We start from the raw sequence: 57,671 nt of genomic DNA, 5'->3' as shown, positions 1-57,671 counted from the left end.
TTTTCTCAAACAGGAAAAACTCCAGCTCGGTCGCCATCTTAGCCTCGAACCCCAAAGCTTCCAGCCGTTTGATCTGCTTCTTCAAGATAGCGCGCGGCGAGTGGGGAACGGGTTCGTGGGTGTGGTGATCCAGCACGTCGCACAACACCATTACCGTGCCCTCCAACCATGGAACGGGGCGCAGGGTCGTCAGGTCCGGTTTCATTACATAGTCACCATAGCCGGTTTCCCAGCTGGTGGAGGCGTAGCCCTCCGGCGTCGCCATTTCCAAGTCAGTGGCCAATAGATAGTTGCAGCAATGGGTTTCCTCGAACGAGGTTTCCACGAAATTCGCGCCGTGGAACCGCTTGCCCATCAAGCGCCCCTGCATGTCGACAAAGCAAACCAGAACAGTATCAACCGTTCCGTCCGCGACTTGGGTTTTCATGTCATCAAATGTCAATGTAGCAGGCATTTTGTTCACTTTCATGGAGGATCACGGGGGCAACGCGCAGGCCGCCCCCGCAAATTGATTTTTAGCCGTAGCGGTACGGGCGGCCAGCTTTGACCATGTCAGCGTTGTACTTCTTGATGATGTCAACGACGCGGCGCTTGGTGTCGGATTCTGCGGCGATTTCTTCCCAGAATTCGAACGCTTTTGCTTCCACGGTTGCCCATTCCTCATCAGGGATCGACGTTAGCTCCAGCTTGGGTCCGTTCACGCGCAAGTCGGCCTCGCCGCCCCAGTACCACCACTGGCGGTAGTAGTGTGACTGGTCACAGCAGACGCGGAACAAGGTTTGCAGGTCTTCCGGCAACTCGTTCCAACGATCCATGTTCGCGAAAAACGATCCGGCCCACGCGCCAGAGATGTTGTTCGTCAGGAAGTAGTTTGTCACATCCGCCCAGCCGACAGTGTAGTCCTCGGTAATGCCAGACCATGCGATGCCGTCCAACTCGCCGGTTTGCATTGCGACTTCGATGTCCTCCCACGGCAGGTTCACCGGAACCACACCGAATTGCGACAAGAAGCGGCCCGCCGTTGGGAAGGTAAAGATGCGCTTGCCCTTCAGGTCTTCCAAGCTGCGGATCGGGTCTTTGGTGGCAAAATGGCACGGATCCCACGCACCGGCGGAGATGTGCTTCACGCCAACCTTGGCGTATTCTTCTTCCCAGATCTCGTTCAACCCGTATTTGTTGAACAGCACCGGCACGTCGAGCGAATAGCGCGAGGCGAACGGGAAGTAGCCGCCGAACACAGTGACCTCCGTCGGGGACGCCATAGAGTCGTCGTCCGATTGCACCGCGTCGATTGTGCCGCGTTGCATCGCTTGAAACAGCTCACCTGTCGGCACGAGCTGGTCCGCAAAGAACAGCTCGATCTGCATCCGGTCGCCGGCAATTTTGTTGAACATCTCGATCGCGGGCACGATGACCTCTGCGGCCAAGGATGCGCCGGCATAGGTCTGCATGCGCCATTTGATCGTGTTCTGGGCAAGGGCTGGTGTCGACAGCGCCGCAGCCGCGGGGGCGATTGCCGCCCCTTGGATAAACTTGCGTCTTGAAGTCATGTCTTTTTCTCCTTGTTGGTTGAAATACGACCACCTTGGGGCGGTTCTTTTATGGTTTGTTGTAAACGTAATCGGGCAGCCACGTGGCGATGCCAGGGAAGACCATCACCAGAGCCAAGGCCAGTATCATGATCAGCACAAACGGCGTGATGGACGAGTATATGTCGCGCAGCGTGATCTGGGGCGGGGCCATAGCGCGCATCAAGAACAGGTTGTAGCCGAATGGCGGCGTCATATAGGCAATCTGCGTCGTGATCGTGTACAAGATGCCGTACCAAATCAGATCGAACCCCAGCTCACCCACAAGCGGCACGTAAAGCGGCGCGACGATCACCAGCATCGCCGTGTCGTCTAAGAACGTCCCCATCAAGATAAAGCTAAGCTGCATCAAGATCAGGATGGTCCAAGGGCTCAGGTTCAACCGCTCCGTGAACAGGCTCTCGATCGCTTTAACCGCGCCCAGCCCGTCAAACACCGCGCCAAAGGCAAGGGCGGCGAGAATGATCCACATGAACATGCAGGTGATACCCAGCGTGTTGCGCACTGAATTCTCGAACACTGTGCGGGTCATGCGCCCCTTCAGAACAGCCGCCAAGAATGCAGTCATCGCACCAATGGCAGAGCTTTCCACCAGCGACGTCCAGCCTTTCACAAATGGGATCATCATCGTCGCGAAGATAATGATCGGCAGCAACCCCGCCCGCAGCAAACGCAGTTTCTCGGCACGCGGAATATCACGCTCGCTCTCATCTAGGACCGGCCCCAGCACGGGGTTCATCCGGCAGCGCACAATAATGTAGAGCACGAACAAGCTGGCCATCATCAGACCCGGTATAACCCCTGCCAGCCACAGCTGGCCCACAGGTTGGCGCGCAATCATTGCGTAAAGCACCAACACGACAGAGGGCGGGACAAGGATGCCCAGACTGGACCCGGCTTGAATAACCCCCGTCACCATCCGCTTGTCATAGCCGCGCTTCAAAAGCTCGGGCAGGGCGATAGTCGATCCGATTGCCATACCCGCGACGCTCAGCCCGTTCATTGCCGAGATCAGCACCATCAGCCCGATCGTCCCGATCGCCAAACCGCCGCGCAGCCCGCCCATCCAGACATGGAACATCTTGTATAGGTCGTCCGCAATTTTGCTCTCCGACAGTACGTAGCCCATGAAAATAAACATCGGCAGCGTCAGAAGCGGGTACCATTTCATCAGCTTCATCGCGGCTGAGAACCCGATGTCAAAGCCCCCCTTGTCCCCCCACAGCAACAAGGCGGCGACCACCGCTATAAACCCAATCGCACCAAAGACCCGCTGCCCCGTGAGCAGCATCAGCATCATTGACGAAAACATAAGGGTCGCAATCAATTCATAGGACATCAGATCGCTTCACCCTTGAGACGCAGAACATCTTTCAGCAGTTCCGAGATGCATTGCAGCAGCATCAAGAACATACCCAAAATCATCGTGGCTTTGATCGGCCAGAGGTACGGGCGCCACGCGGTGGAGGATCGCTCCATACGGCCGACCTCCTCACTGCCCGTGACCAACCCGCCAAAGAACGAGAACGGCTCCGTCCCCCAGTAGCCCAACGAATACGCCGTGGAGCTAACCGCACCATAGAGCAGCACGCAGAGATAGAAGATCAAGAAACAGACCGTCATCAGGTCAAACCACGCCTTCTTGCGAGTCGACCATTCGCCATACAGCAGGTCCATCCGCACATTCGAGCCAAGCTGGATCGAATACGGCCCGCCAAGGATATAATAGGCGACCATCACAAATTGCGCCATTTCCAGCGTCCAGAGCGACGGCAGGAAGAAGGTCTTGCTGATGGAGGACCAGAGCAGAATCCCCATCAATACGAAAATCCCGTACATCATCACGCGGCCGACGCGAAAGTTCACCGCATCCACGGCGCGGATATAGCCACGGATCACGCCCGACATTGCACATCCCTCTCACGGCCTAACTCGGCGCACGCATCGGCAATCCAGCCCGCCAAAAGGGTGGCCATGGCATCCTGCTGCGCTGCTGTCTCTATCAGGTCGTTGCGAACCTCTAACATCACATTCAGTCGCCCCTTCGGGATAGCATGTTCTTGCAACGTGTGTGTGACGCCGTGCTCCGGGCCGTAAGGCGCATTGCGCCGCACATTTGCGTTGGTATGTTTTGCGGCCACCTTCAACATCGCATCCGCCAACCGCGCGTCACTGTCGTGCAAAACGCCAATCTCTACGGGTCGAAAAACCCCGTGATACACGGGCGTGAAGCTGTGGATTGTAATAACAATCGGGTCGACCACGTCGTCCAGAACCTGCCGAAGCTTCGCCTCGAAGGGGCGGTAGAACATATCGACACGCGCGCGCCGGTCTTCGTCACTCAATCCAGTATTGCCTGGCACCTCCACAACCTCGCTCAACGCGGGCATCGCGTCGGGGGAGCTTGGCGGGCGGTTGCAATCATAGACAAGCCGCGACACGCCGCTGGCAACCAGTCGCGCATCAAGACGGGTGGCCAGTATCTCCGAAACGCCCATCGCACCGGGATCCCAAGCTGCGTGGCTTTTGCGCGCCGCATCGGACAGGCCCAAGCCATCGAACGACGCCGGAATGTGGTGGGATGCATGCTCACAGACCAACACAACGCTAGACGTGCCAGCGGCGTTAACGGCCACTACGGTGTCATCTGAAGTCGCGTGCGTGAGTTGTGACATGAGCCCTCCAATTTGATAAACGTCTTGCCAAAAGGCCCATCTGTCAACAAAATATTGAAAAATATGTAACACCTTTGTTTCGGTTGTTAATTTATCTATCAAAAATGAGGCACTGCCTAATGAGCGACGACACGCTAACAATTTCAGACCGCATACAAGCCCAGCTGGACGACCTCACACGGGCGGAACGTCAGCTCGCCCACTCTATTTTGGAAAACTACCCCGCTTCCGGCCTAGGCCCCCTCAGCGCGTTGGCAAAGGACGCTCAGGTCTCTGTGCCGACGGTCGCACGGATGGTGCAAAAACTAGGGTTCAGCGGATACCCCGAGTTCCAGCTGGAGCTGCGCGAGGAGTTGAAGGCCAAGGTCAAAAACCCGATTGCCAAGCACGATACATGGGCCGAACGCGCGCCCTCCGAACATTTGCTAAACCGTTTGACCGACGCGGTAATCGACAACATTCGCCACACACTCGGTCAGATCGACCCGAAGGACTTCGACGCCGCCTGTGATTTGGCGGCCGACACCAGCCGCCACCTTTATATTGTCGGCGGGCGCGTCACCCACACACTGGCCGAGTATCTGTTTTTGCACATGCAGGTGATCCGCCCGAAAATCACCCACATCCAATCCACGTCAAACGCGTGGCCTCACTACTTATTGGACGTGAAAGAGGGCGACATCTTCATTGTGTTCGACATGCGCCGCTACGAGAATAACACCTTGAAGCTGGCGGAAATGGCGCACGCGAAGGGTGCCAAGCTGATCTTGTTTACCGATCAATGGCGCTCCCCCGTCCACCATCTCGCGGACATCAGTTTCAGCAGCCGTATTGTTATTCCCTCCGCTTGGGATTCTGCAGTGACGCCGCTGCTGCTTCTGGAGACGATGGTTTCCACGGTTCAGAATCTCACTTGGGGCGACACCAAAGACCGGATGGAGGCCCTAGAAGACATGTTCGACCAAACAAAACTTTTCAGAAAATTTACTTAACACTAAGATTATTACCTCGCCTGAATCGGTTCAAACGACTGAAAATAGGGCAGTTATTCCGTCAAGTCCTGTAAACCATAACTATTTTTCACAAGCTGGTGACATACAGGGACACAGCCCCTAACCTGATCTCGCACTAAGCGGGGAAGTTAAACGTGATAGACAAAACGGGATCAGAAGGCTTTGTATCTTTTGACCATGTCCAGAAAAGTTACGACGGCGAAAACTTGGTCGTTAAGGATTTAAATCTAGAAATTGCGAAGGGCGAGTTTCTGACGATGCTAGGGCCATCAGGGTCCGGCAAAACGACTTGCCTGATGATGTTGGCAGGGTTTGAGACAGCGACGCACGGCGATATTCGTCTGGGCGGCGTCTCGATCAACAACATCCCGCCGCACAAACGCGGCATCGGCATGGTGTTCCAGAACTACGCGCTCTTCCCCCATATGACCGTCGCGGAGAACCTGTCGTTCCCGCTGGAGGTTCGCAAGATCGGCAAGTCCGAACGCGAAGCCAAAGTCCAACGCGCCTTGGATATGGTGCAAATGGGTGAATTCGGCGGGCGTCGCCCTGCACAGCTTTCGGGCGGTCAGCAACAACGTGTCGCCTTGGCACGTGCGCTCGTGTTCGAAGCCGAGCTGGTCTTGATGGACGAACCCCTAGGTGCCCTCGACAAGCAACTGCGCGAACACATGCAGTTCGAAATCAAGCGCATCGCCGATAATCTGGGCATCACCGTGGTCTATGTGACCCACGACCAGACAGAAGCGCTCACCATGTCGGACCGCGTTGCGGTTTTCGACGACGGGCGCATCCAGCAATTGGCCCCGCCAGATCAGCTATATGAAGAACCGATGAGCAGCTTCGTGGCGCAGTTCATTGGCGAAAACAACGCGCTCGACGGTGTTGTGCAATCTATCGACAATGGGGTGGCACTGGTCAAACTTGCCACCGGTGACCTGATCGACGCCAACCCGATCAATGTCTCGAAGGTCGGTGAAAAAACCCGCGTCTCCATTCGCCCAGAGCGCGTGGAATTCGACATGAACCGACTGGCCGAAGGCTCACACACCCTCAAGGCCGAGGTGCTGGAGTTCGTCTACATGGGTGACACTTTCCGCACCCGCTTGCGGGTCGCCGACAACGATGAATTCATCGTCAAAACACGCAACGCACCAGATCAGGTTCGCCTGCAACCCGGTGCCGTTGTGGACATCGGATGGATGCCATCCGATTGCAGGGCGCTTGACGCCTAATTTCCCACAGCAGCGCACCTCTTCGCCGGAAGGTGCGCCGCTCAAACAAAATCCGTGCGAAACTGGGAGACTACAATGAAAATCACTAATCTGATCGCCACCACCGCGAGCTGTGCCTTGGTGGCAGGGTCCGCGCTGGCCGACGACATGACAATCGTATCTTGGGGTGGGGCTTATTCGGCATCGCAACAAAACGCCTACCACACGCCGTATACTGAAAAGACCGGCGTAAACATCATCAACGACGAAAGCTCTGCCGAAGCCGTCGCCAAGCTGCGCGCGATGAACGAAGCGGGCAACGTCACTTGGGATGTTGTGGACGTTGTGGCATCTGACGCGATCCGTCTTTGCGACGAAGGTCTGGCCATGGAAATCGACGCTGACACCATGTTGGCCGACGCCCCTGACGGCACCAAAGCCTCCGAAGACTTCGGCGACCTGCTGGTGTCCGATTGCTTCATCCCGCAGATCGTATACTCCACAACGTTCGGCTACCGCACCGATCTGGTTGGCGATACGCCACCTACATCCATCTGTGCGGTCTTCGACACCGAAGCCTATCCGGGCAAACGCTCGCTGGAAAAACGCCCGATCAACAACATGGAATGGGCTTTGATCTGTGACGGCGTTGCGAAAGACGAAGTGTACGACGTTCTGGGCACCCCCGAGGGTCAGCAGCAAGCACTCGACAAACTGGCAACCATCAAAGACGACGTGATCTGGTGGTCCGCAGGCGCCGACACGCCACAGCTTCTGGCTGACGGCGAAGTCGTGATGGGCTCCACATATAACGGTCGCCTGTTCTCGGTGATCGAAGAGCAAAAGCAGCCGGTGGCGATGCTTTGGGACGCGCAAGTGTTCGATCTTGACGGTTGGATCATCCCAGCTGGCCTGTCCGAAGAGCGCAAAGCCCGCGCCCTCGACTACATCATGTTCGCGACAGACACCCAGCGTCTGGCGGATCAAGCCAAATACATCTCCTACGGTCCGGCACGTAAATCGTCCGCACCACTGGTCGGCAAGCACGCCGAGCTGGGGATCGACATGGCGCCGCACATGCCAACTGACCCAGAGAACGCCAAGAACACATTCTTGTACAACTACGAGTTCTGGGCCGATTACCGCGACGACATCGACGCGAAATTCCAAGCTTGGTTGGCTAAGTAAGCCATCCTCTTAAAATAGGGTCGGGGGCGATAACGCCCTCGGCCAACCCTACTTAATCGAGACCTAGCATGCGTAACGACCCCGCCAATCAAGAGCCAACCGGCCCCGTACTCGCCGCAGACGGGACCCCGCTCAAGAAGAGCCTGTCGCGCGCGCTGCGACGCCAGAAGATGCGGGCGCTCTTGCTTATCGCGCCGCTGCTGGCCTTTGTATTTATCACCTTCGTTATCCCGATTGCGTCCATGCTGTTCCGGTCGGTCGAGAACGACATCGTCGCCAACACGCTACCTGAAACCGTGGTCGCTATCGCCAGTTGGGACGGTACCACAGGGGAGCTTCCCGACGAAGAAGTCTATGCCGCCTTTGCACGCGACATGATCGCAGCCGTCGCCGAGAAGAAGCACACGCGCCTCGGCTCCCGCTTGAACTACGAGTTAAGCGGCATCTCCTCCATGTTCCGCCAGTCCGGCCGCAAGATGAAAAGGTGGGATCCGGTCGAGGACGCGCCTTTCAAGGAAAAGCTGATCGACCTGCATGACGGCTGGGGCGATGTCTCCACATGGGCCATCATCCAAACCTATTCCGCGCCTTACACATCGGGCTACTTCCTGACCGCAATTGACATGCAGCTGACCCCCGAAGGCGTCACCATGCAGCCGGAGGACAAGCGCATCCTGATCCGCCTGTTCTGGCGCACGTTGGTGATGTCCTTGGTAATCACCGGCTCCTGCATTCTGCTGGGCTATCCAGTCGCATGGCTGCTGGCCAACTTACCGGCCAGCAAGGCAAACTTGTTGATGATCCTTGTGCTGCTGCCGTTCTGGACATCCTTGCTTGTGCGCACGTCCGCGTGGAAGGTCATGTTGCAACAACAAGGCGTCATAAACGACGTGCTGGTCTGGGCGGGCCTCGTGGCAGACGACGCGCGGCTGATCATGATCAACAACCAGTTCGGCACGATTTTGGCCATGACCCACATCTTGCTGCCCTTCATGATCTTGCCGATGTATTCGGTTATGCAGACCATCCAGCCTAGCTACCTTCGGGCGGCAAAGTCCCTGGGTGCCACCAATTGGACCGCGTTCTGGCGGGTCTACTTCCCGCAATCGGTGCCGGGCATCGGGGCAGGCTCAATCCTCGTCTTCATCCTGTCGATCGGCTATTATATCACTCCGGAAATCGTGGGCGGGACAAAGGGTGTCTTCATCTCTAACCGGATCGCCTATCACATCTCTTCGTCGCTGAACTGGGGCTTGGCCGCCGCGTTGGGCACTATATTGCTCGCCGTCGTGTTGCTGCTCTACTGGGCCTACGACCGGATCGTCGGCATCGACAACGTCAAGCTGGGAGGCTGATACAATGGGCATACCACCATATGCGACCTTCGGGCAGCGGGTCTGGTACTACGGCTTCCGTGTTATCTGTGGCCTGATCTTCGCCTTCCTCATCACACCAATCCTTGTGGTTATCCCGCTCAGCTTCAACGCGGAGGATTTCTTTACCTTCACGCCTGAAATGCTGAGTTTTGACCCCGAGGGATACTCCCTCAAGCACTATCAGGATTTCTTCTCAAACAATGAATGGCAGCGCAGCCTTAAAAATTCGCTGATCATCGCGCCAATTGCCACCTTCATGTCCGTATGCTTGGGCACGCTGGCCGCCATCGGGCTGAGCCAAAGCCACGTTCCGTTTAAAGGCGCTATCATGGCGATCCTTATCTCGCCGATGATCGTGCCGTTGATCATTTCCGCGACGGGCATGTTCTTCTTCTATTCAACCCTTGGGAACTGGATGGAAAGCACGCTTGGCTTGGACAAAACCTTGGTCGGCTACATCAAGGTCATTCTGGCGCATGCCGTGTTGGGGATTCCCTTCGTAATCATCACCGTAACCGCCACTTTGGTAGGTTTTGATCACTCGCTGACCCGCGCCGCCGCCAACATGGGGGCCAACCCCGTCACCACGTTCTTCCGCGTGCAAATGCCACTCATCTTGCCGGGCGTGATCTCTGGTGCGCTGTTCGCGTTTATCACGTCCTTTGATGAGGTCGTTGTGGTGTTGTTCGTCGGCTCCGCTGGTCAAAAGACATTGCCATGGCAGATGTTCATCGGTCTTCGCGAGCAAATCAGCCCGACAATCTTGGCGGTCGCCACGATCTTGGTCGTCGTCTCCGTGGCGTTGCTGACGGTCGTGGAACTCCTGCGCCGTCGCTCCGAACGCTTGCGTGGTATGTCACCGGGTTAACATCTGGTTAACAACATAATCAGAGTTATTGGCGAAGCCATCGCTCACACCTGAGAGTGCGAGGAACGGATACAAGAAGACCGGACGCCGACCGAGGGGCCGCCCATCAAAGATGGAAGCGTATTACGAGCGCAGACGCGCTGAGCGGGCCGCTGCTGAGGGATGACTTTAGAGATCAATGCAATTATCAGGACGGCATGAGACACGCCGATCATTGGATGGACAAGCTTCAACTTGACGAGGAATTGCCCTCGCAGTTCCGGCTGTCACGCTCAAAGATCATGTACATCGAAAGCAAGGCAGACGGGCTTGAAGGCCCTGCTGTGATTGGGCGTGTATATTTCTCGAAGTCGGGGAAGACGCTGTACTACAAGGGCCTCAAATTCCAAAGCCTGAAGGGTGCAGGTTTCAAAGCGAACTATTTCGACACTGAGACCGGTGATCACTACTGGATTTCGGGGCCTCGGAAAGACCAGAATGATCGACTGTACGGCGGCAATAGCGGAGTACAGATTGATGATGACGTTCGCGAAGAATACGCCACCCTGATCTCCTGACCTGATCCCCTGCAAGGCTTTTCAGCCCTGCGATATTTGAAGTCTCCGGGCTGCTAAGCCTTGCTCCCGTCAGCGTGTTTGGTGACATTCCTGCTTTGCAAACACGGTGACATTTCTACTTGGTTGCAACACCATCGCTCACAAATCGTCTTTAGCCGAGGACTTTGATCTGGAACAAAGTCCCCGGTAGCTGGCCATTGCTACACCACGCCTATGAAGTGTGTGGTTTCCCTTTTCACCAGATTGATTCTGGTTGTCTGCTTAACGGCTTACGGTCAATTCGGCCCTGCGCACGCGCAGTCTTCCGGCGCGCTCTTCGCTGTGGAAATCTGTGCCAGCGGCACGGCTAAAACCGTGCTTATTGATGCCGAGGGCCAACCCGCCACGCCAGCGCATAGCTGCTACAAATGCCTCACCTGTTGTCAGGCAATCGACGGTCACGTCCCCGCATCCCACCGCATCGCACTCGTGCTAACGCTAAACGGCGTACTGGCACGATCCGGCGCCGCGCAAACCCAGACACCAAAAGCAAGAAATATCCGCCCGATGCTGCGCGGCCCTCCGGCCATGTCCTCCATCACGCAACTGCCCGACTTGGGTACGGCAGTCTTGCAGCCAATACACCACAGCGACGGGCACCCTGTTTTCAAGGATGCCACCGCATGACGACCCTCCGCTTCCTTCTGCAATCCTTCGCATTCGTCTTGGCGCTGGCGCTCTACCCGCTCGCCGCATCCGCAGAGACTGTGCTGTCAAAACTGCTCCCCAAAATTGACGCCGCCGCGTTGGTCGAGGGGGCCGACGCCTTCGGTGCCACCCATCCCGACATCGCCGCTATCGAAGTCCTGAAAGGCGGCAGCGCCATCGGCTGGGCCTTCATTACCTCCGACTTCGTCTCCACCACCGGTTATTCCGGCAAGCCAATCCACACGATGGTCGCCGTCGACGAAGACGCGCAAGTTATCGGCGTCTCGCTGGTCAAACACTATGAGCCCATCGTTCTAATCGGCATCCCCGATACCAAAGTGAAGGCCCTTGTCGCCAACTACCGCGGCCTTGATCTGGTGGCGGAGGCAAAGTCCGGCGGCTCTGCCCATACGCTCGACATCATATCGGGCGCGACCGTCACGATCATGGTCATTGACGACTCCATTATCCGCTCCGGCTTGAAGGTCGCACGCCAGCTTGGCTTGGGCGGCTTGGCCGTCGAGGAAACCGGCACAGGGCCACAGTTTGAAATCGACCCCGACGCCACCGCGGCCACCGACTGGATGACACTGGAAGGAGACGGCACGCTCCGCCGTCTCGCGCTTGACGTCGGACAGGTCAACGACGCCTTCGCCTCAATGGATGATCCCCGCGCCGCGAAGCGCGCCTTGACCGAAGCCCCCGAAACGACGTTCATCGAGATGCAAACCGCCCTCGTCTCGCACCCTGCAATCGGGCGCGCGGTGCTGGGCGAGGCCGTGTCGAACAACTTGGCGGATTGGCTGGACGACGGCGACCACGCGGTCGCGATTGTGGGGCGCGGGCTTTATTCGTTCAAGGGCTCCGGCTACGTGCGCGGTGGCATCTTCGACCGCATCGTCCTGATCCAGAACGATGTCTCCGTCCGGTTCCGCGACCGCATGCACAAGCGCATCAACTCAATCGCCGCCGACGCAGCACCTGTGTTCAACGAGGCCGATCTGTTCAAAATCCCCGCCGACAGCGGCTTTGACCCGACGCAGCCTTTCCGCATCCAGCTTTTGGTTCAACGCGAAGTTGGCGCGATTGAGAAAGTCTTCACCACATTCGATCTCGGCTATCAACTTCCCGAAAAATACATCCGCCAGATCACGGCCCCTGCCCCCGCCGACGTGCCCGTCGCTGTGGAAACGGTCACCTCCCAAACCGAGGCCGACGCGCACCGCGCGCTGTGGCAACGCATCTGGGCGGGCAAGAAGGTAGAGATCGCCGTTCTGGCCATCATGCTCACCATCCTGACAGGCGTGTTCTTTTTCCAGACGCTGGCCACACGCAACGCGCGCGGGTTCTACTGGTTCCGCATCGGTTTCCTGACCGTCACCTTGGTTTACCTCGGCTGGATAGCGAACGCACAGCTATCAGTGGTGAACCTCATGGCCCTGTTCGGGTCGCTTGTCTCCGGCTTCAGCTGGCAGGCGTTCTTGCTTGATCCGTTGACCTTCATCCTATGGTTCGCCGTTGCCGCAGCGCTGCTGTTTTGGGGGCGCGGCGCGTATTGTGGTTGGCTTTGCCCGTTCGGTGCCTTGCAAGAACTTCTCAACCAAGTGGCGCGTAAACTCCGCATCCCGCAATGGACTTTGCCGTGGGGCCTGCACGAACGGTTGTGGCCGCTGAAATACATGATCTTCCTCGGCCTTTTCGGGGTCTCCCTGACTAGTATCGAGCAGGCCGAACGCTTGGCCGAGGTGGAACCTTTCAAGACCGCTATTATCTTGAACTTCGTGCGCGCATGGCCGTTCGTCGCTTATGTCGCGGCCCTGCTCATCGCGGGCCTTTTTGTGGAGCGCTTCTTCTGCCGCTACCTGTGCCCCCTGGGCGCGGCCCTGGCGATCCCCGCACGGTTGCGGATGTTCGACTGGCTCAAACGATACCACGAGTGCGGCAACCCATGCCAAACCTGTGCCCACCAATGCCCCGTGCAGGCCATCCACCCAACTGGTGAGATTAACCCGAACGAATGCGTGAACTGTTTGCATTGTCAGGTGCTCTACCAATCCAAAACGACCTGCCCCGTTGTGATCAAGAAGATCAAACGCCGCGAAAAAGTCGGCGCTGCGCCAGACCTCGCGCGCGTCAATCTGGGGCACCCGAACCAAACCAAACAACAAGTTACCAACTGAAAGGACGAGTAATGTCTGACACTAAAAACCTGCCAATCACACGGCGCGGCCTGCTGGGGGCCACCGCCGGAAGTGCAGCACTTGCCGGCGCATTTGGCGGTCGCGCCATGCTTGCAGGCGGCGCAGTCACCGCCGCAGCAGTGGCCACCGCAACCAGCGCCCGCGCGGCCGCTGGCGCAGAAGTTGGCCCCGGCCAGCTTGATGAATACTACGGCTTCTGGTCCTCGGGCCAAGCCGGAGAGATGCGCATTCTGGGCGTGCCTTCCATGCGCGAACTGATGCGCGTGCCGGTGTTCAACATCTGCTCCGCCACGGGCTGGGGCATCACCAACGAGTCGAAAAAGATTTTGACCGAAGGCCTGCTGCCGAAAACCAAGGAATATCTGGCAGCCAACGGCCATGACTTCCCGCCAAACGGCGATTTGCACCACCCGCACATGTCCTTCACCGAAGGCACTTACGATGGTCGCTTCTTGTTCATGAACGACAAGGCCAACACCCGCGTGGCGCGTGTGCGGTGCGACGTGATGAAATGCGACAAAATTATCGAAATCCCGAACGCCAAGGCCATCCACGGTCTGCGTCCGCAAAAATGGCCCCGCACCAACTACGTCTTCTGTAACGGCGAGGACGAAGTGCCAATGGTCAACGACGGCTCCGTGCTGGACGAGCCAGAAAAGTATGTAAACTTCTACACCGCCCTGAATGCCGACGAGATGACTGTCGCATGGCAGGTGATGGTCACCGGTAACCTCGATAACACGGACTGCGACTACGAGGGCAAATATGCGTTCTCGACATCGTATAACTCGGAAATGGGCATGACCCTCCCCGAGATGACCGAGGCGGATTCCGACCACGTCGTGGTGTTCAACATCGCAGAAATCGAAAAAGGCATCGAAGCCGGTGATTTCATCGAACTGAACGGCGTTAAAGTTTTGGACGGGCGTAAAGGGCAAAACAAAAAGTACACCCGCTACATCCCGATCCCGAACAACCCGCACGGCTGCAACATGGCGCCTGACAAAATCCACCTGTGCATCGCCGGCAAGCTGTCCCCGACGGTCTCCGTGATCGACGTGCGCAAGCTGGACGCTGTGTTCAACGAAGACGCCGACCCACGCAGCGTTGTGGTGGCCGAACCCGAACTGGGCCTTGGACCGCTTCACACCGCTTTCGACGGGAAGGGCAACTGCTACACTACCCTGTTCCTTGATAGCCAAGTGGTGAAATGGAACATCGCCGACGCGATCAAGCTTTATAACGGCGAGGACGCAGACCCGATCCGCTTGAAGAAGGATGTCCACTACCAGCCGGGCCACAACTCCACCGTTATGGGCGAGACTTTGGAAGCGACAGATAAATACTACCTGACGATGAACAAATTCTCGAAAGACCGGTTCTTGAACGTCGGCCCCCTCAAGCCGGAAAACGAGCAGCTCTTCGCCATTGATGGCGACGATATGACGTTGATCCACGACGGCCCGACCTTCGCAGAACCACACGACTCGATCATCGTTGATCCGTCGAAGGTGAACCCGAAATCGGTCTGGGATCGCAACGACCCGATGTGGGCCGACGCGCGCAAGCAAGCCGAAGCCGACGGCGTGGACCTCGACGACTATCAGGACACCGTGATCCGCGACGGCAACAAAGTACGCGTCTACATGTCCAGCCAAGCGCCAAACTTCTCGCTGGAGTCGTTCACAGTACAGCAAGGCGACGAGGTGACAGTCTACGTCACCAACCTTGATGACATCGACGACCTGACCCACGGCTTCACCATGGGCAACCATGGCGTGGCGATGGAAGTGGGCGCGCAGGCAACCGCATCCGTCACCTTCGTCGCGGCCCAGCCCGGTGTCTTCTGGTACTACTGCCAGTGGTTCTGCCACGCCCTCCACATGGAGATGCGCGGCCGCATGTTCGTAGAGCCGAAGAAGGCCTAAGCGATGATACGTGTCCTGATCCTTAGCTTGTTTACGCTGGTCTCGTGGCCCCTTTGGGCCGCGCAGCTCAACGTGCAACCGGGGTCGGGCACCCTTGCAAACGCCATCGCAGGGGCTGCCCTCGGCGATGTGCTCTCCTTGGATGCTGGCCGATATGAAGGCGCAATCGTGATCGACCGCCCGCTCACGATCACTGGCACGCATGACGCCGTCATCGACGGCATGGGCTTTGGCACCGTCATCACCATTGATGCGCCAGACGTCGCCGTCACCGGAATTACCGTCACCGGCTCTGGCCTCGCCAGCCCCGACCTCGACGCGGGCATCAAGATATTGAAAAAAGCCGACCGCGCGTTGGTCGAACACAACCGCCTCTTGGGCAATCTGCACGGCGTCGACGTTCACGGCGGCCATGACGCGATCGTTCGTGGCAATATCATCGAGGGCACAAAAAACCCGCGCATGAACGACCGCGGCAACGGTATCTACGTCTGGAATTCCCCTGGCACATTGGTTGAGGGCAATACAGTCCGCTGGGGCCGCGACGGCATCTTTTCCAACACCTCGCGCAAGGGCACCTACCGCAACAACCTGTTTCGCGACCTGCGCTTCGCCGTTCACTACATGTATACCAACGACTCCGAGGTCTCTGGCAACGTATCCATCGGCAACCACCTCGGCTACGCCATCATGTTCTCCAACAAGGTGATCCTGAAGGATAACCTCAGCCTGTCGGACCTAAGCCACGGGGTTATGTTGAACTACGCCAACAACGCCGATGTGTCCGGCAATCTGGTACGCGGCGGCGCGGATCGCTGCACCTTTATCTACAACGCGCATAAAAATCTGATCTACGGGAACCGGTTCGAAGGCTGCAACATTGGTATCCATTTCACCGCAGGCTCGGAGCGTAACGTGCTCACCGGAAACGCGTTCATCGGCAACCGCACGCAGGTCAAATACGTCGGCACCCGCGATATAGAATGGAGCTTTGAGGGCCGTGGCAATTACTGGTCCGATCATCCAGCCTTTGACCTTGGCGGCGACGGCATCGCAGATGGCCCGTTCCGCCCCAACGATCTGATGGACCACATCCTGTGGTCCCAACCCGCCGCCGCTTTGCTCACTGGCGCGCCCGCCGTGCAGCTCATCCGTTGGGCGCAGTCCAGCTTCCCCGCCACACTTCCCGGCGGCGTGGTGGATAGCGCCCCCTTAATGGCCGCCCCAACCGTAACAGTTCTACCCGAATACACTGCCATGGAGGCCGATGCGGTCCAGCGGCGGAATGAAAGTGACCTAGATGACTTCGACGTTAACGATCTCGCGTCTCACTAAGACGTTCGGCGGGGTGAGGGCCCTGTCCGATGTCTCCCTTCGCGTAAATCCGGGGGAGCGCGTGGCGCTGCTCGGCCATAACGGCGCGGGCAAGTCCACGTTGATGAAGGTCATACTTGGCCTCATCGCACCCGATAGCGGCGACATATCCGTGTGCGGCGGCGCGCCCGGCAAGGCGCAGGCCCGTGACCGCGTGGCCTATCTGCCGGAAAACGCCGCCTTCCATTCCGCCCTCACGGGGCTGGAGCAAGTGACCTATTACATGCGCCTGCGCCGCGAAAACCCGGCGGGCGCGATGGACCTCTTGGCCCGTGTCGGTCTGGCGGACGCCGCAAAGCGCCGCATCGGTACTTACTCCAAGGGGATGCGCCAGCGGGTCGGTTTGGCCCAAGCCCTGATCGGCCACCCCAGCCTGCTTGTGCTGGACGAACCGACAAGCGGCCTTGACCCCGTGTCGCGCCGCGACTTTTACGAATTACTGGACACATTGGCCGCAGAGGGCGCGGCGATCCTTCTCTCCAGCCACGCCCTGACAGAGGTGGAGGCCCGCACCGACCGGCTACTCATCCTGTCGGGCGGCAAACTTGTCGCCGAAGGCTCAATGCCGGACCTGCGCCGCGACGCCGATCTGCCCGTCGCCATCAACATCAACGCCGTCAACGGTTACGCCAGCGACATCATGGCGGCGCTGCCAAACGCCATTCGCCACAACGGGGCGCTGCACCTGACCTGCGCCCAAGACGAGAAACTCGACACGCTCGCCCGCATTTCAAAACTTCAAGGCAAGGTGGCCGACATCGACGTCGTTCCGCCAAGCCTTGAGGATATTTACAGTCACTTCAGCCGGAGGGACGGCCAATGATCACGCGTATCCTTGCCACAGTTATCACCGAAACCAACATCGCGCGGCGCAACCAATGGGTCCTGATCGCCGTCCTCCTCATGGTGCTGTTCTCGCTCGTCCTCTCCGCCGCTGGCTCCGCCCCCACGGGCGCACTTGGGGCGGATCGCCTGTCGGTTATCGTGGCGTCGCTCACGTCGCTCTCGGTCTATCTTGTCCCGCTGGTGGCGTTGCTCATGTCTTTTGACGCCGTCGCCGGAGAGGTCGAGCGCGGCACCCTGCCTCTGCTGCTCACCTACCCCGTCGCGCGTTGGGAAGTCCTCGCCGGAAAGCTGCTGGCCCACACCGCCATTTTGGTGATCGCCATTGTCGCAGGCTACGGCGCGGCGGCAGTTATTGCGATTGCCGCCGATCCCGCATCGGTATCCGGCCTTGGCGCATTGTGGCGCCTCACGTGGAGCTCTGTTTTGCTCGGTGCCACGTTTCTTGGCATCGGCTACGCGCTGTCCTCACTGGCCCGCAGATCTTCCGGCGCGGCTGGCTTGGCAATCGGGCTGTGGCTGGCGCTCGTCGTCCTTTACGATCTGGGCCTGCTCGCCGCCGTGGTGGCCGATAATGGCGGCACTTTCACCACCCGCGTGTTCCCGTCCGCGCTGCTGGCCAATCCGGCTGACGCCTTCCGCCTGTTCAACCTGACCGCATCCCAAAGCGCCTCCGTCGCCGCTGGCATCGGCAGTGCCGCCGCAAGCATCCCGCTGTGGCAATCGCTCTGCTCGATCCTGCTTTGGCCCATCGCATCCTTGGGCGTCGCTGCCCTAGCCTTTCGATCGGTGGAGCCATGAAGTATCTGCTGATCGCCCTCACTGCCCTAAGCTTCAGCGCCTGCAAAGAAGACGTGGTGCAAGACACCGCCGCCCTGCCCCTGACGGCGGAAGCCGTTGGGCATTATTGCCAGATGGAGCTTCTGGAACACGGCGGCCCGAAGGCGCAGGCCCATCTGGCCGGACTTCCCGGCGCGCCTTTGTTCTTTAGCCAAGTGCGCGACGTCGTCGCCTACACCCGTATGCCAGAGCAAAGCCACGACGTCTTAGCCATTTGGGTCAACGACATGGGCGCGGCAGGGGCCACTTGGGACGCGCCCGGCGCACGCAACTGGATCACGGCGGAAGACGCCATTTATGTTGTCGGCGGGCGGGCCATCGGCGGCATGGGTGCGCCAGAAATTGTACCCTTCGCACGGCAAGTCGATGCGACGGAATTCGCCAAGGCAAACGGTGGCGCGGTCATGCGCCTCGCCGAGATACCCGACAGCGCCGTCCTTGCGCCCGTTACCCTAGACGGCGACGCTACGGATGATGATTTCAACAACCGCCTGCGCGCCCTGTCGCGCACCTCGGGAGGATAGCCAATGACCAGCCGACGCCGTTTTCTGACGATCAGCGCCGCCGCAATTTCCTGCGCTGGCACCAGCACCGCGCAGCCCGTCTACACGTGGCAGGGCGTGGCCCTTGGCGCACGCGCCACGCTGCGCCTTGCGCACCCCGACGCCAAAGCCATCAGCGGGCGCGTTGCTGCCGAAGTCCTGCGGCTGGAGAACATTTTCAGCCTTTACCGCGCCGACAGCGCGTTATCGCGGCTCAACCAGACCGCAACGCTGGAAAACCCGCCGTTCGAACTGCTCGAATGCCTCAGCCTCGCGAGCATGGTTCATGACAAGAGCGCGGGGCGGTTCGACCCGACGGTCCAACCGCTTTGGGATGTCTACGCCCAAGCCTCCGCCTTGGGGACCGCGCCAGACCAGCACGACATCGACCGCGCCATGACCCTGACCGGATGGCGCGACGTGGCGCTATCCCCGTCGCAAATCACGATGCGGCACGGCATGGCGCTCACCCTGAACGGCATCGCGCAAGGTTACATCGCGGACCGCGTGGCCGATCTTTTGCAAGGCGAGGGGCTCACCGATATCCTGATCGACACCGGCGAGTTTCGCGCAGTTGGCGGCCACCCCGACGGCGGCGCATGGCCGGTCAAACTCAACGCGGGCGGCAGCGTGCCATTGAAAACCCGCGCGCTCGCGACCTCCGCCCCGCTTGGCACCACGTTTGATCAGGGCGGGCAGTTGGGGCACATTCTTGACCCGCGCACCGGCAGGCCAACACTGTCAAACTGGCGCGAAATCACCGTGACCGCCCCTTTTTCCGCACTGGCGGACGCCGTCTCGACGGCGGCGTGCATCTGTGAGACCCGCGCAGACATCGACGCGCTGATCAGCTACTTCAACGCCGTCGAAGTCGCCGCCGTGACCTAACGCGCGGCGGCCCTAGTCAACCAGATCGCGCAAGGCGCCTGCGGCAATCTCGAACGAACGCAGCCGCGCCGCGTGATTGTGGATCATGCCCGTCACCATCAGCTCATCCGGCTGGTAGCGCGTCACGATATCCGCCAACCCGCGCTTCACGGTCTCGGGGCTTCCTGACGCAGAAACCGCCAAGGCCTGCCCGACCTGCGCCAAAACGTTCGGCGCAATCTCCGCCTCTATATCGCGCACGGGGCGCGGCAACTTACCCGGATTGCCCGTGCGCAACCGTGCAAAAGCCAGCATCTGCGACGACCGCAGATACGCCGCCTCCTCGTCGGTGTCCGCGCCAACAACGCTGGCCGCGACGATAGCGTAGGGTTCCTTCAACCATTGCGACGGCTGGAAGGTGGTGCGGTAAATGTGCAAAGCCTCCTCCAGCATTTGCGGCGCAAAGTGGGAGGCAAACGCGTAAGGCAGCCCCATATAGGCCGCGAACTGCGCGCCAAACAGGCTGGAGCCCAAAATCCAGACCGGCACATGCGTGCCCTCCCCCGGAACCGCGCGAACGGCCGCGCCCTCGGGCGCATCGCCCAAATAGCCCAGCAACTCCGCCACATCCTGCGGGAACTGGTCGTTGCTTTGCATGTGTCGCCGCAAGGCCTGCGCGGTGATCCCGTCAGTCCCCGGTGCGCGGCCCAAGCCAAGGTCGATGCGGTCGGGAAACAACGTGGCCAATGTGCCGAATTGCTCCGCCACCATCAGCGGCGCATGGTTGGGCAGCATAACGCCGCCCGCACCCACACGGATGGTTTTCGTGCCAGCGGCCACATGCCCGATCACCACCGACGTCGCGGCGCTGGCGATGCCGATCATGTTGTGATGCTCCGCCAACCAGTAGCGATGATACCCTTGGGCTTCCGCGTGCTGCGCAAGCTCTAAGGTGTTCGCCAAGGCATCGCGGGCGGTTTCGCCCTCAGGAATTGGCGATAGATCGAGGAGTGAGTAACGTTGCACGGGCAGCGGCCTTCCATAACATGAGAGGCGGTATATGGGCCGCCCCTAGGCAGGTATCAAGGCGGCCTTCACCGTGTCGTCCCATCCAAGGTGCAGCGCGTCGCCGTTGCGGATCACTGGCCGCGCCATAACCTTGGGCTTCGCGGCAATCTGGTCCTCCGCCTCGGAATTCTTCAGCCAGTCGCTCAACGCGCGGTAGTCATTGGTGGTCCTGTCAACCAGCCGGTCGCCAAATTCGACAATCAGCTCCGACAGTTCGGCCTCGCTCAGCGGCTCCGCGCGCACGTCGCGAAACGCAACGGTGTGTCCAGCGGCTTCCAGCTCTTTGCGGGCGCGTTGGCAGACTGCGCAGGTGCTTAATCCATATATCAACATGTCGCTCTCTCCTTTGGCGTCAGGGGCGCAACTTCACGCATCCCCGCCGTCGGCGCAAGCGCCGCCAAGTATTTACACTCCGGCCAAGCAATGCCTAAAGTTTGCCATCGATTCAGAGGGTGGGACCTTCTGCATCATTCTGTCAGCGGTCCGCCCACTCTGCGTGTCCGCCAACGACATAACCGGGAGAAAAATATGACGTTTACAATTCAAGGCCTGAAGGCCGCCGCGATCGGCGCGGTTCTGGCCACGGGCCTCGCCACTGCGGCTGTCGCCCAAGACCTGAAGTTCTTCACCATCGGCACCGGCGGCACCGCCTATACCTATTATCCGGTTGGTGGGGTCATCGCGAACGCGATTTCCAAGCCTCCTGGGTCGCGCGAATGCGACGCGGGCGGGTCTTGCGGTGTTGAAGGGCTGATCGCCTCCGCCGTGTCGTCGCGCGGGTCCGTTGATAACGTGAACGCGATCCTGTCCGGCTTGCGCAACTCCGGCTTCGCCCAGTCTGACGTCGCCTATTGGGCCTACACAGGCACAGGCACGATGGACGGCAAAGAGCCAGCCAAAGACCTGCGCACCATCGCCGCCCTTTTTGAGGAGCACATCCACCTCGTGACCCTGAAAGACAGCGGCATCGACACCGTAGCCGACCTCAAAGGCAAGCGCGTGTCCTTGGACGAACCAGGCTCCGGCACCTATGTTGACGCGCTGCTGATCATGGAAACCAACGGCCTGTCCGTCGAAGACGTGACCGCCGAGGCGCTGAAAGGCGGCGCGGCGTCCGAAGCCCTGCGCAACGGCAAAATTGATGCGTTCTTCGTGGTCGCTGGCTACCCGACCGGTTCCTTGGTTGAGCTGGCCTCCGCCGCTGAAATCAAGCTGGTCCCGATTGACGGCGAAGGCGCGGATGCGCTGACCAACAAATACGGCTTCTTCGCCCGCTCCGACATTCCAGCCGGTGCGTATGAAGGTGTCGATGCGACGCCAACCGTGGCCGTTGGGGCGCAGTGGTTCACCTCCGCGAAAGAGGATGAAGAGCTGATCTACAACATCACCAAAGCCCTGTGGAACGAACAATCCCGCAAGCTGCTGGATGTGGGCCACGCCAAAGGCAAAACCATCACTGCAGAAACCGCGACAACCGGCATCGGTGTGCCCCTGCACGCAGGTGCGGAGCGGTTCTACAAAGAAGCTGGCCTGATCGAATAAGCCACTTCACTCTGCAACACGGCCCGTGCGCAAATAGCGCGCGGGCTTTGTCATATCCAACCTTCACCGATTTTTCACCGACGGACTTGCCCCATGGCCGATAGTAAAACGACCGAACTCACGCCGGAGCAACTGGCCGAGATAGAGCGCAAGTTCGATCCGGAAACCGCGTTTCGCCCCACGGGCCGCATGCTGGGTCACGTCATCGCGCTGGCGCTGGTCGCCATGTCCGTCTACCACTTCTACGCCTCCGGCTTCGGCCTGATCCGTGAGCTGCTGCACCGCGGCATCCACCTGTCCTTTGTGCTAGGCCTCGTGTTCTTGCTGTTCGGGCTGCGCAAATCCGATCCCACCAACACCGTTCCCAAGGCATGGTACCGTTTCGACGGCGTGCCCCTTATCGACATCATGCTGGCCGTTCTGGCCGTCGGCGCGGCGATGTATCTGCCCCTGCTGCCCTCCACCATCGTGGCGGAGCGCGTCGGCAACCCGTCGCAGTTCGACGTCTTCATGGGCTCCGCGCTGCTCTTGTTAACGCTGGAGGCCACCCGCCGCTCTGTCGGGCCAACGCTGCCGATCATCGCGATCCTGTTCCTTGTCTTCGCCTATTTCGGCCCCCTGATGCCCGGCGCGCTAAAGCACGGCGGCGCCAGCTGGCTCGGCATTATCAACCACCTTTATATGACCAACCAAGGCATCTACGGCATCGCCATTGGCGTGATGGCGCAATATGTCTTCTTGTTCATCCTGTTTGGCGTTCTGGCCACGCGCATCGGCTTGGGCCAGTTGTTCATTGACCTCGCGATGGTCATCGCGGGGCGCTATTCGGGCGGGCCTGCCAAGGTCGCCATCTTCTCCTCAGCGTTCATGGGCACTATCTCCGGCTCCTCCATAGCCAATACCGTCACGACGGGCGCGCTCACCATTCCCGCGATGAAGCGCGTGGGCTACCCTCCGCACTTCGCAGGCGCGGTAGAGGCCACCGCCTCCACCGGTGGTCAGATCACCCCGCCCATTCTGGGGGCCGCCGCCTTCATCATGGTCGAATACCTCGAAATCCCGCTCCGCGACGTCTTGGCTGCCGCCCTCTTCCCCGCGTTACTGCATTACTTCGGCATTTTCATCATGGTCCACCTAGAGGCCAAAAAGCTGGGCTTGCGTGGCCTACGCGCGGAAGAGCTGCCAAAAGTCGGTGCCGTCCTCAAAGACCACTGGCTGTCGATCATCCCGCTCGCCATTCTGGTCTACCTGATCCTCACCGGCAAAACTCCCGACTTCGCGGCGGTTTACGGCATCATCGCCTGCGTGGTCGTGGGTTTCTTGAATCCGACCCACCGTCTCACGATCCGCGATCTGTGGGACTCCCTCGCCGCTGGTGCAAAAAACACCCTCGCCGTCGGCGCAGCCGCCGCCACCGTCGGTGTGGTTGTCGGTGTTGTGACACTTACGGGCGTGGGGTTCCGCTTGGGCTACGTCGTGGTGCAGACGGCAACCGACATCGGCACATTCCTCAGCACGGTTCCGGTTCTGTCCTATTTCACCGTCACCCAATGGGCGCTTTTCGTGTCGCTGATCCTGATCGCCATCGCCTGCATCATTATGGGCGCGGGCATCCCCACGACGGCGACTTACATCATCCTCGTGGCCGTGGCCGCCCCCGCTTTGGCCCAGCTGCAGGTGGAGCCGTTGGTCTCTCACTTCTTCGTCTTCTACTACGGGGTCTTGGCCGACATCACGCCGCCCGTGGCCCTCGCCGCTTATGCGGCCGCTGGCATAGCGGGCTCAAACCCCTTCAAGACGGGGAACACTGCCTTCCGCCTCGGTATCGCCAAGGCGCTGGTGCCCTTCGTCTTCGTCTACTCCCCCGCATTGCTGCTGGTGGCGGACGGGTTCACGTGGTGGCTGTTCTCGGTCACGCTGCTGGGGGCAATGCTCGGCATCGCGTCGCTCGGCGTCGCCTTCAGTGGCTACCTCTTCGCGCCCCTCGCCAAGTGGGAACGCTGGTGGGTCGCCCTCGTGTCATTCCTGTTCATAGCCCCGGGCCTGCTCACCATGCTCATAGGCGCCGTTGCAATGTCGCCGATCATTTTGCGCCAAATAATCGCAAAACGCGCGGCGACTGCCCCTAGCCCCAACTAGCGCGGCAAGTGCTTACGGATGAACTCGCCAATCGGAAGCCCCGGCCCGAACAGGCCGGGCGGGCGGCGCGGATCATCAAGGTACGGCTCCAAAAGCGCGCGGTTTTGCGGAAGCTTGGCCTTCAGCAGATGTTGGATGTGAGCTTGAAAGGGATACGTTTTCGTCGCCACCACAGCTAGGCCCTCGGCCAGATGCTCCTGAGCCCCCGGCGCGCCCATACGCAAACGGTAAATGGCGCGTCGGAACGCGATGTGCGTACCCTCTCCCGTGCTAACCACCCATTGCGATGCTGGGATGGGCAAGTGCTCGGCGGTCAAGTCAATGTCATTATCCGAAAGCATTTCATAATACATGGCACACGTGTACTTGTCTGGTTCAATACGCTGGGCCATGTCTTTCAAGGCCGAACGCACCTCTGGCCCGTTGGCCTCAGCGATAAACGCCGCCTCGCTCATAAGCACGTTCACAAGATTATAATTACTCGTCTTGGTTACACGCTGCGCCGTCGCTCCGACAACGGCCGAAAGACACTCAGGCCCAGCACCCGACTCGGAGATATCGTTCCAAACAAATACAGAATCGATATCCGAGATATCCATCGCCCGCGCTTTTTCGACGATCGCGGGGGGGCAAAGGCTTTCAGCGGTTACATGGAAATCCATAATTCTTTCCTCTATTCACGAAGCTTCATCCACTGATCGCGCCTCAACGGAGTCTGATCAGCAATTACGGGCCAGTACCCCATCAAGTTCAATGGATCGAGCGCCATGACAATTGGGTCTGCGGGCGACGCTGGGCTGGCCATTTCCGTATTCGTTCCAGCATAAGCAGGGACGGGCTGGTTGCATGAATCGGTTAGATGTTGGGGCAGTTGGTCCGTCCCACTCACTTCTGGATGTACCAATCCCTTGATATGGCCATACTCGTGACATAGCACGTTATGCCCCGTATCCGCATCCGGGTACTCTTTAAACACGACACCTGGACCCTCTCCTATCCGAGGAACGACACCGTTACGCGCCGACACATACGGGGCAGCAGGAACGTAACGCAGCAAGCGTTGTCTGTTCTTCTTCAATGGCCCCATCATCGCGTCGATGATCGGCAAGACCACCTCCCCGAAGTGACCGGCTGCGCCGCCTGCAGCCCGCCCTTCGGGATTAAAAATCGACATGCCACCAGACGGGTCTAACGGGTCGTAATAAAAGCTCTCGGCCACATCGAGCGTTGCGATCCCTGGGTGACCTCTCAGATCGATATCCCCTAGATCAACAATGTCAATTTTTATGATTGCCTGCCGATACACCTTGTCAAAATACGCCTTCATAGCTGCAACGTCGTAGCTGACGGATTTTGTCCGCCGCGTTATCACCGACCCTGTTTCGATGGTCACAAGCTGCTGCGTCAAACACGCCACGTGGAACCAGCCCGTGTCGACGCCGTTGCAGCGGACCACCAATGTCGCGTCGCCCTCGGTTTGGCCTTTGATGCGGAATATCGCCCGCTTCGATGACACGGTTGCGGTCTCGATGGATGCGATATGTGCGGGTTCCATGTGGAAGGTCGAGTTGGCGATGCAGCCTGCGGCGCTGGCATCATCAAATGAGATTTCCAGCTCGGTTTCCATGCCAACACCCACCGAGGCCCATCGTGCCCCGTCGCGGGTCATACGGTCCGACGGGACAGAGCCCGACACGCTGCCGGACGCCCAATAGGTGTCCGCATCCGACGGCGCGAGGCAGGTTTTCGGGTCCAGCCCGTAAACTTTACTGGCAGCGGGGGAGCCTTCAAAGGTCGCCACTTCGGCACAGCATTTAACTTCGGCGGAAACGGCCCCGCTTGGCGCGTCGCCTACGGGCCGCGCTTGCGGTCGTTGGATTGGGTCGGCCACTTAAATTCTCTCGCTACTCAAAAGTCGTATTTCAATATCGCAAAACCATAGCACACGTCCCAGATCAAACAAGCATCTCGCCAAACCCGCCCCGCCATTTTCGATCCGTGTTGCAACTGCAGCAAATCCACGTAACTAATAGGCGCGACAGCCGGACCTGCGGCGCGTTTCAGAGGAACTTTCGATGAAAAAGATATACCCTTCCGCAGCCGAGGCCCTCGACGGCCTTTTGCATGACGGCATGTTTATCGCCGCTGGCGGTTTTGGCCTGTGCGGCATTCCGGAGCTGTTGCTGCAAGCCATCAAAGAGGCTGGCACCAAAGACCTGACATTCGCCTCCAACAACGCGGGCGTGGATGATTTCGGCATCGGCATCCTGCTGCAGACCAAGCAGGTGAAGAAAATGATCTCCTCCTACGTGGGTGAAAACGCGGAGTTCATGCGCCAGTATCTCTCTGGTGAGCTGGAGCTGGAATTCAACCCCCAAGGCACCTTGGCGGAGCGTATGCGCTCCGGCGGCTGCGGCATCCCCGGCTTCTACACCAAAACCGGTGTCGGCACGGTGATCGCGGAGGGCAAGGAGCACAAAGACTTCCCAACCGGCCCGAACGGCGCGGCGGAAACCTACATCATGGAGGAAGGCATCTTCGCCGATCTGGCCATCGTGAAGGCGTGGAAGGCCGACGAGACCGGCAACCTCGTGTTCCGCAAAACCGCCCGCAACTTCAACCCGCCCGCCGCCATGTGCGGCAAGACCTGCGTTGTTGAAGTCGAAGAAATCGTGCCGACAGGCTCGCTTGACCCAGACAGCATCCACCTGCCCGGCATCTACGTGCACCGCATCATCAAAGGTGACCACGAGAAGCGAATTGAGCAACGCACTGTGAGGAGCGCATAACATGTGGGACCGCAATCAAATGGCCGAACGGGCCGCGCAAGAGCTGCAAGACGGCACCTATGTGAACCTCGGCATCGGCATCCCGACGCTGGTGTCCAACTACATCCCCGACGGGGTTGAGGTCACGCTGCAATCGGAAAACGGCATGCTGGGCATGGGCCCATTCCCCATCGACGGTGAGGAAGACGCCGACCTGATCAACGCGGGCAAGCAGACCATCACCGAACTGCCGCAAACCGCGTATTTCGATAGCTCCCAAAGCTTCGGCATGATCCGTGGCGGCAAAATCGCCATGGCAATCCTTGGGGCGATGGAAGTCGCTGAAAACGGTGACCTTGCGAACTGGATGATCCCCGGCAAGCTGGTCAAAGGCATGGGCGGCGCTATGGATCTGGTTGCAGGCGTTGGCCGCGTGGTCGTGGTCATGGATCACACCTCCAAACACGGCGACAGCAAGCTGTTGAAGGCCTGCACCCTGCCGCTGACCGGCCAAAAGGTCGTGGACCGGATCATCACCAATCTGGGTGTGCTGGATGTTGTCGACGGCGGTTTGAAGATCGTCGAATGCGCCGATGGCGTGACCGAGGACGAGCTGCGCGCCGCCACAGAGGCAACGATCGTCTGATGACAAAACAACTGCTCCCCGAAGGCGTCCTAACCCTGCAAACCGTGGCTTTCCCGAAGGACACGAACTCAGGCGGCGATATCTTCGGGGGGTGGGTGATTTCGCAGATGGACATCGCCGCGGGCACCACCGCGCAGCAACGCGCCAAGGGCCGCGTCGCCACCGTCGCGATTGAGGCGATGCGCTTTCACGCGCCGATTCTCGTCGGTGATCTGGTGTCGGTTTATACGCAGATCGTGAAAACCGGCCGCACCTCGCTGACCATGCATGTGGAAACATGGGTCCGCCGCCAGCGCACGGCAGAGCTTGAGATGGTCACGGAAGGCGATTTCACCTTTGTCGCCATCAAGGATTCCGGCATCAAACGGCCCCTGCCGCCGGAAGACTAACCCGCGCCCGCACGGGCGATTGTTTCCAAGACTAACCCTAAAAGCGTCATGATCTGGCCACACTGGCTTGGTCATTCTTGCGGGTATTGAAGCAAAAGCGAGGGTTAGGCCCATGCGTATTTTTCGCGTAATCCGCATTTTTGGCGCGCTCATGATGTTTGGCGCGCTGTTTATGATCGGCCACTCCTATCACAAAACGATGGTCGCGCCCGCCGGCAGTGGCCCCAACGCACGCTTCGTGTCCTCAAACAACGGGCTTGAAATCAACCGCACGGGCGTCGGCCAACCCACAATGACAGACAGTATCAAGCTGATGTGGGCCGGACTGGTCGGCAAGGAGCCGGAGCGCAAAAACGACTTGCGCGAACTTCACGCCCGAACAGCCTTGTCCCGCGCCCCTGCCCCCGGCAGCGTTGAGGCCGCCACAAGAGAGATTGATTTCTGGACAGACTTTACAGCCCGACTGGGCTTCACCGGCCCATGATCCGCACCCTCGCCATGGTTCGCTTTTTGCCGATGCTGATGTTTTGCGTCTTCCTCGGCATCGCCTTCGCCCGCGTCTATGAGGCGGAGCGCGAAAAGGCGGCGCAACCGTCCCTTCCCACGCCGGTCGGCCACCGCTACGCCGAGGCGTCATTTCCCATGAAGGTCCGCGAGGAACTCAGCGTCGTCTGGATGGAATTCTACAACGCCGTCATCCCTGGCCTGATGCCGATCCCGCCGGAAAAAGTCGAAATCAACCCCAACAGCCTAGAGGCGCTGAAGCAACGCTCCACGCCGGTCTATGTGGAAACCATGTCGGCGGCCCAATCCTACTAGCCCAGCTTTTCGTCCACCTCGCCGCGCGTCGGCATGGAGGCCGCCGCCCCCGGTCGCGTCACGGAAATGCCCGCGACAACGCTGCCGAACTTTGCGGCCTCCAGCGGTGAAAGCCCCCGCGCCAAAGCACTTGCAAAGCCGCCGTTGAAGGCGTCGCCCGCACCCGTGGTTTCGACCACTTCGCCTGCGTTGATCGCGGGCACCATGCCGTGACCGTCCAGATAGACCCCCTGCTCGCCCATCGTGATGATCGGCACGCCAACGCCCAGATCGCGCAGCGCCGCGCAAGCGCGCTTCGCACTGGCCGCGTCCGTCACCGCGATGCCGGTGATCGCTTCGGTTTCGGTCTCATTTGGGGTGATATAGTCGCATAGCTCCAGCATCTCGCGCGCCAGTTCGGCGGCGGGGGCGGGGTTCAGCACCGTCGTGACCCCTGCGGCCCGCGCCACGCGCAACCCTTCCAACGCGGCCTCCATCGGCTGCTCCAATTGCGTCATGAACACATCCGCGCTCTCGATCTCTCCGCGCGCCCGCGCGATGTCATCCACCCCGATCAGCCCCGCAGCCCCCGGCGATACGATGATCGCGTTGTTGCCCGTGGCCTCATCCACATAGATGAACGCCGCGCCGGTGTAGCTATCGGCGATTTCCCGTATCACTGGCGTGACCCCTGCGTCCGCCCACATATCCCGCGCCATCTGCGCGAAAGCGTCCGCGCCAAGGGCCGATATAAACGCCACCTCCGCACCCATTTTTCCCGCCGCTACCGCCTGATTAGAGCCTTTTCCCCCCGGTCCCAACGCAAAGGAGTTGCCCAGAATGGTCTCCCCCATCACAGGCATACGGTCCGCGCGAAAGGCCGCGTCCGCTACGAAAATCCCCAAGACGGCTACCTTGCCCATATCGCTCTTCTCCCAGTTCCGGCTTTACTCTGAGCGCAGGCCGTATACCTTGCGCGCAAGCTAAAACATGAACTGGGAGACTGCCAAATGTCCATCAAAACCACCCTCTCCGCGCTGGCAATTACCGCCATTGCTGGCCCCGCCTTCGCAAACTGCGATGAAATCACCTTCTCCGATGTGGGCTGGACCGACATCACCGCCACCACCGCAGCCACAACCGTGCTGCTGGACGCAATCGGCTACAAGACAGATATCAAGCTGCTGTCCGTGCCCGTGACCTACACCTCCATGGCCGAAGGCGACATTGACGTGTTCTTGGGCAACTGGATGCCAACAATGGAAGGCGATATCGCCCCCTACCGCGAAGCGGGCACCGTCGTGACCCTGCGCGAAAACCTTGAAGGCGCGAAATACACGCTGGCCGTGAACTCGGTCGCCAAGGAAATGGGCATCGCCAGCTTCGACGACATCGCGGCGAACGCAGAAGCGCTGGAAAACAAAATCTACGGCATCGAGCCTGGCAACGACGGCAACCGCCTGATCCAGTCGATGATCGACGGGGGCAACTTCGGCCTCAGCGATTTTGAAGTTGTTGAATCCTCCGAGCAGGGCATGCTCGCCCAAGTAGAGCGCGCCACCAAAAAGGGTGAGCCGGTGATCTTCCTTGGTTGGGAGCCGCACCCGATGAACGCAAACTTCGACATGGGCTACCTGACCGGCGGCGATGAGTTCTTCGGCCCCGATCTGGGCGGCGCGACCATCTACACCAACACCCGCAAAGGTCTGGTAGAAGAGTGCCCGAACGTCGGCGCGCTGCTTGGCAACCTCAAGTTCACGCTGGCCATGGAAAACGAAATCATGGGCGCGATCCTGAATGACGGCGAAGACGCAGACGATGCCGCCACAGCATGGATGAAGGCTAACCCTGACGCGGTCATGGGCTGGCTCGAAGGCGTGACAACCAAAGACGGTGGCGACGCCGCCGAAGCTGCAAAGGCGGCTCTGGGTTTGTAAGCCATCCCGAATGTCCCTAACATCAGGGTCCGAGCGCTGCGCGTTCGGGCCCTTTTTCGTTCGTAAGCAGGACAAATCAATGGACCCGCGTTTTTGGCACGACCGCTGGGAAACCGGCAGAACCAACTTCCACGAAGGCCAGCCAAATGCCTTCCTTGTGGACTACATTCAGACCCTGAACTTGCCCAAAGGCGCGCGCATCTTCCTGCCCCTCTGCGGCAAAACCCGCGACATCGCGTGGCTGTTGTCCCAAGGGTTCCATGTGGTCGGTGCAGAACTCAGCGCTACCGCCATCGACCAGTTGTTTGCGGATCTGGACGTAACGCCCGACATCACACAGCAAGGCACCCTCCAGCACCGCAGCGCCCCCGGATTGGACATTTACGTGGGCGACATCTTCGATCTGACGCCCACGGCCCTAGGCCAAGTCGATGCCACCTTCGACCGCGCCGCCCTCGTGGCGCTGCCCGCCGACATGCGCGACCGCTATGCCCAGCACATCGTCACACTCACCCAAAGCGCACCGCAGCTTTTGGTGACCTTCCAATACGACGAAGCCCTGATCCAAGGTCCGCCCTTCGCCATCCCTGCGGATCAGGTGAAGGCCCTTTACGGCGACGCCTACACCCTGACGCGCCTCGCCCGCCAAGACACCGACGGCGGCCTGAAAGGCCACCCCGCAACCGAGGAGCTTTGGCACCTAATTGCCGCACCAGCACCGTGAAGGCTTCCGCACGCCCGCGAAGTCTCTAAGGTGGGTCAATGATCCGTAACCTTACCTTGTACCCGTGGTTAAAGCTGACCCAAAACCTCGCCTTCTGGCAGGCCACTTGGTTTCTTTATTTTCAACAAGAACTCTCCGCCGCGCAGGCGATCCTGCTCTATGTGGTCTACGACATCGCCACCACCGTGTTGGAGGTTCCGTCGGGCTACATGTCCGACCGTTTGGGCCGCCGCCTCACCCTGATTTTTGCCGCCGTTGCCACTTTGGCGGGCACGCTCTTGCTCACCGTAGGGTCCACCTTCGCAGTGTTCGCAGGCGGTCAAATCCTGCTCGGCGCGGCGTCCGCCTTTGCCTCCGGCACCGACACATCGCTGCTGTTTGAAAGCCTCAGCGCGCAGTCACGTGCGGATGAGGTCGAGGCACACGAGTTACGCGCGTGGCGATTCGGCTTCTCCGCGCTGGCGCTATCCGCCGTGATTGGCGGCGCTTTGGCACTGTCCTCCGGCGCGTTGCCTTTTGCGGCGGGGGCCGTCGCTGCCATAGCCCTGCTGCTCATCACCTTGCGCTTGGAGGAGCCGCCGCACAAACGCCCCTCCGGCGACCGCTTGGATGATCTGCGGGCGTTGCGCGGTAACTTCACCCACCCGACGCTGCTGTGGATTTTCGCGCTCAGCCTGTTGATGTATGTATTCAGCCACATCCCGTTTGTTTTCGGTCAGCCATTCATCGCGGAGGCCATGGCCCAATTGGGTCTTCGCGCAGAGGCGCCGCTTATCTCCGGTTTTGTCAGCGCGATCATGATGGTGCTGTCCGTGCTGGTCTCCCTCATCGCGCCGCGCATCCGCAAACGCATCGGATTGGCCGCGATCCTGCTGCTGGCCTTCGCCATGCAAATCGGGTTGGTCAGCGCGCTCGCCCTGTCGGGCAGTGCCTTGGTGATCGGCTTGCTGTTCTTGCGCATGGTCCCCAACTCCCTGTCGCAGCCCTTCATTCAGGCCCGCATCCAACCCTTGCTGGAGGACGGCACTCGCGCCACGTATCTGTCGCTGCAAAGCCTGACGGGGCGTCTCGTGTTCGCGGCCACGTTGCTCTTTGCCTCCGGCTCCGCCAGCTCCGACGCCAACCTGTCCTTCGCGCAAATCCACACAATCGCCGGATTTTACGCGCTCGCAGGGGGTTTTGCCCTGATCGCGCTGGCGATGACCGCGCGGAACGCCAGATTGGAGTAGCCAGTCGCGCCAAAGGCCCTTACCCTGTAACATCCGCACATATGTCGCGGGACGCAACACATCTGGAAAGACTTCATGGACTGGCTTACAGACAACAAGATACCAATCGGCAAAACGGCCAAGGCCATTTTCGAGTGGCTCAAAGATGTGGGAGAGCCATTCTTTGACACGCTCTCCATCGTGATGGAAACCCTGATCGACGCCATTTTGTGGGTCTTGCAAAGCCCCCATCCGCTGATCACCATCGCGGCCTTCGTGGTGCTGACATGGGTGCTGCAACGCAGTTGGAAAACCTGCCTGTTCGTGGCGCTCGGCTTCTTGTTCATCCTCAATCAGGACTACTGGGAAGAAACCACCGAAAGCCTGACGCTGGTGCTGTCGGCCTGTGTCGTCTGTATGGCTGTTGGCACCCCCATCGGCATCGCCGCCGCGCATCGTCCGCGCCTGTTCGCCGCGATGCGTCCGGTGCTGGACTTGATGCAAACCCTGCCCACATTCGTCTACCTGATCCCCGCCATCGTCTTCTTCGGCATCGGCATGGTGCCGGGCTTGATTGCCACGGTGATCTTCGTGCTGCCCGCGCCCATCCGGCTAACGCATCTGGGGGTGTCCTCCACGCCGCAGCCCTTGCTGGAAGCCGCGCAAGCCTTCGGCGCCACGCCCCGCCAAACCCTGTGGAAGGTGGAGTTGCCCTACGCCCTGCCCCAAATCATGGCCGGCCTGAACCAAACCATCATGCTGTCGCTGTCGATGGTCGTCATCGCCGCCCTTGTGGGGGCCGACGGCCTTGGCGTGCCAGTCGTGCGCGCGCTGAACCAAGTGAACCCCGCGCTCGGATTTGAGGCCGGTTTCGTTATCGTCGTCGTGGCCATCATGCTCGACCGTATGCTGAGAGTAGACAACAAATGAGCGCCGTAGATTTCAAAAACGTCTCCATCGTGTTCGGCGACAAACCCGACAGCGCCCTTCCGCTTATGGACGAAGGCAAGTCGCGCATCGAAGTCCAAGAAGAAACCGGTCAAGTGCTGGGCGTCCACAACTGCTCCCTGACCGTGGCGGAGGGCGAAATCCTTGTGCTCATGGGGCTCTCCGGCTCTGGAAAATCAACGCTTCTGCGGGCCGTGAACGGGCTGAACCCCGTCGTGCGCGGCAGTGTGGAGGTCAACGACAACGGCACCATGGTCGATATCACCAACGCAGACGCCAAAACCCTGCGCCGCATGCGGCTGGGCACCATCGCGATGGTGTTCCAACAGTTCGGGCTTTTGCCATGGCGCACCGTGCGCGAAAACGTGGGCCTCGGGCTGGAACTCGGCGGCATGCCACTCGCGGAGCGCAACGAGAAGGTCGAAGAGCAGCTTGATCTCGTGGGCCTCACCGCCCACGCCGACCGGAAGGTCGGCGATTTGTCCGGCGGTATGCAGCAACGCGTGGGCCTTGCGCGCGCATTCGTCACCGACGCGCCGATTTTGCTGATGGATGAGCCCTTCTCCGCCCTTGACCCGCTGATCCGTACCCGCTTGCAAGACGAGTTGCTGGAGCTGCAACAAAAGCTCAAACGTACCATCGTCTTCGTGTCCCATGATCTGGACGAGGCGTTTAAAATCGGCAACCGCATCGCCATCATGGAGGGCGGGCGCATCGTGCAATGCGGCACCCCGCAGGACATCTTCACCAATCCGCAAAACGATTATGTCGCCGACTTCGTGGCGCATATGAACCCGCTCGGCGTGCTCTGCGCGCGCGATATGGTGGAGCCGGTGCAAGGCACCCCCCTTGCCACGATTGACGCCAACACCGATGTCACCGAAATCATGGACCAAATGGCCCAAACGCCGGTCCTTGGCGTCACCCGTGACGGCGAATTGATCGGGCAGGTCACACGCGATACGGTCCTCGCGAAATTGGTAAACCCCCGCGGTTAGTTTTTAATGAATACATATGTTGCCCAATGCATGGCGGTGCCCCACGGCAGCGATGCACCCCATGTTGCCACCCTCGTCGCGGCCACCGCCCAACAGGGGGACTTGGCAAATATGGCGCGCGCGTCTTTGGACGCGGCGGGCCATAGGTTCATCGCGCTGGATCACGTCACCCCCGCGCAAGACCACCTGCGCCGCCACGGTGAGACAGAGCTGATTATGGCCCTGCTCTCCGCCGTGACCGAAACCGCGCCGGTGCAATTTTCGGGCTTCTACCCCGCCAACATCCAAGCCGCCCCGCGCAGCGCGGAACCGGTTCTGACGGTGGAGCATCTCCCCCTCACCCCGCTTGATCCCGACAGCAAACTGCCCTTCTGGGATCGCCCGTGGTGCCCGCCGGAACTGGCCGATATCCTCTTTGACGGCCCGCGCCGCTGCTTTGTGGTGATCGACGCTGCCACCCGCAAAAACCTGCGCGGCGGCTTCGACATTGATGCGCTGGAAATGATCTGCGACGTAAGCTGCCTCTATAACGGGGCCGCCGCCGAGGACATGCGCGAAATCGCGCCCTATCTGGTCGACATTACTCCTTTCGGCCAAGACGGTGCGCTGATCCCCGCGCCGTTGCGCGATCTGTTCACCAAACAATGGGACGGCGGCGCCTGCCTGTTTATCCGCGCCGACACCAGCATGGAGGCCCTGCGTCGGCATCTGCGCCACTTCCTGCGCATCCGCTCCTCGGATGACGCCGACAAATGGACCTTCTTTCGCTTTTGGGATCCCGCCGTCGCGCGGGTCTATTTTCCTGGCATAGCCACGCGGCCAGAGCGGGTGGACCGCATTTTCCGCCTGACGCCGCAACTGCCGCTCGAGATCATCACAGGCAGTGTTGCGCAGGCGACGCGCCTCTTCCCGCGCGAGGCCAGTGGCCGTTTACCCAAAACCGCGCCGATCACTTTTGATGCCCAAGACCACGCCTTGATGCAGGAAGTCGCCGATCACGCCTTTCGCCAAGAAACCGCCGCGTGGCTCCGCGAGGCCTACCCCGACCGCTTTCAGGCGTTCGATCCGGTCCAGATGGACGCCGCCGTGGCGCATATCATGGCAGAGGGCCGCCGCGTCAAATGCGCCTTGAAGGATGATTACGCCTTCCTCGCCCATGTCATGCTGACACTGGGCGGCTGGTTTCACATCTCCGGCCACCCTGCCGACGTGCACAAAGTGTTGCGCACCCATCAAGGCGGATTGCGTGCCCCGTTGGAACGCGCCTTCATGCCCGCGTGGGAGGCCAGCCCGCAGGCCGCTTTGATGGATCAATGGGACGCCGTCAGCGCACATATCACGGCGCTTCCCGCCGCTGAACAGATCACCCCGCAGGCCTTCACCACCTTCGCGCAGCAGTTTTTGCCCCGCCACGGCAACGCCGTTGACGCAGCACTGGCTGCCACCAAATCCGACCTCGGCAGGCTGGACCTGTCGCAGCCGGATCAGGGGCGTTTACTTGTGCTTACGCTGGTCTATGGCCACCGCTTCTACGCGGACCCGTTCAGGGCGTGGTCAACCTTGCCGATCGCGGATGCAATCAACGCTGCATGGGCAGACTGTTTCGGTTAAGCAAAGACCCGCCGGACGGATACGGTTTTAGCTTCCCATACGGCAAGTTCTTCGCTTACACTCAAGCCATTATATTTTAACACTTCTGTCGAAACGCATACATGTCCCGTCCACTGGTAATTGACACCATCGTCGATTTGCATCCGCTCGCTCACGCGTTGGGGGCAACTGACACCGTGCCCGCCCCCTTGGCCCCAGCCCTGCTGGCCGATCACGGAACCGATGCCGGACAAACCCGCCTCTATGCTGTTCTTGATGCGGCGCAGGCCACGGGGCTGATTGATATGCTGGAGAATCAAGAGCTCCCCCACACCTGCCTCTATTCCGGTAAGGCGATGGAAAACATGGGCGACCTGTCCCCGTGGCTGGTGGAACTCAACCCAGATGACCGCATGTTGCGCGACCTGATGACCGCCACCGACAGCCCCGACACCGATGCGCCTTGGCATTTCTGGCGGCGCCAAATCGGCATCTTCCTGCGCTCCGACGCCTCCCTAGAGACCCTGCGCGCGCATTTTCGCAAATATACCAAGCTGCGCGACGAGGCGGGCGATACCTTCTTCTTGCGCTTTTTCGAGCCCGATTTTCTGGCCGCCATGATGGGGCAGGCCAGTGCGGGTGAAATCGCCGGTTTCTTCGGGCCGCTCCATTCCGTCATCGCAATCGAGCAGCCCCGCCCAGAGGTTTGGGCCGCCAACATCCTCAGCGCCGCTCCCGATCTGGACGCCGCGCCGGAACCCATGGTGCTGACCCGCCGCAAATGGCGGGCGATGCAGCTGGTGGAATACAACCGGAACGCGCGTCGCCTCTGCGTTGAGCGCGCCATCCCCGAGGCGGAGCATCAAGCCTTCGTCGCCACCGCCGTGCGCTTGCAAACCCACGGGTTCAGCCACGAGACGAACCTGATGGACGCCCATCATGTGCTGTCGCGCATCGCGCCCGAAGAACACCCTGCAATTTGGCGAACCATCGCGAGTGGCGAACACTCGATGGGGTTCATTTTATTTAAATTACGCGAACATTACGGACTTGGAAGGAAATCGGCATGAGCATTTGCATGGACTGCGGCGACTTCGAGTTGATCTACGTCCCCTCCTGCGGCGATCCGGCGGTCGGCGACAGCGTCGTGCTGATGTACGCCAAGGAAGACTGGGAGGAGATGAAAACCGAAATCTCCTTCATGGACGCCGCCTTCAAGACTGTCGAAGACGCCCGCCGCGCCGATGATCCCGACCGCGTCGCCTCTGCCCAAGATGAACTGGCCCGCCTGATGAAGGATTACATCAAGCCCGACGTCACCATGCCCTCCAAACACATGGTGCAGGGCTACCAGGTCTACGGCAAGAAATGGACCTACGTGCGGTCCGACAAGATGAAAAACCACACCCGCAGCTACAAAATCCCCACCAATCTGCGCACCGCCAACAGCACGGGGGCGAATTCGCCCAAACAGCTGGATCGCGGGGCCTTGGGGCGGGCATGGGACAAGATCGCACAAGATATCGACAAGGATCTGAAACGCGGCATCACCGGCCAGCGCATCAAGGGCACGGTCTATTCCACCACCTTCTTTGATGGCAATTTGAACGAATTGCTGAAGTCCCGCTGGCTCGATTGGGTCGACGCGGTGAACGACAGCCTGACCTATGCCACGGACTTCAACAGCTCCAACTTCGACCTGTCCGCCGCCGCGCAATTGTTCCGTGGCTACGCAGGTTTCCGCACGCAGTTGGGCTATGACCCCAAAGACGGCAGTTTCGGCATCTCCGCAGGTGCCGAAGCCCGCGCCGTTCTGGCCGAGGCCAAGGCGGACCTCTCCGGCTACCTACCCGACCGCGACGGCTGGCATGCGCTCATTGACTGGGCCGACGGCGATCCGTCGCAAGGCGGCTCCACCAGCAGCTCCGCATCGCAGCTTGATTTCGGCTACTTCCGCTTCCGCGCCCGCATCGGGGTCGACGCCATGGTCGGCGCGTCCGTGATGGGTACAATCGGCATCGAATATGTGCCCAAAGTCGACGGCAAAGTGACTGGCAAAGGCAGCAGCGCAGGCGGCAAGGGAGAGGTCGCCGTGGGCGCCTTCGCAGGGGTTGAAGCCAGCGCCAACGTCAAGGGCGGTCTGGAATGGGATAATCCGGAGAAACGCGCCGCCAACGCAGGCCGCCACGGCTGGGCCACGGTTTTCGAGGTGGGTGTGCAGATTTCCGCCAACGCAGGCATCGGCGCGGAGGCCTATTTCAAGATTGAGCTGGATAGCACCAGCGGCAAGCTTTACGCCCGCTGCGGCGCACAACTGGTCATCGGCGTGGGCGCGAAGGGCGGTGTCACCGCCGCCGTGGGGCTGAACACCGCGTTTGATTTCGTCGTCTATGTCTATCACCAGTTGGTGGCCAACGACTTCTCCATCCTGCGCTTTATCTCCAACGCCGCGTTCGAGGCCATCAAGGCGCTTGCCTACTACCTCATCGTCAAGCCCGCGCAATATGTGGTCGGGGAGTTGGGCGATCTGGTGAAAAGCGCGCTCAGCGCCGTCAGCGAAATGTTCTCCAGCGCGCAAGAGGCCGAAGACTTCGCCCGCCGCATTCAGGCACGTCCGGACGCGCTGACCTTCGCGCCGCCCGAAACCAAGGGCATGATCCTCTACCGCTTGGGCGAAACCTTCACCTTCTCGCGCGAGGAATACCAAGAGGGCGCGATTTTGGTCGTCATGGACACCATCCAGTCCGCCCGAGAGTGGGAACAGGTGATCGAACGGGTCAGCAAAAACGGCTCTAAAACAGGCAAAGTCGCGGGTATGGCCCGCCTCAACGGCGTGTTGGACTTCGGCTCGCAGACCAAATTCAACGCGAAGGTGCTGGAGATCGAAAGCCAGCGCGAAATTGCGCCAGACACCCCAACGCGGTACTACGCATAATGCCAACACGTGAGGGATCAGCATGAAGCTTTGGGCATGGGGGGCCACCGTTGCAGTGGCCGCAGGGGCGGGCCTTTTGACGTGGGCACTAGATTCAGACGGGATTATCGACGTGGAAAAATTCTTTGGCGGTGACGGATTGAAAAACTACTCCGCGCCACGCGCTTCCAAGAAAAACATCGAAGAGCTGCGCCAGCGGGTGCTGGACGATATGGTTCACATCCCCGGCGGCAGCTTCAAATTCGGCAATGTGCCCGTGCCGGTGATCCTTGACGGCGAAGAACGCCGCGAATTGATCTATGGCCCCGTTGTGGACGCCGACCGTGCGCCCGTCTCGGTGGACAGCTACTACATCTCCCGCTTTGAGGTCACGAACTACGATTTCGACCTCTACGCCGCCGCCAATGACCTGCCGCTGCGCGCCGACGCATGGGAAAGCCACGAACGCCAAGGCCCCTACCCCGCCATCATCGCCTACCACCAAGCCGAAGATTTTTGCGCGTGGTTGTCCGACGTCACGGGCCAGCCCTTTGACTTGCCCACGTCGGAGCAATGGGAATACGCCGCGCGCTCCGGCGGGCGCGATGTCGCCTATGCCACGCAAGACGGCACATATGATTATCTGGAGCAGCTTTACCGCGAAACGCTGGACCAGCAGCCCCATTCCACACATCTGCCGGACGCTTACCCGCCAACGCCCTACGGGCTATATGCGATGAGCTCCAACGTGCATGAATGGGTCAAGGATGCGTGGCTTGATGCCAACGGATTCCCGCTCCCCGATGGTCCCAGCGATGATCCCGATGCGCGCGACCGCCGCGTTTGGCGGGGCGCCGCCCACAGTGCGCAAGCCTCGCTGAACTCCATCTTCATGCACGGTGCGGCGGGGCCGTTCGATAAGGCCATGGCCCCCGCCTCCCCGTCGCATATGGATGCGTTTTTTCACCCTGATCTGGACCGCATTTACTGGGATCCGGAAACCGGCGCCCGCTGCGTCGTGAATGTTACCGCCCCGCCGGAACAATCCGGCTTCGGGCGCGTCGCAGGGCAGGTGCCAGACGATTATCCCAAGGCCTTCGCCCCGCTGGAGCGTCGCTGATGCCTGCAGGTCGTCATCATTTCTTGGCAAAAGGCCGTGACAGGAGTACCATCATGTCAGTTATTTCAATTTTTAATCGGGTTCTATTTTCATGAACAAACCATTTTCCCAAGATAACAAAGTCGGCAAACTTCACACCGCGCTTGGCAAGGATCACTTGGTTCTGCTGCGATTCGATGGTCATAGCAGCATTGATGACCTGTTCGAATTCAACGTCGACGCCCTGTCGCACGAACCAAACATCGACTTCAACGCCCTGATCGGCACCCACGCCACCGTGGAGCTTGATTCCATGTCCGGCGATAAATCCTTCTTTGACGGCGTCGTCACCGAAGCGCAATGGACCGGCGTGGAGGAGAACGGCAACACCTACAAACTGGTGCTGCGCCCATGGTTCTGGCTGGCAACCCGCCGCCGCAACCAGCGGATTTTCCACAACATGGACGTCGTCAACATCGTGAAAGAGGTGCTGGGCGAATATTCCGGCCACGGCGACACAACCTACGACATCAACCTGACCCGCTCCTATCCGGAGCTGGAATACACCGTGCAATACCGCGAGAGCGATTTCACCTTCGTGACCCGCCAGTTGGAGCGCTTCGGCATCCACTACTACTTTGTGCACGAAGACGGCGCACATAAGCTGGTCCTCAACGATAACATGGATGATTTTCCGGTTATTGATCAGGGAACGGTGCCATTCTACCCCATCGACGGCCAGCACCGCCCACCGGAAGAGCATTTTTGGGTCTGGCACCCGCGCCGCCTGCTGACCACCGGCGCCATCACTATGACGGACTACAACTTCAAGACGCCAGTGTCGCAAATGCTGGCCGAGCAGGTTGGCGACGCGCAATATGAGAACGGCCAGATCGAAAGCTTCGACTACCCCGGTGACTATCTGGACCGTAGCCGCGGCACAGAGGTGGTGAAACTGCGCACGTTGCAAGAACGCTCCGGCGACCATTTTCATGCGGTTGAGGGCGACGTTGTCTCCCTGAACGCAGGGTGCCGCGTCACCGTCGGCGGCCAACAGGTTCCGGGCATTCTGGACGAAGAATTCCTGTGTCTGCGCGTCGAATACAGCTTCAAGTCACAGGCCTATGGCTCCGGCGATTCCGGCGGCGACCAATACGCCTATACCGCCAAATACATCATGTCCCCCGTGGCCGAACCCTTCGAGCCGCAGCGCACCACCGCGCGCCCAATCGTGCACGGCCCGCAAACGGCGACCGTCGTGGGCGAAGGCGAGATTGATTGCGACGAATACGGCCGCATCTGGGTGCATTTCCACTGGGACCGCGACAAAGCCTACTCCATGCGCTGCCGCGTGTCGCAAAACTGGGCCGGTAAAGGCTGGGGCGGTATGATCATCCCGCGCATCGGGATGGAGGTCGTGGTTGAATTCATTGAGGGCGATCCGGACCAACCACTGGTCACCGGCTGCGTCTACAACGGCAAGAACAACGCCCCCTACGCCCTGCCCGCCAACAAAACCAAGTCCGTGTTCAAGACCGACACCCACCAAGGCGGCGGCTTTAACGAGCTGACCTTCGAGGATGAGAAGGACGAAGAAAAGATCTACATGCACGGGCAGAAAGATCAGGAAATCCACATCGAGAATGACCGCGAGAAGCGCGTGGATAACGATCAGTTCGAAACCGTGGGCCGCGATAAATCCATCTCTGTTGGTCAAGACCACACCGAAACCGTGGGCCGCGACGCCCGCCACACCATCGGGCGCGATGTGAACTACAAGGTCGCCCAGAACCAGATCGAGGACTACGGCAAGGACCACATCCACAACGTCGGCAACATTCATAAACAGGCGATCTACGCCGATCACCTGATCTCCGTGGGCCGCAATGTGGAGCAGGAAGTCTCCGGCAAAATGACGGTCAATGTGGTCGAAAGCATCACCACCAACACCGGCAAGCACACGTTGATGGCCTACGAGAAGTTCACCATCAAAGGCCCGGGCGGCTCCATCACCATCGGGCCTTCGGGCATCGAGCTGAAGGCGCCCAAGATCGACCTCAAAGGCATGGTCTCCATGGGCGGCTCCGGCTCCGCGCAGGTGCCAACGCTGTCAGGCGCCGCCAACAAGGCACTGCCACTGGTCGAGGAGTGTCCGAAAGAGGGTGAATAACGCCTTCGACGTATCTGAAGAATACTCAAGGGCTCGCTTCGGCGAGCTCTTTTGCTTTTTGACGACGGGATGCGCGTTTGAGATTGCCCATCCGTGATATGTCTTTCAAGCCTGCAGTCGCCGCGAGGGAGGCCTCAGCCCAGGGTTGAGCAAAAACAGGCTGATCGTATTCGGCACACCAATCAAGCAGCGCTTCTAGAACATCACGATCGCGGAAACCCGCATGAAGCGCGCCGGATAGATGCTGAGTAAACTCGCTCCGCGTCATGTTCCCGACCTCGCAATGACGTTTTTCCAACCGAGCATAAAACACTTGCAAAGCGACTTCACCGAACACTTTTTTGAGGGCAGCACTCAGTATAAAGATACCGCGCGACTTTGGCTGCGGCGCGACCTCTATCGTTTCCAAGCCATCTGCCCTCGGCAATAGAGTTTGCGAGACCTGCGGCACAAGCTGCCCAGCTTCAGTTGCGCTGCCTTGCATCAAGGCCGCGCGAAAATACGGCGCCTCCCAGAACCGAAAATAGAAGGTCTTGCCCTGCGCGTCTTCTATTCGAGTGAGCCTTCGAAAATGCTTCCAGATCGCATGGAAATCCTGTGATGAGCGCACGATGATGCAGCGTTGCGCACCCCACAAATGCCAAACGGCGTCAGAAGCCGTAAACAGGTCACGTGTGAATCGCGCACCAGACACAAGCTGGACAAGCCAAGGGGAATTCTCAGCCAATGTTTCACCCGTCTGACCAGAAAACAAACATCGGTATTTCAGCCCAGATTGCTCCAACAGTTCGGGAAGATTGGGAATTTGCCCACTATCCAATATCACGAAACACGCCGTCGCAGTATCGGCAGATCCAAACAGCGCGCGCTCAAGGGTCTCAGGCATCAGCCAATCCCCTTCCTCCGGCGCAGGGAAAAGCGGCTCCAGAGGCAAGATACCCTCTAGCAATGTATGGGAGACGATGTGGGTCACAGGAATGGTGTCAGCCGTCATCCACGATGTCCAAAGAACCCATGCGCCCGTCTACCCGCGCCGAGTGTAGAACCAGCCGCCGGACGATTGGTCCAGCCGTCTCGTGGGTGACTTCAATCGCAGCATCTGCCTCCCAGACACACACCGCGTAGCGTTCTGGGTAGAACAAACGCACCGACGGCACCAAATTAAATTGATCCATATCGGCTGGAATTGCGACGCGCGTTGAAATTTGTGGGGTAAACGGTCCACGGTATTCAACGCCGTCCGGGTCAGCAAGCGATCCGAGCGCTACAAACAGCGTCCCCATACCTGCGCGCGGCAGGTCAGTATCGAGGGTCAAAACCACATCAATTCCAGTCTTGCTCACTTGCATCGCAAATTGCGCCATATCGCTTTGAAGCTCAGCGAATTGAGAGGGCTCCATCACCCGGCAAAACCGATTTTGTTCAAGGTCAGTCATAAATAGATATCCAAAGTAGGTTATAAAGCTCACGACCCCGGCAAGAGCCAACAACGCGAAAGATCGACTGCGCGTCATGGTGTGAACACCGCAAAAACACCCGGAAGTCCTTTCGGCGTATTGTCAGCAACCGGCATCGCCCGCCCGCCCTGCTTTCGCCACAGGCTATATTCAGAAGTTCCTTCGTCGACTTGCCCGTTCTCGAAGAACACATATCTGTTTGCCGTACCCTGCCCTGCGTGAGGCAACGCCTCATGTTCGTCAGATAGGGTCAGTATGCTGCCTTCGTTGCCAACACGTAATCGGGCTACAGCCGCAGAAATGCTGTCACTATCACTCGGGTCGCGGATACATTCAGCGAACAAGGTGCGTGTGTAGAATGCATGGAATGGAACGCCGCAATGAGTGGCCATACGCTGCGCCAAAGAGTTCTCTGGCTCGGCTTGCGCGAGACTACTAAAGCTCTCACGCCATTTCGAATTTCCTGTGCGGCAGGCATAAGAATAGATACGCGCATGTGCGCAAAAACTATTGGGATCAATCGCCGTCATCGTGCCGTGGTTGAGCTTGATGAAAGCGCCGCCTTCGTAGTTCAGGTCAAGAACCCCCGGAAGCCCGTGACAAATAAAGAGTAGCCGCAAAATATCGTAACGTTCGCCGTCGATTTCGCGGGTGTTGATGTACGTGGTCAGGGCCCGTGCCGATCGGAAAGCTTCCAGATGCACTCCTATGCTGCGCAAATTTTCCAGCGCAAGAAGCTCCGATCGGGAATACCCTTCAGCCACGTAGAGTACCGTTGTGCGGTCAGCGTGGGTCCAATGCGGTACTGATAGCGACCCTTGGGCCAGCCCAAACCCAGGGCTGAGAAACATCATCTTGAGCCAGAATAAATCGTAGCTTTGCTCGGAGCCTAGAACAATGATGTTTTCCATCTTCCCAGGGCATCGCATTTCTGCTGAATCGGCTGAATCTTGGGGCATTTTTAATTACTCTGTATTTAATATCTGGACGTTAGCTTTTGGCCAATTGTGCGTCAACAGTCCTCCAGTTAACCCGCCAAATACACCTTCGCGCGCCCTGCCCCCACGCCCTCCAGTACGCCAGCGTCTTCCAGCGCCGTCAGGTCGCGGGTGGCGGTTGCTGGTGCGATAGAGCCTAATTTGACGTAGAGACGCGCGGAGAGGCCCTCTGCGACGCTCTCCGCCCCCAGTGCCCACCACTTACGCAGCACGGCGCCCTGACGGGCGTTCATGGCGCTCTCGTGGCGCAGGAAGAAGCGGTTGCGCGCGGCAAGGAACCGCGCCTCTGCGTGTGCCGCGTCCACCCCCGCCAAAAGCGCCTCTAGGAACCAGCCGACGAAGGGTGTGGCGTCGATGCCCCCCTGCCCCTCTTGGCGGCCCGCTTGCAGGGCGTCGTAATAGCCCTGCTTGTCTGCCTCGATCTGGCGTGACAGGGAGAACGGCAGGAGGGCGGTTTGGGCAAAAACATACTCTATTAAGGCCCGACCGATGCGCCCGTTGCCGTCGCTGAACGGGTGAATACTCTCGAACCACAGATGGGCCAGTGCGGCGCGGATCGCGGGCGGGCTGTCGTCCGCCGCGAGCCAGCTTAGGAATTCCCCCATCTCATAGGCGACCCGCGCGGCGGGGACGGCGCGGTACAGCACCTCGCTTTCGCGCCCTGCGATGTTGCTTTTGGCGATCACCATATCAAAGCTGCGCCACTGGCCTAGGTCTTCGACCTCGGCCTTGGCGAACAATGTCGCGTGCCAATCCTGCAGGCGCTCTGCGGTCAGCACCCCTGCCCCGCTGCGGGCGTCGCGCATCACTGTGATCACGTCATCCACGCGCCGGCTGCGCTGTGTTAGAGCCTGATTTGCCATGCTCGCCACGATGGAGGCCTGTATCTGCGACGGCTCCAATTCGACGCCTTCGATGGAAAAGCTGTGCACGGCCTCGCGGGTGAATTCGCGCAGGATGATCTCGTCCCGCTCATCATCGGTGAGGCCAGCATGCATGCCGCGCACCTCCCCCACGGCCTCGGAGGCCGCAGCAAGGAGGGGGGCGAGGGCGGCCGCGTCAAAGGTAAAACGCGGCCAGTAAGGGGAGGACCATATTTCTGCCATGAGGCGCTTCTAACCGTTAATCAAATCAAAAACTAGGGTATTTTGATTTGATTAGCGAGAATAATCCCCTCAACGCCCCCAAAAGGTAACCCATGGGTTACCCTAGAGACTTTTGATGGAGGGCGAACCCTCCTCTTTCAAGGCATCTTCGAACGCGCGAATAGCCCGCTGCAACTGCGCCTTCGGGATGGAGGCGTAATCCTGCTTGGACACGATCCGGCATTCGCCCTGCCGCGCGGTAACTTTGGTTTGGCCAACGTGGAATTCGAACTTCTGCTTGGGGGCTTTGGGTGCGGGTTTCGCGGCCACCACGCCCCCCGCCGCAAAGTCCGCAAGCACCGCGTTTTGCGCGTCTGGCGTCGCGGCAACGGACAGGCGTGTGCGCAGGTCCACCACATCCCCCTGCCCCGACTTCAAGGCGCGCGCAGCGTCCACGCCCAAGTTGCGTGGCACCGCTTTTGGCCACGACAGGTCGTCGCCAAGGGCTTCCAGCAGGGTCACGAAACTGCGGATGTAGGACTTCTTCATCTTGTGCAACGCACCGTACAAACGCCCGACCAACACATCGGCGGAGCCCTCCTCCACCTGCGCATCGCCCGCTGCGGTGATTGCCACCTGCGCCATTTCCGCAAAGGTCAGATCCTCGCGCACGACGTTCTCTTCCACCATGTCGATGTAGCGCGTCAGGCGGTTGTCGTCGGCCTTGGCGATCCGCGCGATGATGCCCGCGTAGGCATCGTCGCCGGTCTCCGCGAACAGCTGGCTCAGCGCGGTGAACCTACGCCAGCCTTTCTTCAGTTGCAGCCGACCATCGTCGCCACGGTAAAGCTCCACCGGCTCCTTCTGGCCACGCGCCATGATGGAGGATTTCAGTTCCTCCATCTCGTCACTTTGGGCAACGGCGTCCAGTTCCAGACGGTCGCGCGGAAGGTCGTCGGTGTGGACATCGCCCAGTGCAACCCGCTCCAGCACCCGCCCCTCGTCAGCGGCGGCGCGGAACGCTTTGGCGTCATCCGCGTTCTGGCGGCGTTGCTCCACCTTGGCTTCGGTGCTTTCGGTCAGGCTCTCGGCGGCGTCCCGCACGGCGGCGCCCATCGGCCCCACGGCACGTGCGCGAGGCTTTACGGATTTGGTTTCCAGCGGCGCGAAGCCGAATTTGTTGTCGCGTGTCATGTGATCAATCCTTGTCCTGCTCGGACTGGCGCTTCCAAGAGGCCAGCAGAGTGTTGCGGAATTCGTCATAGGCGCGGTCGAAACTTTGCCGCGCACGCTTCCACGTCTCGCGGGTCATTTGCCGGTAGTCCTGCTCATAGACGCTCATCTGGAACCGGCCCGATTGCTCCACCGCGCGGGTCATCTCGATCGGGTTCGCGCAGACATCTGCGCCGAACACGTTGCGAAAGGCGTCCATCATTGCGGCGTGCAAGGGGTTGTTGGCTTCAAAGCGCGTCATGAGCAGACGTACATCATGGAACTGTTTGGGCAGCGTTAACCCTGCGTCCTCTGCCAAGCTGGCGAAGCCTTCGGAAATGTCCTGCATCGCGTCGCCAAGCTGGCCGAGGTAGGAGGTCGTGGAATCGTATTCCCAGTATCCAGGCCCAGACGGGATATAGAGAATGTCCGCCGCGAAAGCCGCGTTCAGCGATTGGTAACCAATCGCCGGCGGGCAGTCGAAAATGATCAGGTCGTATTGGTCATCCGGCATCTCATCCAAGTAGCGCGCGACGCAGCCAAAGAAGCTCCACGCCTTGTGCAAAGAGCGGTACTGCGCGGAGGCAAATTCCACGAAAGCCGCATTGGCGCAGCTTGGGATGATGTCGATCGTTGGCCAGCAGGTGGGCTGGATGAAATCTTGAAAGCGTTGCGCGCCGATGGATTGCACATCCTCCGGCAACTCATCCGAGGAGGGGTAGGGGCAGTCGTCTGGGTCGTCGTAGCTGTCGGCGATGCGGTCCGCCTCGCGGCACAGATCGCGGCACATGATGCCCCAAACGGTGTTGGTTTCCTTCACCTCGTTGAGCCCCATGGAGTGGGTCAGCGTGGCCTGCGGATCGAAATCAATGCAGAGCACACGGTAACCGTCCAACGCGGCCGCATTGGCCAAGTGCTGGGCCACCACGGTTTTGCCAACGCCGCCTTTGAAGTTGGACACCGCCACCCGCATCGCGCGGCCTTTGGGGCGTTCGGGGCGCAGGTTACGGCCACGGAATTTGATCCGCAAGCGCAGCTCGTTAATCTCCTCCAGCGTAAACCACCGCTGACGGCCATCCTCCTGTGTCTCCCCTTGGGGCAGGGACGGATCATCCGCCAGCTTCTTGCGCAGCGTGTCGGCGGGGACGCCGAACATGAACTGGGAAATCTCCCAGATAGAGAAGGGACGCAGTGTCTTTGTCTCACCCGGAGAGAACGTCGCGCGTCGAACCGCTGTCTGCTGCGCCAAGGAGCGTTCGTTCATGTCTTGAAGGTCTGAATGGTCTCGCATTTTACCTGCTCTTGTTATTGTGCCTTTTCTGTTGAATAACGGGAAAATGCAAAACACGCAAAACCGAAATTCAAAAACATCGCGTTTCTCCGCGATTCGGGCGATTAGCGGGATTTCGGGAATCTGAGACGGGGTTTGCAGCTATATATGGTGACACCAAATCTGATTAGGGTCTGAATAGGGTGACAGCCGACACTAAATAAGGTGACAGCAGTTATGTCACCCCTCACCAATATACCTATATTTTCTTTTTGATTTTGAAGATTTAAGAATAATCCCGTTTTTTCAAACCTGTTGACAGAAAACGGGAAACCGTGCCTTTGTCATCCTCAAGCAGAATCGCATCCAAAGAAGATGCACCGGCCAAAATAGGCCCAGAGGCAAAAGACTGGACCGTATAGATCCAGCGATAGGTGACAGGCATGGTATCGTGGAACTCAAGAAGCTGACAGGCCCCCAAGCGGGGTCTTTGAAATACGACCTGCTCACCGCGTTGAGCGTGGCGGGGCTGCATGGCTCCCCCACGGTGCAGACGTCGTTGATGCGGCTCGCGGCAGTGATCACCGCGCGCTACAACTGGCGGCTAGACGAGGTGTCGATCGGGCAAGCGGAGCTGGCGCGGCTTTGGGCGGTGAACGAGCGGACCGTGAAACGGGAAATGAAGCGGCTGACCGAAGACGGGTGGATCGTCTGCATCCGTCCCGGTGTGCGGGGCAGGGTGGGGGCCTACCGTCTGAACTATTCGCGGATTTACGAGAACACCGAACGTTGCTGGGCGTCCGTCGGCCCCGATTTCGCGGACCGCATGGCGGAGATGTCGGGCGCGCGCCGCGTGGTGAAAGTGGATTTCTCCGGTGCGGCGCCGAGACCTGTACCGTTGAGCGTCGTGCCCGAGGGGCGCACCGGCTGGCCCGCGGTGGCGCGGAGGTTGCAACAAAGTCACCCCGAACTTTACGAAAGCTGGTTTGCAAAATTAAAAGAAGGTGAGGCCGTGGCGGGAGAAATTAATCTTATCGCGCCCAACGCTTTTGTCGCCGGATACGTCCAAACACATTTAATGCAGAATCTTCAAAACGCCGCCGCCCTAGAGGCCAAAACCGCGCAATCCCCCGTTCCTCGCGTCGTTTTGTCAATTCCGAGGGTTTAACTGTTTCTGTAGCGTGTTTGTAAGGCATTGAAAAAAAATGAAAAATTTAGACAAGTGTCGCTACGTCAACACAATTCGTTAATGTCGGGTTATTTTGAGCGAGTTATTGCCTAACTGTTGATCGTTCATCACAATTGTGCGAGCGTCGGGCAAATCGTTATCCTCGGAGCCATTTTAATGTTCGTTACCTATTCCCAAGCGCCGTCTCGCTCTTCTTACCGCCCGAAATTGTTTCTGAGGTCCACCACCTCTGCCTTGGCGGTTTCAACGCTCATAGCAATGTCCGCGCTTTATCCGGTGGGCCAGGCGCAAGCCAATGACGTCGATTGGGCCGGGGGCGGGTTCGTCCCAGCAGGTGTAGGTGTAGCGGGAGTTGGTGGCGACGGGACCTGGGACACCTTTCAGCTGAATTGGGTGCAGAGTGACCCCAATATCTTGATCGGGTTCGTCCATGGGGATAATGTTACCTTTAACGCGGCCGACCCCTTAGCGGATTACACCGTGACGATGATCGAAAACATCGCCGTCGGGAATATGATTTTTAACGCCAACGCGACCATTGCGGCGGACACGGCCGAGACGCTGACGTTCGGGCCGGACCAGACGATCACGACGGCAGCGGGTATCAATGGCACCATCACGGCAGATGTGACGGCAACCACATTGAGGTTTGGAGGCACGGGGACGACCACGCTTTCTGGCGCGAATACGATTTCCGGTGATCTGGATGTGGAGGAAGGCACTGTTGTGCTGAGCGGCTCTAACTCTGTCGCCTTCGGCGCAATTGAAGCGCAGTCCGGCGGCGCGGCTGCCGTGGATCTGGGGGGGGGCACGTTCTCCACCGGACGTTTGAATATTCACGGGGCTAGCGGCACGGAGGTGCGGAATGGCACCGTAAACGTGTCGACCGTGATGAACCTTGGCAGCGGCAATCTGAGTGCGGATGTGACTGGGACTGGTAGCATCAACAAGCAAGTGGGCAATACGTTCACGATTGACGCTGATGTCGCCCTGACGGGGGACATTTTGGTTCAGACCGGGAACCTTACCTTGAACACGGGGCGCTCTATTACTGGAGCTGCGAGTCTGACGGTCGCGGGCGGCACTTTCACACAAGATGGTGTAGTAAACGGCGCCTTCGCAGCGGCGACGACGGTTCAAGTCGATTCCGGCGCGACTTATGTTTTGAATGGTGCGTTGGATGGCAACGTGACCGTAGATGCGGGCGGCACTTTCTCGACACAGGGCAACGGTGTTCATAATGCGGGGGGATCGCTGACAAATAGCGGTACGGTTGTTGCTGGCGGCGGTAGCCTTGCAAGCGGTTTGACCAATGGCGGCGTCATTGATGGCAATGGCGGCACGACCACAATTGCGGGCAGCTATACGAATGACAATGGGATCACCAACAGCACGGGCGAGGCGACGACGCTGGATTTCAGTGATGGAGCGTCGACCTTTACAAACACTACGGGCGACATCAATGCGGGCACCGGTTCTGTAACAGTCGCTGCAAATGGTATCACAGTTGGCGGGACTGGTACGACGACCGGGACGGTGAACCTGACCTCAGGCACATCAGGTGTCATCGTAAACGGGGCGTATACAAACACTGGGGCGATTACCGGATCCGGTAACGTGGCTGTTGGGCCGGCGGGTGAGCTGACCAATGCCGCGGGTGCGTCCATCGTGCAGACCGTTCTCAACAACAACGTTCTGAACCTTGGTGGCGGCAGCTTCGGCGGTGGGATTACCAACGTGGCCTCTGGCGACCAGATCAATGTGAACGCGAACACCGCAATGACGGGCGCGCTCGCGAATGACGGCGGGACAATCACCAACGGTGTTGGCGTGGGCACGGGTGTCAACGCCATTACCGGCGCGACGAGCTTTACCAATAGCGGCACGATTGATGTGACGAACGGCACGTTGAGCATCGCGGCGGCGGATATTGATTTCAATGCGGGCACAATGATTACCGGCGCCGGCGGTGCGCTTGGCGTGTCTGCAACCACCGTGGATATTGCGGCGGGCGCTGCTGTAACGCTCGGCAACGGAACCAGCGTGACAGGCTCCCTGACCAACGCCAATGGCGCGTTCACTCTCGTTGAAGGGACAATTGCGGCCTATAATCAGACCAATGGTGCGGGCCAGATCAATCTGAACGGCTCTGTCACCGGCTTGACTGATATTGACGGCGGGGCGTTCACCGTGAACGCGGGCACCGTGGGGGCTGTCCAGATGGACGGCACCACGTTGACGCTGCAAAACGGCGCGACAGGGGCGAGCATCACCCAAGGCGCGGGGACGACTGTTCTGGCGGGCAACGGCGTGGATGACGCCAGCAACACCACCGTCACAGGGGCGGTTGATTTGAATGCGGGCGGCCTTGAGATCAACGGCGCACGTGTGCAGGGCGGCATTGATGTGGCGTCCGGCGCGACTGTCACCCTGAGCGGGAACGTCGTTGTTGACGGCGCGTTTGTGAACGCGGGGGCGTTGGGCTCTACCGGCGGGACCACCACCCTTACGGGGACCTACGCATATTCCGGTGCCGGAAGCTTCGGCACAAACGGTCAAACACTTACGTTTGGCGGTGCCGGTTCGGTCGAGCTGGGCGCGGGGGCCACGCAAGTCGTGGGCTCCATCGTTAACTTCGAGATGGCGACACTGATCTCTGCGGCAAACCTGACGCAGGGGGGCACGCTGGCTTACGGGCTCACCAATAACGGTGCATTCAACACCAATGCGGCCACGACATTTGGTGCGGCGTCACCTGTCGCAGACCAGCGCAGCGTGACCAACAACAACATCTTTAACGCGAACAATGATACGACGGTTACCGGAGATCTGGTAAACGCGGGGACGTTGACGATTGCGGATGGTGCGACTGTACAGGCGCAGACCATCACCAATAACTCCGGCACGATTTCCGTGGGCGCGGGCTCCACGCTGGAAGGCACGGGGAACACGGTCAACAACAATGCGGCGTTGAATATTGCCCTCGGCGGCAACCTGATTGACGCGGGCAACATCAACAACAACGGCGCCAATGCGACGCCTGCGGGCGCAGGGGTCATTACCTTTGCGGACGGCGGCACGCTGAATTCGGGCGACACGATCAACAACACCGGCACCATCGCGGTAAGCGCGGGAACGGTTGCGACCACGGGCAATCTTGCCAACGGTTTCGACAACACGGCTGCCACCGGCCAAGGGGCCGCAGTGGGTGGCGGTATTGTGGACCTGAGCACGGGTTCCATGACTGTATCGGGGTCGATCACCAACCAAGGACCGGGCAGCTCCATCACTTTGGGCGCGGGGCAAACGCTGGAGGCGGCGAGCATCGCCAACAACGCGGGCGGCACCATCACCAACCAAGGGACGATTGGCGGCGGCACGGCTGTCGACATCACCATGACGGGTGGGCTGTTTGACAATTCGAACGGTATTTATTCGGGGAACGTGAGCACGGGAGCAGGCGCTACGGGTGGGCAGATCACCAACGTGGCAGGCTCCATTACGGGTGACGTAACGTCCAACAGCAGCCAAACCATCGACAACACCGGCGGCACAATCACCGGCGACGTTCTGGCGAGCGGTGGCGACTTTGACAACACCAACGGGACCGTCACCGGCACAGTCGCCAACAATGGTGGTACCTTCACCAACGCAGGGACGGGCGTGGTGGCGGGGACCATCACCAACGCAGGCACATTCATCAACAGTTCGACCGGCAACGGGGTTACGTTGGCCGGCATCGGCGGCGTGACGGGCAACAGCGGCACACTGACCAACTCTGGCATCATCGGCGGCAACGTATCCGGCTCCACCGGCGCGGTGAACAACACCGGCACGATCCAAGGATCGCTGACCCAAACGGGCACAGGAACGGTCAACAACAACGGCGGCACCATCGAAGGGTTGCTGGCCAGCAGTGACACGGCGTCGATCACTAACGTTGGCGGCAAGATCAACTTCTTGGGGGCGAACACCGACGTTAACACTGTAAACGGCGCGGTGACCAACGCGGGCGCGGGCAGTGTTATCACGGGCGGCCTGACGAACTTTTCCACGGGGTTGGTCGACAACTCCAACGGCGGTGTGATCACCGGCGCGCTGATCACGGCAGGCGCGGTGAACAACAGCGGCGGCGACATTCAAGGCACGTTGAGCAGTGCTTCTGGTACTGTTCTGAACAGCAACGGCCAGATCAACTCTGGCGGTGCGGATACGGATACGAACCAAGTTGCTGGGGCTGTAACCAACAACGGCACGGGATCTATCAAGGGCAACCTGAACTACACCACGGGCGCTGCGCTGACGAACTCGAATACTGTCACGGGCAATGTGACGGGTGCGACGACGATCACCAACACGGGCACGCTTGGCCTGACCACCGCGAACGCGCATACCGCGACGGGTGACGTGAGCAACACCGGCGGCACGATCAACGGTGACCTGACCTCCACCGGCGGCGGTTTGACAGGCAACAACGGCGGCAACATCACGGGGAATGTGCAGGTTGCGGGCGCGTTGAACAACGCGGGCGGCACCATCGGGACGGATGGGACCAACGCACATACCGCCACAGGTGCGGTGACCAACACCGGAGCGGCCAGCACCATCAATGGCGACCTGACCACCACAACGGCGGCGGGCACCGTAAACAACGCAGGTGGTACGATTACGGGGGATGTCTCGACCCAAGCTGCGGTGACCAACAACTCTGCGGGTAACATTCAGGGTACCGTCACCTCGACGGCAGGCATTATTACCAACTCCGGCGGCGGCCAGATCAACTCTGCTGGCTTGGTGACGGATACCAACTCCGTCGGCGGCAACGTTGAAAATGACACCAATGGCACGATCACGGGCAACCTGACCTTCACGACGGCAGCAGCGTTGAACAACAGCAACAACGGCAACGTCACCGGCTTGGTGACGGGTGCGACGACGATTAACAACGACGACGGCACGCTCGGCACCGCGGGTGCCACGGCAACGCACACCGCGTCGGGCAACGTGAGCAACGTCGGCGGCCAAATCAATGGCGGGCTGACCTCTTCAGGCGGCGCGCTGACGGACAACACGGGCGGCAACATCACGGGCACCGTGCAAGTTGCAGGCGCGTTGAACAACGCAACCGGCACCATCGGCAGCGTTGGCGGCACCACGACGCACACGGCTGGCGGAGCGTTGACCAACGACGGCACAATCAACGGCAGCGTGAGCGCGGTCGGGAATTCCACCAACTCCGGCACCATCACGGTGGATGCGAGCGTTGCGGGCAATCTGGACAACACAGGCGGCGCGATCACGGGTGACGTGACCACGACGGCTGGCGGTACGTTCACGCAAGGCGCGGGCGACACGGTTGGCGGCACAGCGGTTATCGCGGGTGCGATCACCAACGGTGGTGCGCTCGGTACGGCTGGCGGCACCAACACACATACGGCTGGCGGGGCGTCCACGAACACGGGCACGATCAACGGGAACCTGACGAACACGGGGACCACGTCGAACAGCAACTCCATCACGGGGAACCTGACGACGGCGGGTGGTGACAACAGCGGCACCATCGGCGGCAATCTCGACAACACCGGCGGCACCTTCAGCAACGATGCTGGCGGCACCATCACCGGAACCACAACCGTGAACGGCGGTACAGTCGTTGCCAATGGCGGGGCCTTCGGGGTTGGCGCTGGAACGGGCGATGTGACCTTGGCGAACGGCGCTTCCGCGACGTTCACCGTTGCGGCGGACACGACGATCAACGGCAACCTGACGGTCAACGACGGGACTGTGGACAACACCGGCGCGGCGGGTGACGTGGCGCTGACAATCGGCGGGCCGACTGGCACGGACGGCGTGTTCTCGGTCGACGGGACCATTGCGACCTCTGGCGGGAATGACCTGACGGTCAACGCCAACTCGATCAACATCGGTATGAACGCCACGGTGGGCAGCGATGTGAACCTTGTGGGCAACATCTCCAACGCGGGCTTCCAAGACATCGACGCTGATCTGGGCGGCAGCCTGACCGTTGCGGCGGGGGGTGATACTGACTTTGTACAACCTGTCCCGAACGTCCCGATCAGCGCGAACGGGAACGACATCGTCAACAACTCCAATCTAGCTGGTGCGGACGGTGGTCTGAACATCGGTGCGAACGTTGCGGTCACGGATGTGCGGTCGCTCGACAACAATGGCGATCTGGTTCTGGAGGCGGGGTCTTCCGTCACTGTGGACAACCTGACGGCACTGGGTAACGCGAATACTCCGGGTAGCTTCACCAACGCTGGCACGACGACAATCGGCGCGACGGCGACCCTGACAGCGGATAGTATCACCAACGAGAGCGGCACGATCACCGTGGCGGGCACTTTGGCTGGCACGGGCAACACGTTGAACAACGACGCGGCAATTATTGTGGCTGGCGGCGGTGCTCTTACGGATGCGGGTGCGATCAACAACAACTCCGGCGGGACCATTGCGTTCTTGGGTGCGGGGACGATCAACGCGGACGATGACAACACGGGCGGCGAGGCGCTGAACAACACGGGCGGTATCACCACCGCAGGTGTGGGCGCGACTGTCACCGTGGGTGACGGCACAGCGGATATCTTGAACAACGGGACAGACGGGACCGGAACAGTCGTTGGCGGTGGTACGATCACCATCGGTGCTGGCGATACCTTCGGCGGCACTGGCTTGGCGCTGAACAACGAGGGCGCGGGTTCCATCGTGAACATCGGCACGGGGTCCGACCTGACGGTCGCGAGCCTGAGCAACACGAATGGCGCGACCATCAACAACGATGGCACCATCACCGGACCAGCGCTGATTGAGAACGGCCAAGGCGGCACGTTCAACAACACGGCAAACGGCAACATCGGGGCGTTTACGAACGCGGCCTCGGCGACGCTTGCGACGAACGCAGGCACCATGGGGGCGGTGACCAACGGGGCGAACGCCACGTTCACGGCGACGGGCACGTCCCAACAAACGTCTGTGCTCAACTCGGGCACTGCGAACCTGAACGGTGGCTCCACCACAGGTGACGTGACCCAAGCGGATGCGGCGACGGGTGATTTGAACATCGGCACCACCGGCACGGCGTTTAACGTGGGCAGTAATCTGATCGCGCAGGGCGGCACCACCAATATCGGTGACGACGGCGTCATCACGGGCACCACGACGGTTGGCGACGGCGCGAATACTGCCGCGGTTGTGAACTCCACAGGGACCCTGACAGGTGCGGCGACAGTGAACAGCGACGGCACGCTGAACGTGAACGGCGGCACGGCGACGTCCGTCCAAGTCGACGGCGGCGGCGCGGTTAATGTTGGCACCACGGGCACGGCGGCCTCTGTGACCACAACGCTTGTGGTCAATGAAGGCGCAGCGGTCGTCGGCGACGACGGCACGATTGGCGGGCTGAGCACAGTTGGCAACGGCGTGGACGCCGCGACGCTGACGTCCTCGGGCACATTGGGCGACGTGACCACGGCGAATGCTGCGACCACCACGCTGAACGGTGGCACAGCCGGCGCGTTGGACAACGCAGCGGGCGGTACGCTCAACATCAACGAGACAGCGTTGGGAGGCACGGGCGCGGTCACTTCGGCAGGCACCACGGTTGTGGGTGACGGGCTGGCAGGGACGGCGACCGTGGCGAGCCTCGCGGTGACGGCTGGGACCACGACAGTGGGCACTGACGGCACGGTAACTGGCGACACGACGACGCTGGCGGGCGCAACAGTGAACAGCGCAGGTAC

49 protein-coding genes and 1 pseudogene (1 of these 50 running past the window's edge) are annotated in these 57,671 nt (G+C 60.0%); 33 read left to right on the top strand and 17 right to left on the bottom strand.

What is annotated here, in order from left to right; genetic code table 11:
• From BLW66_RS16935 to BLW66_RS16915, 5 genes are all read right to left on the bottom strand, one after another.
• On the bottom strand, positions 1 to 454 hold the beginning of the coding sequence (locus BLW66_RS16935) for a glutamine synthetase family protein (RefSeq protein ID WP_089948937.1). Its footprint begins 911 nt before the window's first position; 454 of the gene's 1,365 nt are visible here — the first part of the coding sequence; its start codon is at positions 452 to 454; the stop codon falls past the left edge of the window.
• A 61-nt stretch (positions 455 to 515) separates the two neighbouring features.
• Positions 516 to 1,550, bottom strand: coding sequence for a TRAP transporter substrate-binding protein (locus BLW66_RS16930; protein ID WP_089948816.1), 1,035 nt, complete (start codon positions 1,548 to 1,550; stop codon positions 516 to 518).
• A gap of 49 nt (positions 1,551 to 1,599) precedes the next feature.
• Positions 1,600 to 2,928 (bottom strand): TRAP transporter large permease, encoded by a 1,329-nt coding sequence (locus BLW66_RS16925; protein WP_089948813.1) that lies wholly within the window; start codon positions 2,926 to 2,928, stop codon positions 1,600 to 1,602.
• On the bottom strand, positions 2,928 to 3,497 hold the full coding sequence (locus BLW66_RS16920; protein ID WP_089948810.1) for a TRAP transporter small permease subunit: 570 nt from the start codon (positions 3,495 to 3,497) through the stop codon (positions 2,928 to 2,930). Before BLW66_RS16920 ends, BLW66_RS16925 begins: the two co-directional genes overlap by 1 nt.
• Positions 3,485 to 4,264, bottom strand: coding sequence for an N-formylglutamate amidohydrolase (locus BLW66_RS16915; protein ID WP_089948808.1), 780 nt, complete (start codon positions 4,262 to 4,264; stop codon positions 3,485 to 3,487). The genes BLW66_RS16920 and BLW66_RS16915 overlap by 13 nt, the downstream gene beginning before the upstream one ends.
• Before the next feature lie 119 nt (positions 4,265 to 4,383).
• Here BLW66_RS16915 and BLW66_RS16910 point away from each other — a divergent pair, with 119 nt between their 5' ends.
• From BLW66_RS16910 to BLW66_RS16845, 14 genes and pseudogenes are all read left to right on the top strand, one after another.
• Complete coding sequence (locus BLW66_RS16910) at positions 4,384 to 5,256, top strand: MurR/RpiR family transcriptional regulator (protein WP_089948806.1); 873 nt, start codon at positions 4,384 to 4,386, stop codon at positions 5,254 to 5,256.
• Positions 5,257 to 5,411: 155 nt separating this feature from the next.
• Positions 5,412 to 6,512 (top strand): ABC transporter ATP-binding protein, encoded by a 1,101-nt coding sequence (locus BLW66_RS16905; protein ID WP_089948803.1) that lies wholly within the window; start codon positions 5,412 to 5,414, stop codon positions 6,510 to 6,512.
• 75 nt (positions 6,513 to 6,587) lie between these two features.
• Complete coding sequence (locus BLW66_RS16900; RefSeq protein WP_089948801.1) at positions 6,588 to 7,679, top strand: extracellular solute-binding protein; 1,092 nt, start codon at positions 6,588 to 6,590, stop codon at positions 7,677 to 7,679.
• Positions 7,680 to 7,747: 68 nt separating this feature from the next.
• A complete protein-coding gene (locus BLW66_RS16895) occupies positions 7,748 to 9,034 on the top strand; it encodes an ABC transporter permease (protein ID WP_089948798.1) in 1,287 nt (428 codons plus the stop codon).
• 13 nt (positions 9,035 to 9,047) lie between these two features.
• Positions 9,048 to 9,923, top strand: a pseudogene (locus BLW66_RS16890) (ABC transporter permease); the annotation flags it as partial.
• Positions 9,924 to 10,120: 197 nt separating this feature from the next.
• A complete protein-coding gene (locus tag BLW66_RS16885; protein ID WP_244508681.1) occupies positions 10,121 to 10,480 on the top strand; it encodes a 1-deoxy-D-xylulose-5-phosphate synthase in 360 nt (119 codons plus the stop codon).
• Between the two features lie 213 nt (positions 10,481 to 10,693).
• Complete coding sequence (locus tag BLW66_RS16880) at positions 10,694 to 11,146, top strand: hypothetical protein (protein WP_089948796.1); 453 nt, start codon at positions 10,694 to 10,696, stop codon at positions 11,144 to 11,146.
• Complete coding sequence (locus BLW66_RS16875) at positions 11,143 to 13,347, top strand: NosR/NirI family protein (RefSeq protein WP_089948794.1); 2,205 nt, start codon at positions 11,143 to 11,145, stop codon at positions 13,345 to 13,347. The genes BLW66_RS16880 and BLW66_RS16875 overlap by 4 nt, the downstream gene beginning before the upstream one ends.
• Before the next feature lie 11 nt (positions 13,348 to 13,358).
• Complete coding sequence (gene nosZ / locus BLW66_RS16870; RefSeq protein WP_089948791.1) at positions 13,359 to 15,296, top strand: TAT-dependent nitrous-oxide reductase; 1,938 nt, start codon at positions 13,359 to 13,361, stop codon at positions 15,294 to 15,296.
• A 3-nt stretch (positions 15,297 to 15,299) separates the two neighbouring features.
• The gene (locus tag BLW66_RS16865) at positions 15,300 to 16,631 is read left to right on the top strand and encodes a nitrous oxide reductase family maturation protein NosD (RefSeq protein ID WP_089948787.1); all 1,332 of its coding nucleotides are present in this window, start codon (positions 15,300 to 15,302) and stop codon (positions 16,629 to 16,631) included.
• The gene (locus BLW66_RS16860; RefSeq protein ID WP_089948785.1) at positions 16,597 to 17,493 is read left to right on the top strand and encodes an ABC transporter ATP-binding protein; all 897 of its coding nucleotides are present in this window, start codon (positions 16,597 to 16,599) and stop codon (positions 17,491 to 17,493) included. Before BLW66_RS16865 ends, BLW66_RS16860 begins: the two co-directional genes overlap by 35 nt.
• Positions 17,490 to 18,314 carry an ABC transporter permease gene (locus BLW66_RS16855; RefSeq protein WP_089948780.1) on the top strand — a complete coding sequence of 275 codons (825 nt, stop codon included), beginning with the start codon at positions 17,490 to 17,492 and terminating at the stop codon, positions 18,312 to 18,314. The genes BLW66_RS16860 and BLW66_RS16855 overlap by 4 nt, the downstream gene beginning before the upstream one ends.
• The gene (locus tag BLW66_RS16850; protein ID WP_089948777.1) at positions 18,311 to 18,877 is read left to right on the top strand and encodes a nitrous oxide reductase accessory protein NosL; all 567 of its coding nucleotides are present in this window, start codon (positions 18,311 to 18,313) and stop codon (positions 18,875 to 18,877) included. The genes BLW66_RS16855 and BLW66_RS16850 overlap by 4 nt, the downstream gene beginning before the upstream one ends.
• Positions 18,878 to 18,880: 3 nt before the next feature.
• Positions 18,881 to 19,783, top strand: a complete 903-nt coding sequence (locus BLW66_RS16845) for an FAD:protein FMN transferase (RefSeq protein WP_089948774.1) — start codon at positions 18,881 to 18,883, stop codon at positions 19,781 to 19,783.
• A 12-nt stretch (positions 19,784 to 19,795) separates the two neighbouring features.
• Here BLW66_RS16845 and BLW66_RS16840 read toward each other — a convergent pair whose 3' ends face one another.
• A complete protein-coding gene (locus BLW66_RS16840) occupies positions 19,796 to 20,788 on the bottom strand; it encodes an LLM class flavin-dependent oxidoreductase (protein WP_089948771.1) in 993 nt (330 codons plus the stop codon).
• A gap of 45 nt (positions 20,789 to 20,833) precedes the next feature.
• Positions 20,834 to 21,163 carry an arsenate reductase family protein gene (locus tag BLW66_RS16835; RefSeq protein WP_089948766.1) on the bottom strand — a complete coding sequence of 110 codons (330 nt, stop codon included), beginning with the start codon at positions 21,161 to 21,163 and terminating at the stop codon, positions 20,834 to 20,836.
• Between the two features lie 195 nt (positions 21,164 to 21,358).
• Between BLW66_RS16835 and BLW66_RS16830 the strand changes: the two genes are divergently transcribed.
• Both BLW66_RS16830 and BLW66_RS16825 read left to right on the top strand, forming a co-directional pair.
• Positions 21,359 to 22,372 (top strand): TAXI family TRAP transporter solute-binding subunit, encoded by a 1,014-nt coding sequence (locus tag BLW66_RS16830; protein WP_089948763.1) that lies wholly within the window; start codon positions 21,359 to 21,361, stop codon positions 22,370 to 22,372.
• Positions 22,373 to 22,465: 93 nt separating this feature from the next.
• A complete protein-coding gene (locus tag BLW66_RS16825) occupies positions 22,466 to 24,511 on the top strand; it encodes a TRAP transporter permease (RefSeq protein ID WP_089948761.1) in 2,046 nt (681 codons plus the stop codon).
• On the opposite strand, the gene BLW66_RS16820 is transcribed toward BLW66_RS16825, so the two are convergent.
• Entirely contained in the window at positions 24,508 to 25,173 is a 666-nt protein-coding gene (locus tag BLW66_RS16820) for a hypothetical protein (protein WP_089948758.1), read from the bottom strand. The genes BLW66_RS16825 and BLW66_RS16820 overlap by 4 nt on opposite strands.
• An 11-nt stretch (positions 25,174 to 25,184) precedes the next feature.
• On the bottom strand, positions 25,185 to 26,402 hold the full coding sequence (locus BLW66_RS16815; RefSeq protein ID WP_089948756.1) for a hypothetical protein: 1,218 nt from the start codon (positions 26,400 to 26,402) through the stop codon (positions 25,185 to 25,187).
• Positions 26,403 to 26,586: 184 nt separating this feature from the next.
• Between BLW66_RS16815 and BLW66_RS16810 the strand changes: the two genes are divergently transcribed.
• From BLW66_RS16810 to BLW66_RS16790, 5 genes are all read left to right on the top strand, one after another.
• Entirely contained in the window at positions 26,587 to 27,300 is a 714-nt protein-coding gene (locus BLW66_RS16810; protein ID WP_089948754.1) for a CoA transferase subunit A, read from the top strand.
• A gap of 1 nt (position 27,301) precedes the next feature.
• Positions 27,302 to 27,925, top strand: a complete 624-nt coding sequence (locus BLW66_RS16805; RefSeq protein ID WP_089948752.1) for a 3-oxoacid CoA-transferase subunit B — start codon at positions 27,302 to 27,304, stop codon at positions 27,923 to 27,925.
• Positions 27,925 to 28,314, top strand: coding sequence for an acyl-CoA thioesterase (locus BLW66_RS16800; protein WP_089948749.1), 390 nt, complete (start codon positions 27,925 to 27,927; stop codon positions 28,312 to 28,314). Before BLW66_RS16805 ends, BLW66_RS16800 begins: the two co-directional genes overlap by 1 nt.
• Before the next feature lie 112 nt (positions 28,315 to 28,426).
• A complete protein-coding gene (locus BLW66_RS16795; protein WP_089948746.1) occupies positions 28,427 to 28,798 on the top strand; it encodes a hypothetical protein in 372 nt (123 codons plus the stop codon).
• On the top strand, positions 28,795 to 29,133 hold the full coding sequence (locus BLW66_RS16790; RefSeq protein ID WP_089948744.1) for a hypothetical protein: 339 nt from the start codon (positions 28,795 to 28,797) through the stop codon (positions 29,131 to 29,133). Before BLW66_RS16795 ends, BLW66_RS16790 begins: the two co-directional genes overlap by 4 nt.
• Here BLW66_RS16790 and BLW66_RS16785 read toward each other — a convergent pair.
• Positions 29,130 to 30,035, bottom strand: a complete 906-nt coding sequence (locus BLW66_RS16785) for a ribokinase (protein ID WP_089948741.1) — start codon at positions 30,033 to 30,035, stop codon at positions 29,130 to 29,132. The genes BLW66_RS16790 and BLW66_RS16785 overlap by 4 nt on opposite strands.
• Before the next feature lie 87 nt (positions 30,036 to 30,122).
• Here BLW66_RS16785 and choX point away from each other — a divergent pair, with 87 nt between their 5' ends.
• From choX to BLW66_RS16735, 10 genes are all read left to right on the top strand, one after another.
• Complete coding sequence (gene choX, locus BLW66_RS16780) at positions 30,123 to 31,049, top strand: choline ABC transporter substrate-binding protein (protein WP_089948739.1); 927 nt, start codon at positions 30,123 to 30,125, stop codon at positions 31,047 to 31,049.
• 79 nt (positions 31,050 to 31,128) lie between these two features.
• A complete protein-coding gene (gene tmpT / locus BLW66_RS16775) occupies positions 31,129 to 31,773 on the top strand; it encodes a thiopurine S-methyltransferase (RefSeq protein WP_089948737.1) in 645 nt (214 codons plus the stop codon).
• Between the two features lie 38 nt (positions 31,774 to 31,811).
• Positions 31,812 to 33,002, top strand: coding sequence for an MFS transporter (locus BLW66_RS16770; protein WP_089948735.1), 1,191 nt, complete (start codon positions 31,812 to 31,814; stop codon positions 33,000 to 33,002).
• Positions 33,003 to 33,077: 75 nt separating this feature from the next.
• A complete protein-coding gene (choW, locus tag BLW66_RS16765; RefSeq protein WP_089948732.1) occupies positions 33,078 to 33,911 on the top strand; it encodes a choline ABC transporter permease subunit in 834 nt (277 codons plus the stop codon).
• Entirely contained in the window at positions 33,908 to 34,927 is a 1,020-nt protein-coding gene (choV, locus tag BLW66_RS16760) for a choline ABC transporter ATP-binding protein (protein ID WP_089948730.1), read from the top strand. The genes choW and choV overlap by 4 nt, the downstream gene beginning before the upstream one ends.
• Positions 34,928 to 34,933: 6 nt before the next feature.
• Positions 34,934 to 36,538, top strand: a complete 1,605-nt coding sequence (locus tag BLW66_RS16755; RefSeq protein WP_089948727.1) for a DUF4123 domain-containing protein — start codon at positions 34,934 to 34,936, stop codon at positions 36,536 to 36,538.
• A 101-nt stretch (positions 36,539 to 36,639) separates the two neighbouring features.
• Positions 36,640 to 37,587, top strand: coding sequence for a DUF4123 domain-containing protein (locus BLW66_RS16750; protein WP_089948725.1), 948 nt, complete (start codon positions 36,640 to 36,642; stop codon positions 37,585 to 37,587).
• Positions 37,584 to 39,452: a hypothetical protein gene (locus BLW66_RS16745; protein WP_089948721.1), complete on the top strand. Its 1,869-nt coding sequence runs from the start codon at positions 37,584 to 37,586 to the stop codon at positions 39,450 to 39,452. The genes BLW66_RS16750 and BLW66_RS16745 overlap by 4 nt, the downstream gene beginning before the upstream one ends.
• A 22-nt stretch (positions 39,453 to 39,474) precedes the next feature.
• A complete protein-coding gene (locus tag BLW66_RS16740) occupies positions 39,475 to 40,551 on the top strand; it encodes a formylglycine-generating enzyme family protein (RefSeq protein WP_089948717.1) in 1,077 nt (358 codons plus the stop codon).
• A 91-nt stretch (positions 40,552 to 40,642) separates the two neighbouring features.
• On the top strand, positions 40,643 to 42,700 hold the full coding sequence (locus BLW66_RS16735; protein WP_089948715.1) for a type VI secretion system Vgr family protein: 2,058 nt from the start codon (positions 40,643 to 40,645) through the stop codon (positions 42,698 to 42,700).
• A gap of 25 nt (positions 42,701 to 42,725) precedes the next feature.
• Here BLW66_RS16735 and BLW66_RS16730 read toward each other — a convergent pair whose 3' ends face one another.
• The 7 genes from BLW66_RS16730 to BLW66_RS17990 all read right to left on the bottom strand — a co-directional run bounded on the left by BLW66_RS16730 (position 42,726) and on the right by BLW66_RS17990 (position 49,167).
• Entirely contained in the window at positions 42,726 to 43,694 is a 969-nt protein-coding gene (locus tag BLW66_RS16730; protein ID WP_089948711.1) for a DUF4123 domain-containing protein, read from the bottom strand.
• Entirely contained in the window at positions 43,684 to 44,136 is a 453-nt protein-coding gene (locus tag BLW66_RS16725) for a hypothetical protein (protein WP_139254585.1), read from the bottom strand. The genes BLW66_RS16730 and BLW66_RS16725 overlap by 11 nt, the downstream gene beginning before the upstream one ends.
• Before the next feature lie 74 nt (positions 44,137 to 44,210).
• Positions 44,211 to 45,068, bottom strand: a complete 858-nt coding sequence (locus BLW66_RS16720; protein ID WP_089948705.1) for a hypothetical protein — start codon at positions 45,066 to 45,068, stop codon at positions 44,211 to 44,213.
• A 116-nt stretch (positions 45,069 to 45,184) separates the two neighbouring features.
• Positions 45,185 to 46,261: a Fic family protein gene (locus tag BLW66_RS16715; RefSeq protein WP_089948702.1), complete on the bottom strand. Its 1,077-nt coding sequence runs from the start codon at positions 46,259 to 46,261 to the stop codon at positions 45,185 to 45,187.
• 102 nt (positions 46,262 to 46,363) lie between these two features.
• Positions 46,364 to 47,434 carry a ParB N-terminal domain-containing protein gene (locus BLW66_RS16710; RefSeq protein WP_089948700.1) on the bottom strand — a complete coding sequence of 357 codons (1,071 nt, stop codon included), beginning with the start codon at positions 47,432 to 47,434 and terminating at the stop codon, positions 46,364 to 46,366.
• A 4-nt stretch (positions 47,435 to 47,438) separates the two neighbouring features.
• Positions 47,439 to 48,743: an AAA family ATPase gene (locus BLW66_RS16705; protein WP_089948697.1), complete on the bottom strand. Its 1,305-nt coding sequence runs from the start codon at positions 48,741 to 48,743 to the stop codon at positions 47,439 to 47,441.
• A 265-nt stretch (positions 48,744 to 49,008) separates the two neighbouring features.
• Entirely contained in the window at positions 49,009 to 49,167 is a 159-nt protein-coding gene (locus tag BLW66_RS17990) for a hypothetical protein (protein ID WP_170833513.1), read from the bottom strand.
• Between the two features lie 6 nt (positions 49,168 to 49,173).
• On the opposite strand from BLW66_RS17990, the gene BLW66_RS16700 reads away from it, so the two are divergent.
• Together BLW66_RS16700 and BLW66_RS16695 are read left to right on the top strand one after the other, a co-directional pair.
• Complete coding sequence (locus tag BLW66_RS16700) at positions 49,174 to 49,890, top strand: DnaA N-terminal domain-containing protein (protein ID WP_089948695.1); 717 nt, start codon at positions 49,174 to 49,176, stop codon at positions 49,888 to 49,890.
• Positions 49,891 to 50,067: 177 nt separating this feature from the next.
• Positions 50,068 to 57,671 (top strand): beta strand repeat-containing protein (locus BLW66_RS16695; RefSeq protein WP_139254584.1); only part of this gene is annotated, 7,604 nt, incomplete at its 3' end.

Source organism: Litoreibacter albidus, from assembly GCF_900107015.1.
GTDB classification, from domain to species: domain Bacteria; phylum Pseudomonadota; class Alphaproteobacteria; order Rhodobacterales; family Rhodobacteraceae; genus Litoreibacter; species Litoreibacter albidus.
This window is presented reverse-complemented; position numbering and strand designations above follow the sequence as displayed.

Excerpts from the sequence above, each read along its gene's own strand:
- BLW66_RS16930 (WP_089948816.1), bottom strand. The coding sequence starts at position 1,550 with ATGACTTCAAGACGCAAGTTTATCCAAGGGGCGGCAATCGCCCCCGCG.
- BLW66_RS16925 (WP_089948813.1), bottom strand. The coding sequence starts at position 2,928 with ATGTCCTATGAATTGATTGCGACCCTTATGTTTTCGTCAATGATGCTG.
- BLW66_RS16920 (WP_089948810.1), bottom strand. The coding sequence starts at position 3,497 with ATGTCGGGCGTGATCCGTGGCTATATCCGCGCCGTGGATGCGGTGAAC.
- BLW66_RS16915 (WP_089948808.1), bottom strand. The coding sequence starts at position 4,264 with ATGTCACAACTCACGCACGCGACTTCAGATGACACCGTAGTGGCCGTT.
- BLW66_RS16910 (WP_089948806.1), top strand. The coding sequence starts at position 4,384 with ATGAGCGACGACACGCTAACAATTTCAGACCGCATACAAGCCCAGCTG.
- BLW66_RS16900 (WP_089948801.1), top strand. The coding sequence starts at position 6,588 with ATGAAAATCACTAATCTGATCGCCACCACCGCGAGCTGTGCCTTGGTG.
- BLW66_RS16895 (WP_089948798.1), top strand. The coding sequence starts at position 7,748 with ATGCGTAACGACCCCGCCAATCAAGAGCCAACCGGCCCCGTACTCGCC.
- BLW66_RS16885 (WP_244508681.1), top strand. The coding sequence starts at position 10,121 with ATGAGACACGCCGATCATTGGATGGACAAGCTTCAACTTGACGAGGAA.
- BLW66_RS16880 (WP_089948796.1), top strand. The coding sequence starts at position 10,694 with ATGAAGTGTGTGGTTTCCCTTTTCACCAGATTGATTCTGGTTGTCTGC.
- BLW66_RS16875 (WP_089948794.1), top strand. The coding sequence starts at position 11,143 with ATGACGACCCTCCGCTTCCTTCTGCAATCCTTCGCATTCGTCTTGGCG.
- nosZ (WP_089948791.1), top strand. The coding sequence starts at position 13,359 with ATGTCTGACACTAAAAACCTGCCAATCACACGGCGCGGCCTGCTGGGG.
- BLW66_RS16865 (WP_089948787.1), top strand. The coding sequence starts at position 15,300 with ATGATACGTGTCCTGATCCTTAGCTTGTTTACGCTGGTCTCGTGGCCC.
- BLW66_RS16860 (WP_089948785.1), top strand. The coding sequence starts at position 16,597 with ATGACTTCGACGTTAACGATCTCGCGTCTCACTAAGACGTTCGGCGGG.
- BLW66_RS16855 (WP_089948780.1), top strand. The coding sequence starts at position 17,490 with ATGATCACGCGTATCCTTGCCACAGTTATCACCGAAACCAACATCGCG.
- BLW66_RS16850 (WP_089948777.1), top strand. The coding sequence starts at position 18,311 with ATGAAGTATCTGCTGATCGCCCTCACTGCCCTAAGCTTCAGCGCCTGC.
- BLW66_RS16845 (WP_089948774.1), top strand. The coding sequence starts at position 18,881 with ATGACCAGCCGACGCCGTTTTCTGACGATCAGCGCCGCCGCAATTTCC.
- BLW66_RS16835 (WP_089948766.1), bottom strand. The coding sequence starts at position 21,163 with ATGTTGATATATGGATTAAGCACCTGCGCAGTCTGCCAACGCGCCCGC.
- BLW66_RS16830 (WP_089948763.1), top strand. The coding sequence starts at position 21,359 with ATGACGTTTACAATTCAAGGCCTGAAGGCCGCCGCGATCGGCGCGGTT.
- BLW66_RS16825 (WP_089948761.1), top strand. The coding sequence starts at position 22,466 with ATGGCCGATAGTAAAACGACCGAACTCACGCCGGAGCAACTGGCCGAG.
- BLW66_RS16820 (WP_089948758.1), bottom strand. The coding sequence starts at position 25,173 with ATGGATTTCCATGTAACCGCTGAAAGCCTTTGCCCCCCCGCGATCGTC.
- BLW66_RS16810 (WP_089948754.1), top strand. The coding sequence starts at position 26,587 with ATGAAAAAGATATACCCTTCCGCAGCCGAGGCCCTCGACGGCCTTTTG.
- BLW66_RS16805 (WP_089948752.1), top strand. The coding sequence starts at position 27,302 with ATGTGGGACCGCAATCAAATGGCCGAACGGGCCGCGCAAGAGCTGCAA.
- BLW66_RS16800 (WP_089948749.1), top strand. The coding sequence starts at position 27,925 with ATGACAAAACAACTGCTCCCCGAAGGCGTCCTAACCCTGCAAACCGTG.
- BLW66_RS16795 (WP_089948746.1), top strand. The coding sequence starts at position 28,427 with ATGCGTATTTTTCGCGTAATCCGCATTTTTGGCGCGCTCATGATGTTT.
- BLW66_RS16790 (WP_089948744.1), top strand. The coding sequence starts at position 28,795 with ATGATCCGCACCCTCGCCATGGTTCGCTTTTTGCCGATGCTGATGTTT.
- BLW66_RS16785 (WP_089948741.1), bottom strand. The coding sequence starts at position 30,035 with ATGGGCAAGGTAGCCGTCTTGGGGATTTTCGTAGCGGACGCGGCCTTT.
- choX (WP_089948739.1), top strand. The coding sequence starts at position 30,123 with ATGTCCATCAAAACCACCCTCTCCGCGCTGGCAATTACCGCCATTGCT.
- tmpT (WP_089948737.1), top strand. The coding sequence starts at position 31,129 with ATGGACCCGCGTTTTTGGCACGACCGCTGGGAAACCGGCAGAACCAAC.
- BLW66_RS16770 (WP_089948735.1), top strand. The coding sequence starts at position 31,812 with ATGATCCGTAACCTTACCTTGTACCCGTGGTTAAAGCTGACCCAAAAC.
- choW (WP_089948732.1), top strand. The coding sequence starts at position 33,078 with ATGGACTGGCTTACAGACAACAAGATACCAATCGGCAAAACGGCCAAG.
- choV (WP_089948730.1), top strand. The coding sequence starts at position 33,908 with ATGAGCGCCGTAGATTTCAAAAACGTCTCCATCGTGTTCGGCGACAAA.
- BLW66_RS16755 (WP_089948727.1), top strand. The coding sequence starts at position 34,934 with ATGAATACATATGTTGCCCAATGCATGGCGGTGCCCCACGGCAGCGAT.
- BLW66_RS16750 (WP_089948725.1), top strand. The coding sequence starts at position 36,640 with ATGTCCCGTCCACTGGTAATTGACACCATCGTCGATTTGCATCCGCTC.
- BLW66_RS16745 (WP_089948721.1), top strand. The coding sequence starts at position 37,584 with ATGAGCATTTGCATGGACTGCGGCGACTTCGAGTTGATCTACGTCCCC.
- BLW66_RS16740 (WP_089948717.1), top strand. The coding sequence starts at position 39,475 with ATGAAGCTTTGGGCATGGGGGGCCACCGTTGCAGTGGCCGCAGGGGCG.
- BLW66_RS16735 (WP_089948715.1), top strand. The coding sequence starts at position 40,643 with ATGAACAAACCATTTTCCCAAGATAACAAAGTCGGCAAACTTCACACC.
- BLW66_RS16730 (WP_089948711.1), bottom strand. The coding sequence starts at position 43,694 with ATGACGGCTGACACCATTCCTGTGACCCACATCGTCTCCCATACATTG.
- BLW66_RS16725 (WP_139254585.1), bottom strand. The coding sequence starts at position 44,136 with ATGACTGACCTTGAACAAAATCGGTTTTGCCGGGTGATGGAGCCCTCT.
- BLW66_RS16720 (WP_089948705.1), bottom strand. The coding sequence starts at position 45,068 with ATGGAAAACATCATTGTTCTAGGCTCCGAGCAAAGCTACGATTTATTC.
- BLW66_RS16715 (WP_089948702.1), bottom strand. The coding sequence starts at position 46,261 with ATGGCAGAAATATGGTCCTCCCCTTACTGGCCGCGTTTTACCTTTGAC.
- BLW66_RS16710 (WP_089948700.1), bottom strand. The coding sequence starts at position 47,434 with ATGACACGCGACAACAAATTCGGCTTCGCGCCGCTGGAAACCAAATCC.
- BLW66_RS16705 (WP_089948697.1), bottom strand. The coding sequence starts at position 48,743 with ATGCGAGACCATTCAGACCTTCAAGACATGAACGAACGCTCCTTGGCG.
- BLW66_RS17990 (WP_170833513.1), bottom strand. The coding sequence starts at position 49,167 with ATGCCTGTCACCTATCGCTGGATCTATACGGTCCAGTCTTTTGCCTCT.